41 protein-coding genes are annotated in these 47,129 nt (G+C 39.7%); 25 read left to right on the top strand and 16 right to left on the bottom strand.

The window, feature by feature from the left end:
• The first annotated feature begins 866 nt into the window (after positions 1 to 866).
• From phoB to H5159_RS18765, 3 genes are all read left to right on the top strand, one after another.
• Positions 867 to 1,556 carry a phosphate regulon transcriptional regulator PhoB gene (phoB, locus tag H5159_RS18775; protein ID WP_006791869.1) on the top strand — a complete coding sequence of 230 codons (690 nt, stop codon included), beginning with the start codon at positions 867 to 869 and terminating at the stop codon, positions 1,554 to 1,556.
• A 65-nt stretch (positions 1,557 to 1,621) separates the two neighbouring features.
• Complete coding sequence (gene phoR / locus H5159_RS18770) at positions 1,622 to 2,929, top strand: phosphate regulon sensor histidine kinase PhoR (protein ID WP_002962688.1); 1,308 nt, start codon at positions 1,622 to 1,624, stop codon at positions 2,927 to 2,929.
• A gap of 115 nt (positions 2,930 to 3,044) precedes the next feature.
• Entirely contained in the window at positions 3,045 to 4,013 is a 969-nt protein-coding gene (locus tag H5159_RS18765) for a PstS family phosphate ABC transporter substrate-binding protein (protein WP_002962686.1), read from the top strand.
• A 70-nt stretch (positions 4,014 to 4,083) separates the two neighbouring features.
• On the opposite strand, the gene H5159_RS18760 is transcribed toward H5159_RS18765, so the two are convergent.
• The 8 genes from H5159_RS18760 to sfsA all read right to left on the bottom strand — a co-directional run bounded on the left by H5159_RS18760 (position 4,084) and on the right by sfsA (position 10,513).
• A complete protein-coding gene (locus H5159_RS18760) occupies positions 4,084 to 4,320 on the bottom strand; it encodes a hypothetical protein (RefSeq protein WP_024597166.1) in 237 nt (78 codons plus the stop codon).
• Positions 4,321 to 4,353: 33 nt separating this feature from the next.
• Entirely contained in the window at positions 4,354 to 5,202 is an 849-nt protein-coding gene (gene panC, locus H5159_RS18755; protein WP_138489570.1) for a pantoate--beta-alanine ligase, read from the bottom strand.
• Positions 5,202 to 5,996, bottom strand: coding sequence for a 3-methyl-2-oxobutanoate hydroxymethyltransferase (gene panB, locus H5159_RS18750; RefSeq protein WP_182780827.1), 795 nt, complete (start codon positions 5,994 to 5,996; stop codon positions 5,202 to 5,204). Before panB ends, panC begins: the two co-directional genes overlap by 1 nt.
• 30 nt (positions 5,997 to 6,026) lie before the next feature.
• Positions 6,027 to 6,512 (bottom strand): 2-amino-4-hydroxy-6-hydroxymethyldihydropteridine diphosphokinase, encoded by a 486-nt coding sequence (gene folK, locus H5159_RS18745; protein WP_024597168.1) that lies wholly within the window; start codon positions 6,510 to 6,512, stop codon positions 6,027 to 6,029.
• A 4-nt stretch (positions 6,513 to 6,516) separates the two neighbouring features.
• Positions 6,517 to 7,998: a polynucleotide adenylyltransferase PcnB gene (gene pcnB / locus H5159_RS18740; protein WP_220488901.1), complete on the bottom strand. Its 1,482-nt coding sequence runs from the start codon at positions 7,996 to 7,998 to the stop codon at positions 6,517 to 6,519.
• A gap of 78 nt (positions 7,999 to 8,076) precedes the next feature.
• A complete protein-coding gene (gluQRS, locus tag H5159_RS18735; protein WP_182780826.1) occupies positions 8,077 to 9,021 on the bottom strand; it encodes a tRNA glutamyl-Q(34) synthetase GluQRS in 945 nt (314 codons plus the stop codon).
• 20 nt (positions 9,022 to 9,041) lie between these two features.
• Positions 9,042 to 9,485, bottom strand: a complete 444-nt coding sequence (gene dksA / locus H5159_RS18730) for an RNA polymerase-binding protein DksA (RefSeq protein WP_002962671.1) — start codon at positions 9,483 to 9,485, stop codon at positions 9,042 to 9,044.
• Between the two features lie 308 nt (positions 9,486 to 9,793).
• On the bottom strand, positions 9,794 to 10,513 hold the full coding sequence (gene sfsA, locus H5159_RS18725) for a DNA/RNA nuclease SfsA (RefSeq protein WP_182693105.1): 720 nt from the start codon (positions 10,511 to 10,513) through the stop codon (positions 9,794 to 9,796).
• A gap of 123 nt (positions 10,514 to 10,636) precedes the next feature.
• On the opposite strand from sfsA, the gene pepB reads away from it, so the two are divergent.
• Positions 10,637 to 11,932 carry an aminopeptidase PepB gene (pepB, locus tag H5159_RS18720; RefSeq protein ID WP_002962668.1) on the top strand — a complete coding sequence of 432 codons (1,296 nt, stop codon included), beginning with the start codon at positions 10,637 to 10,639 and terminating at the stop codon, positions 11,930 to 11,932.
• 183 nt (positions 11,933 to 12,115) lie between these two features.
• The gene (locus H5159_RS18715; RefSeq protein ID WP_002962666.1) at positions 12,116 to 12,682 is read left to right on the top strand and encodes a phosphoribosyltransferase; all 567 of its coding nucleotides are present in this window, start codon (positions 12,116 to 12,118) and stop codon (positions 12,680 to 12,682) included.
• A 65-nt stretch (positions 12,683 to 12,747) separates the two neighbouring features.
• On the opposite strand, the gene H5159_RS18710 is transcribed toward H5159_RS18715, so the two are convergent.
• Positions 12,748 to 13,404: a Crp/Fnr family transcriptional regulator gene (locus tag H5159_RS18710; RefSeq protein ID WP_002962665.1), complete on the bottom strand. Its 657-nt coding sequence runs from the start codon at positions 13,402 to 13,404 to the stop codon at positions 12,748 to 12,750.
• Between the two features lie 287 nt (positions 13,405 to 13,691).
• On the opposite strand from H5159_RS18710, the gene H5159_RS18705 reads away from it, so the two are divergent.
• The gene (locus H5159_RS18705; protein ID WP_002962663.1) at positions 13,692 to 13,928 is read left to right on the top strand and encodes a YgjV family protein; all 237 of its coding nucleotides are present in this window, start codon (positions 13,692 to 13,694) and stop codon (positions 13,926 to 13,928) included.
• 354 nt (positions 13,929 to 14,282) lie between these two features.
• On the opposite strand, the gene rdgC is transcribed toward H5159_RS18705, so the two are convergent.
• Together rdgC and H5159_RS18695 are read right to left on the bottom strand one after the other, a co-directional pair.
• Positions 14,283 to 15,200, bottom strand: coding sequence for a recombination-associated protein RdgC (gene rdgC, locus H5159_RS18700; RefSeq protein ID WP_002962662.1), 918 nt, complete (start codon positions 15,198 to 15,200; stop codon positions 14,283 to 14,285).
• A gap of 461 nt (positions 15,201 to 15,661) precedes the next feature.
• Positions 15,662 to 17,431, bottom strand: a complete 1,770-nt coding sequence (locus tag H5159_RS18695; protein WP_182780825.1) for a sensor histidine kinase — start codon at positions 17,429 to 17,431, stop codon at positions 15,662 to 15,664.
• 355 nt (positions 17,432 to 17,786) lie between these two features.
• On the opposite strand from H5159_RS18695, the gene H5159_RS18690 reads away from it, so the two are divergent.
• The 14 genes from H5159_RS18690 (at position 17,787) to H5159_RS18625 (ending at position 34,000) form a co-directional block, all read left to right on the top strand.
• Positions 17,787 to 18,155, top strand: a complete 369-nt coding sequence (locus tag H5159_RS18690) for a response regulator (RefSeq protein ID WP_024596295.1) — start codon at positions 17,787 to 17,789, stop codon at positions 18,153 to 18,155.
• 228 nt (positions 18,156 to 18,383) lie between these two features.
• Positions 18,384 to 20,801 (top strand): bifunctional aspartate kinase/homoserine dehydrogenase I, encoded by a 2,418-nt coding sequence (gene thrA, locus H5159_RS18685; protein WP_182754126.1) that lies wholly within the window; start codon positions 18,384 to 18,386, stop codon positions 20,799 to 20,801.
• 9 nt (positions 20,802 to 20,810) lie between these two features.
• Entirely contained in the window at positions 20,811 to 21,746 is a 936-nt protein-coding gene (gene thrB, locus H5159_RS18680; RefSeq protein ID WP_024596294.1) for a homoserine kinase, read from the top strand.
• A gap of 11 nt (positions 21,747 to 21,757) precedes the next feature.
• Entirely contained in the window at positions 21,758 to 23,041 is a 1,284-nt protein-coding gene (gene thrC, locus H5159_RS18675; RefSeq protein WP_182780824.1) for a threonine synthase, read from the top strand.
• Between the two features lie 271 nt (positions 23,042 to 23,312).
• Positions 23,313 to 24,569 carry a serine hydroxymethyltransferase gene (gene glyA / locus H5159_RS18670; protein ID WP_002961763.1) on the top strand — a complete coding sequence of 419 codons (1,257 nt, stop codon included), beginning with the start codon at positions 23,313 to 23,315 and terminating at the stop codon, positions 24,567 to 24,569.
• Positions 24,570 to 24,984: 415 nt separating this feature from the next.
• Positions 24,985 to 25,434 carry a transcriptional regulator NrdR gene (gene nrdR, locus H5159_RS18665; RefSeq protein WP_002961761.1) on the top strand — a complete coding sequence of 150 codons (450 nt, stop codon included), beginning with the start codon at positions 24,985 to 24,987 and terminating at the stop codon, positions 25,432 to 25,434.
• A gap of 2 nt (positions 25,435 to 25,436) precedes the next feature.
• Positions 25,437 to 26,570: a bifunctional diaminohydroxyphosphoribosylaminopyrimidine deaminase/5-amino-6-(5-phosphoribosylamino)uracil reductase RibD gene (gene ribD / locus H5159_RS18660; RefSeq protein ID WP_182780823.1), complete on the top strand. Its 1,134-nt coding sequence runs from the start codon at positions 25,437 to 25,439 to the stop codon at positions 26,568 to 26,570.
• A gap of 16 nt (positions 26,571 to 26,586) precedes the next feature.
• Complete coding sequence (locus tag H5159_RS18655; RefSeq protein WP_024596291.1) at positions 26,587 to 27,240, top strand: riboflavin synthase; 654 nt, start codon at positions 26,587 to 26,589, stop codon at positions 27,238 to 27,240.
• A gap of 29 nt (positions 27,241 to 27,269) precedes the next feature.
• Entirely contained in the window at positions 27,270 to 28,382 is a 1,113-nt protein-coding gene (gene ribBA / locus H5159_RS18650) for a bifunctional 3,4-dihydroxy-2-butanone-4-phosphate synthase/GTP cyclohydrolase II (protein ID WP_024603846.1), read from the top strand.
• 100 nt (positions 28,383 to 28,482) lie between these two features.
• A complete protein-coding gene (ribE, locus tag H5159_RS18645; protein WP_002961753.1) occupies positions 28,483 to 28,947 on the top strand; it encodes a 6,7-dimethyl-8-ribityllumazine synthase in 465 nt (154 codons plus the stop codon).
• A 15-nt stretch (positions 28,948 to 28,962) separates the two neighbouring features.
• Positions 28,963 to 29,373, top strand: coding sequence for a transcription antitermination factor NusB (gene nusB, locus H5159_RS18640; RefSeq protein WP_002961751.1), 411 nt, complete (start codon positions 28,963 to 28,965; stop codon positions 29,371 to 29,373).
• A gap of 46 nt (positions 29,374 to 29,419) precedes the next feature.
• Positions 29,420 to 30,394, top strand: a complete 975-nt coding sequence (gene thiL, locus H5159_RS18635) for a thiamine-phosphate kinase (RefSeq protein WP_024596289.1) — start codon at positions 29,420 to 29,422, stop codon at positions 30,392 to 30,394.
• A complete protein-coding gene (locus H5159_RS18630; RefSeq protein WP_182196916.1) occupies positions 30,391 to 30,876 on the top strand; it encodes a phosphatidylglycerophosphatase A in 486 nt (161 codons plus the stop codon). The genes thiL and H5159_RS18630 overlap by 4 nt, the downstream gene beginning before the upstream one ends.
• 37 nt (positions 30,877 to 30,913) lie before the next feature.
• The gene (locus H5159_RS18625) at positions 30,914 to 34,000 is read left to right on the top strand and encodes a ligand-binding sensor domain-containing diguanylate cyclase (protein ID WP_002961745.1); all 3,087 of its coding nucleotides are present in this window, start codon (positions 30,914 to 30,916) and stop codon (positions 33,998 to 34,000) included.
• A gap of 41 nt (positions 34,001 to 34,041) precedes the next feature.
• On the opposite strand, the gene H5159_RS18620 is transcribed toward H5159_RS18625, so the two are convergent.
• The 4 genes from H5159_RS18620 to H5159_RS18605 form a co-directional block, all read right to left on the bottom strand.
• The gene (locus H5159_RS18620) at positions 34,042 to 36,153 is read right to left on the bottom strand and encodes a hypothetical protein (RefSeq protein WP_182780822.1); all 2,112 of its coding nucleotides are present in this window, start codon (positions 36,151 to 36,153) and stop codon (positions 34,042 to 34,044) included.
• Positions 36,154 to 36,353: 200 nt separating this feature from the next.
• Positions 36,354 to 38,216: a 1-deoxy-D-xylulose-5-phosphate synthase gene (gene dxs / locus H5159_RS18615; RefSeq protein WP_024603572.1), complete on the bottom strand. Its 1,863-nt coding sequence runs from the start codon at positions 38,214 to 38,216 to the stop codon at positions 36,354 to 36,356.
• A gap of 105 nt (positions 38,217 to 38,321) precedes the next feature.
• The gene (gene ispA, locus H5159_RS18610) at positions 38,322 to 39,209 is read right to left on the bottom strand and encodes a (2E,6E)-farnesyl diphosphate synthase (RefSeq protein ID WP_182694442.1); all 888 of its coding nucleotides are present in this window, start codon (positions 39,207 to 39,209) and stop codon (positions 38,322 to 38,324) included.
• A 2-nt stretch (positions 39,210 to 39,211) separates the two neighbouring features.
• Positions 39,212 to 39,454 (bottom strand): exodeoxyribonuclease VII small subunit, encoded by a 243-nt coding sequence (locus H5159_RS18605; RefSeq protein ID WP_002961738.1) that lies wholly within the window; start codon positions 39,452 to 39,454, stop codon positions 39,212 to 39,214.
• 321 nt (positions 39,455 to 39,775) lie between these two features.
• On the opposite strand from H5159_RS18605, the gene pomA reads away from it, so the two are divergent.
• From pomA to H5159_RS18585, 4 genes are all read left to right on the top strand, one after another.
• On the top strand, positions 39,776 to 40,543 hold the full coding sequence (gene pomA / locus H5159_RS18600) for a flagellar motor protein PomA (protein WP_024597197.1): 768 nt from the start codon (positions 39,776 to 39,778) through the stop codon (positions 40,541 to 40,543).
• A gap of 2 nt (positions 40,544 to 40,545) precedes the next feature.
• A complete protein-coding gene (locus H5159_RS18595; RefSeq protein WP_024597196.1) occupies positions 40,546 to 41,466 on the top strand; it encodes a flagellar motor protein MotB in 921 nt (306 codons plus the stop codon).
• A gap of 212 nt (positions 41,467 to 41,678) precedes the next feature.
• Positions 41,679 to 42,185, top strand: a complete 507-nt coding sequence (locus H5159_RS18590; protein WP_182696310.1) for a hypothetical protein — start codon at positions 41,679 to 41,681, stop codon at positions 42,183 to 42,185.
• A 45-nt stretch (positions 42,186 to 42,230) separates the two neighbouring features.
• Positions 42,231 to 44,171, top strand: coding sequence for a DNA topoisomerase III (locus H5159_RS18585; RefSeq protein WP_182780821.1), 1,941 nt, complete (start codon positions 42,231 to 42,233; stop codon positions 44,169 to 44,171).
• A gap of 76 nt (positions 44,172 to 44,247) precedes the next feature.
• Here H5159_RS18585 and H5159_RS18580 read toward each other — a convergent pair whose 3' ends face one another.
• Positions 44,248 to 45,558 (bottom strand): M20 family metallopeptidase, encoded by a 1,311-nt coding sequence (locus H5159_RS18580; RefSeq protein ID WP_182696308.1) that lies wholly within the window; start codon positions 45,556 to 45,558, stop codon positions 44,248 to 44,250.
• A gap of 111 nt (positions 45,559 to 45,669) precedes the next feature.
• Between H5159_RS18580 and H5159_RS18575 the strand changes: the two genes are divergently transcribed.
• Positions 45,670 to 46,527, top strand: a complete 858-nt coding sequence (locus H5159_RS18575) for a tetratricopeptide repeat protein (RefSeq protein WP_024597192.1) — start codon at positions 45,670 to 45,672, stop codon at positions 46,525 to 46,527.
• Positions 46,528 to 47,129 lie beyond the last annotated feature (602 nt).

Here is a 47,129-nt window from a genome sequence, read left to right as displayed (position 1 = left end):
GGGGCAATTTACTCTTTGTTGCCTACATGGATGTAGGTAAGGGGCGTGAGCAGGACGCGGAAGCTTTGCTCGGTTTTTACTTAGCCCGCTAGGTTACAAACCTCACGCCGCGATTAAATCGCCCCTAGATTGAACAAATTTTAGTCCAGAAAGGTCAACAGGCCCTAAGCCAGTAACTTTGTTGCTGGCTTTTTTAATGTCAGCCCTTTTTATATTACAGATTACGGTTTTTTGATCAGATCACTGCATTACCAACGCGGAATTTTGGGATCACGCATTTACTAACACAGCCTTTTTCGGATCATTACTTTACTAAGCCAAATACACTTTAATGCTATATATGGGTTCTGAGATAATTTGATCGTTATTTATTTGTACAAACAATCAACAACTTATGGCTTTGACTAGGTACAACTCTGATCTGAGGGTTGATCGGCTTGGTAAAAATCTGATCCTTTATTTGGAGCTTAGTAAAATTTAGATCTATTTTTGAGCGTATTGTTTGTTACACAGGCGGGTTTGTTGATTTTAAAAGGGCTTTAAAGCTACTTTTAAACGATCGATCTGTAAAAATGTCTTGGTTAGTAAAACAATGATCCCAGCTAGTTTAATATTGTTTAGTGGTTTAAATAGCGATACAAAAAAGATAATTTTAAAAAGTTAGCTATTACATAAATTTATCGTAAATCTCTTTTTATTACGTTAAATATTAAAAAGGTTTTAAAAATATGACGTTAATGAGGTTTTTTGTCACTAATTTGTGTTTTTTTTACCACCATTTTAATTTACACGTTACACTTTCATAAAAATGTCATACTTAGTCATAATAATGAAAACTAATTCGATAGCGTAAGAGATAAATTGGAATGTCACGTAAAGTACTAGTCGTAGATGACGAAGCTCCTATCAGGGAGATGTTGGTTTTTGTTTTAGAGCAAAATGGATTTCAAGCAATTGAAGCAGAAGATTACGACTCTGCTATTGCAGCTATGGTTGAACCTTACCCAGATATGGTTTTACTTGATTGGATGTTACCAGGTGGAAGCGGTATTCAAATTGCTAAAAAGTTTAAGCAAAACGAACACACCCGCCAAATCCCAATTATTATGCTTACAGCTCGCGGCGAAGAAGAAGACAAAGTACGCGGCCTTGAAGTAGGTGCAGATGATTACGTCACCAAGCCGTTTTCTCCTAAAGAGCTTATGGCACGTATTAAAGCGGTTATTCGCCGTGTATCGCCAACCTCATTAGAAGAAGCTATTGAAGTACATGGCCTGCGTTTAGACCCTATTTCTCATCGTGTTACCTCAGAAGGTAACGAGCTTGATATGGGGCCAACCGAATTTAGATTACTGCACTTTTTTATGACTCACCCAGAGCGTGTTTATAGCCGTGAACAACTGCTTGATCATGTGTGGGGAACTAACGTTTACGTAGAAGATCGCACTGTTGATGTTCACATTCGTCGCCTCCGTAAAGCAATTGGCCCACTTGGACATGACCGTTTGGTGCAAACAGTACGTGGCGCTGGGTATCGTTTTTCAAGTAAGCTGTGATCAGCTTAAAGCTTAGCTAATGTGTAAAATACGCATGTATTACTACTCTAAGGTAAAGTGAGTGTATGTATCGAGTTGTTAATAAGCAGGCGTTAGTAAAGCGCCTGTTTATCTATTTTTTACCCTTACTATTAATTGGTGTGCTGGTTGGCGCGCCATTTTTGCTTTTATTTTTAGGATCTTTTTCCCTCCTTATTTGGCACTACCATCAACTTTATCGTTTGAGCGATTGGCTACTTAATCAACGCAGCTTTAATCCACCAGAGGGTGAGGGTGCATGGGAGCAAGTGTTTGAAGGTATTTACCATCTCCAGCACCGTAATCGTAAAAAACGTAATGAGCTTGCAGATTTAATTCGTCGCTTTCGCGATGGGGCTGAAGCGGTACCTGATGCGGTTGTGGTATTACAAAATGATTTAAGTATTGTGTGGTGTAATCAACTAGCCCTTAAAGTGCTTGGTTTGCAGTGGCCTACCGATCATGGTCAGCGCCTTGATAATTTAATTCGCGAACCTAAGTTTGCTAAATACATGCACAAAGGCGAATTTGACGATGCGCTTGAGCTGGATAATGGTCATAGTATTGAGCAGGTGCTTGAGTTTAGGGTAATGCCATATGCAAGTACGCAACTTATGGTTGTTGTGCGTGATGTAACGCGCTTAAAACAGCTTGAACAGATGCGTAAAGACTTTGTAGCCAATGTGTCGCATGAACTACGTACACCGCTTACAGTGGTTACAGGGTATCTTGAGATGATGGATGGCGACATGATGCCGCCGCCAGCAATGTGGAACAAAGCGCAAAATACTATGCTTGAACAATGCAAGCGCATGGATAGCTTAGTCAGCCAATTACTATCGCTTTCGCGTATTGAAGGTGCTCGTCGCCAAGACAATGATAAAGCTATAAATGTGCCGCAATTACTTGGTTATATTCACACTGAAGCAAACTCAATTAATCAAGACAAAGGCCACGAACTTATTTTTGATATTGATAAAACCCTTGATATTAAAGGCTCTGAGGATGAACTGCGTAGTGCGTTTTCTAATTTAGTATTCAACGCGATTCATTACACAAAACCAGGCGGTAAAGTAGAAGTTTGCTGGCAGCGCAAAAACAATAAAGCGTGTTTTAGTGTTACCGATAATGGTGATGGTATTGCGCCTGAGCATATTAACCGATTAACTGAGCGTTTTTATCGTGTTGATAAAGCTCGCAGTAGAACAACAGGTGGCTCAGGCTTAGGGCTCGCTATAACAAAACATGTGTTAACTCGCCATGATAGTAAATTAAATATTCGCAGTGAAGTTAACAAAGGATCGTGTTTTTCTTTTGAATTTTCAATAGATAAGATAGTTTCGCTGACTAAATAATTAAGCTAATAGGTCAAGTCATAAAAGTGTCATTTAAGAGTAATGTAACTGTCATGTACTCACTTTAGAGTGGGCAGCAGTTAGAAAATGGAACGAACAAACCGGAGAACTCTACATGAAATTTAAAAACTTAGTTGCCGCAATGGGTGTGGCTGTTACAACTTTCGTATCTGCACAAGCAGTTGCTCTAGACCAAAATATTCCTGAGTATCAAAAAATTAGTGGTGTTTCAGGCAACTTTTCATCAGTAGGTTCTGACACTTTAGCCAACATGATGACGTTTTGGGCTGAAGAGTACAAACGTATTTACCCAAATGTAAATATTCAGATTCAAGCAGCAGGTTCTTCTACTGCTCCACCGGCACTTACCGAAGGTACAGCTAACCTAGGTCCAATGAGCCGTAAAATGAAATCTAAAGAAATCGAAGCGTTCGAAAAACGTTACGGTTACAAGCCAACAGAAGTTCGCGTAGCTATTGATGCACTTGCTGTATTTGTACATAAAGATAACCCAATTGAAGGTCTTCGTATTGACCAAGTAGATGCTATCTTTTCATCTACTCGAAAATGTGGCGCACCAGAGCAAGTTAACCGCTGGAGCGATGTTGGTCTAACAGGGGATTGGGCAGCTAAAGATGTGCAACTTTACGGACGCAACTCAGTATCAGGTACGTATGGTTACTTTAAAAAGAAAGCACTTTGTAAAGGTGATTTCCGTAATAACGTAAATGAGCAACCGGGTTCTGCATCAGTAGTACAGTCAATTTCATCTTCATTAAATGCAATTGGTTACTCAGGTATTGGTTATAAAACATCGGGCGTACGTACAGTACCGCTAGCTAAAAAAGGCGATAACTTTGTTGATGCAACACTTGATAACGTTGCACAAGGTAAATATCCATTATCTCGCTTTTTATACCTTTATGTGAATAAGCACCCAAACAAGCCGTTGTCTCCAATGGAAGCGCAATTCTTAAAAATGGTACTTTCAAAAGATGGTCAGCAAATTGTAGAAAAAGATGGTTATGTACCACTTTCTGCAAAGCTAGTAGAAACAGAACTTAAGAAGCTTGGTTTAAATTAATAAACTATAAGCAATAAAAAACCGCTCATTGAGCGGTTTTTTTGTGCCTAAAACTAAAAACTTTAAGGAATTAAATATTACCTAATTTTTCGGCTTGTGCTTTACATTGATTATAGCTCTCAACACATTTGCCAGAGCATACTTGTTGCTTTAAGCCCTCAGCAGTTGTTTGCTGTTCACAACTACTTTCACACTGGTAGTTTTGTTGAGCACACTGATTCATTTCAGGGTTTTCAACTTGGTTTTGACAACCTGCCAATAGTGCAAAAGTAAGGGCGACTACGCTTGTTTTTATTAAAGTGTGCATGCTTCTTATCCTTAAAATGGAGTCGCAATAATATTAAATTTCGACTTGGATATTGTCGATCAATCTAACACCACCAAAATAGGCTGCGGCTAAAATAACAAATTGAGTATCTTCGATTGTAGCAGTTTTTAATGTATCTCGTTGAGCAATCTCAAAATAGTCTGGTTTTAGGCCTGCTTGCTCTAAACTTTGTTTAGCTAAGCTTTCAAGTTTTACAAAGTCTTTCTCGCCACTTTTAAGTTGCTCAGCGCACGTATTAAGGGCTTTAAATAATACGGTTGCAGTCGCTTTTTGATCATCAGATAAGTAACCATTACGTGAGCTCATAGCAAGGCCAGAAACTTCTCGCATTGTAGGTACACCAATAACTTCAACCGGAATTGATAAGTCGCGTGCCATAGTTTTGATTACTTGTAGTTGCTGAAAATCTTTTTCACCAAAGCAGGCGTAATCTGGTTGCACTAAGTTAAATAACTTAGTTACGATTGTTGCAACACCTCTAAAGTGACCTGGACGTGAGCCACCGCAATAGCCTAATGAAATGTCAGGTACATCTACAAAGCTTTGTGCACCCAGTCCGTTAGGGTAGATTGTTTCTACACTTGGGGTAAATACAATATCAGTGCCTAGTTCAGCAAGGCCTTGTTTGTCTTCGTTTAGCGTACGAGGATAGTTATCTAAATCTTCGTTAGCACCAAATTGCATTGGGTTTACAAAAATACTTACAACGACTTTGTCGGCCAAGTTTTTTGCTTTTTCTACTAGCGAAAAATGCCCACGGTGCAAGTTGCCCATTGTTGGCACAAGCGCCACGCTAAGACCTGCTTGGCGCCATGCTTTAATTTGACTACGTAACGATCTGATTTCAGTTATTGATTGCATTATTTAAACTCATGTTCAGCGCTTGGAAATGCGCCACTTTTAACATCTGTACAGTACTTTTGAACGGCTGCAGGCATATTGCCTGTTTCGAGCAAAAAGTTTTTAGAAAATTTAGGAATGTAACCTGCCGAAATACCAACCAGGTCATGCATTACCAGTATTTGGCCGTCAGTTAAGCTGCCTGCACCAATACCAATAGTTGGGATACTTAAAGCGTCTGTAATGCGTTTTGCCAGGGCACTTGGAATACACTCAAGTACTAATAATTGCGCGCCAGCAGCTTCAAGTGCTTTCGCATCATCAATCATTTTTTGTGCTTTATCTTCTTCGCGACCTTGTATTTTAAAGCCACCAAATACATGAACTGACTGTGGTGTAAGGCCTAAATGCCCGCAAACTGGGATACCTTGTTGAGTGAGTGCTTTAATGCTCTCGTAAAGCCACTCTCCGCCTTCAAGTTTAATCATGTTTGCGCCAGCGCGCATAAGCTCAGCTGCATTTCTACAGGTATCACTAACGCTTGAGTAGGTCATAAAAGGTAAGTCAGCAATTACAAATAATTCGCGGCTACCAGCGCGTACACAGCGGGTATGATATGCAATATCTTGATTTGTTACGCCAAGGGTGTCATCGCCGCCTTGTAGTACCATGCCCAATGAGTCGCCCACTAAAATAACTTCAACGCCGTTATCATGAAATAACTTTGCAAAACTAGCGTCGTAGGCTGTTAATGCAGTAATTTTGTTATTTTCTGCTTTCATTTTATTTAAAGTAGAAACGGTTATTTTAGACATAATATCCTCGCAGGCAAAAGCCTAGGTTAATTACAGAGGTAATTGTTGTAAGTCGTTGAGCGGTAAGTTATTTGCAATGGTTTTTAATGCAATGCCGCTAGGTAAAATAAGTTCAGGTGCAAGCTCTAATAGTGGGTAAACCACAAACTCGCGATCACTCAAACCATAATGAGGCACGGTTAAGCGCGCCGTATTTATAATTTGATCATCAAATAATAGGGTATCGATATCAAGTGTGCGTGGACCCCAACGCTCAGCTTTTCTTACTCGACCATGCTCAAGCTCAATACTTTGTGTTAAATCAAGTAATTGCTCTGGAGCAAGGGTCGTTTTAATACAGGCTACGGCATTGATATAGTCTGGTTGATCTTGTGGGCCCATAGGCTTACTTGCATAGTAATGCGATACGTTTACAAATTCACAATTAGGCAGCTTTTTAAGCGCAATTATCGCGTTATCAAGCTGCTCTTTTGGTGAGTTTAGGTTGGCACCTAAACCCAAATAAACACAATGCATGTTATTACTCAGTTGGCTTTTTAGTAGGGCGACGGCGCTTTCGCGGCTTAGGGCCACCTTGATGGCCTAAGCTTTTAACCATCTCTTTTTGGCCGTTTATATCTTTACTTAAGTATTGTGTCCACCACTGAGCAAGCTCTGTATGCTGTGTTTCGCCTGCATCTACGCGTAATAATAAAAAGTCGTAAGCGGCTTTAAAGCGAGGCTGTTGCGTTAGTCTGTATGCACGTTGGCCAGCACGTTTATCTAAGCGGTGCTGAATATGCCAAATATCGCGAGCACCTAAAGTAAAGCGCTTAGGAACAGCTATATGTTGTGAATTATCGCTTAGTACTTTATTCATTGCTTGTGCGAAAGCATCGTATTCAGATAATTGCTCTTGGCTTTGAATTTTTTTAGTGCGCTCAAGCAGTGGGAACCAAAGTAGGGCAGCAAAAATAAACGCCGGTGTTACTTTTTTATCGGCATTAATACGCTTGTCGGTATTTTGAAACATTTGCTGAATAAGCGTGTGCTCTAAGCCACTTGGATTTTTATCTAAAATTTTATCAAGTTCAGGAAAAAGTGAGCGGAATAAGCCGTATTTACGCAGCATTAAAAAGTTAACTTCGGCCTTGCCGTTTAAAAACAGTTTAAGAATTTCTTCAAATAAACGTGCTGGCGGAATGTTATCAAGCAAGCTTGCAAGCTCGCTAATTGGCTTTTCACTTTTAGGCGCAATGCTCATATCAAGCTTAGTGGCAAAACGTACTGCACGTAACATACGAACAGGGTCTTCGCGGTAACGCGTTTCAGGATCGCCAATAAGCTCGATTTGTTTAGCTTTAATTGCCGCTAAGCCGTTGGCGTAATCGTGAATACTAAAATCTTTAATTGAGTAATAAAGTGCGTTGATTGAAAAGTCGCGGCGCTCTGCATCTTCTTCAATACTGCCAAATACGTTATCACGTAGTAGTTGGCCCTCATTGCTTGATTGGCTTATTTGATTTTTGTCTTCTTGCGCTTCGTGGTGGCCACGCATTGTTGCCACTTCGATAATTTCACGACCAAATACAATGTGTGCTAGACGAAAGCGACGACCTATCAGGCGACAGTTTCTAAATAGTTTTTTTACCTGATCTGGAGTTGCATTAGTAACTACGTCAAAATCTTTTGGCTGTTGGCCTAACAATATATCGCGAATACAACCACCAACAAGGTAGGCATCGTAGCCACCGTCTTTTAAGCGGTATAATACTTTGATTGCATTTGGGCTAAATTGTTTGCGAGAAATACCATGCTCACCACGAGTGACAACAATAGGTTCACTGCTTACAGAAGCGCTTTCGGCACTGGTATTCGGGCCGATTATTTGTCGGCAAAATTGAAAAAGCTTGGAAATAATAGTCTGTCTCCTAGAAGGTGTGATTGACTCTGCATCGCAATCAAAAGTTACAGCAAATAGGGCGGTTATAACCCAGTACAAGCTGTTTGACGTAATTAGCATATATTTAGGCGGCTATCATATACCAGCAGGGTTTAAAAATTAAGTTGATGTGTTGAAATTAAGCCGTTTTTAGCTATTTTATTTACTTAAATGTGTAAATTGGACTTTCTGGCTATGTGGATGTTGAGAAATTTGTATTTCGGATACTTGGGGGACCTGTTTTAAGCTAAAGTTTTTAATTCCCCAATCGATTAATTGTTCTATATTTAAGTCGCTTAAATCAGCTATAACAGGTAGCCCTAAAAATTCAAAAGCGCTAATTAAAGCAGGCTTTGGATTTTGCTTACAAATGGCGGGGGCATAATTTTGTTTAGATAGTTTAAAACCGGGTTTGGCAACTGCTAAAGGTAAATGAGCAAATTCAGGTACAGGGCTGTCGAGTTGTTTAAACAAACTAATTTGCCGAGCTGTTGGTTCAATTAAATCTGCGCCTCTTACAATTCGATTTATCCTTTGATCGATATCATCGACGACCACAACAAGTTGATATGCAAATAAACCGTCACTGCGTTTAATTAAGTAATCTTCGTGGGATAATGCATTATTTACCGATATATCACCTTGAATTAAATCACTAAATTGGGTCGTTGGATGTTGCTGAACTAAACGAAGTGCGCCGGATTGAGTATGATGATTAAGTGCTTTGCAATGCCCCTGATAAATACCGCCAATGGCTTTTATTTGCTTGCGAGTACAGGTGCAACCATAAACAAGGTTTTGTTCTAAAAGTGAGTGGGTAATATCTTGATATAAAGACAGACGCTGCGTTTGATATACAACAGGTTCATCCCAGTAAAGGGCGTAGGCTTGTAAGGTATTTAGAATATCGGAGTCGGCGTTTTTAACCACGCGCGTAGTGTCAATGTCTTCAATACGAACTAACCATTTTCCTTGATTAGCTTTTGCATCTAGGTAGCTACCTACAGCCGCTACAAGTGAGCCAAAATGTAATGGCCCAGAAGGAGACGGTGCAAAACGACCGCGATATTTACGCATAGGCGCAGTAACGGCTGTAGGAGACATAACTAACTAATAAGTTTTAATTAGCCGCGTCCAGATTGCTTTTCTTTGATTTCTGCAAGTGTTTTACAGTCTACGCATAAATCGGCAGTAGGACGTGCTTCTAAGCGACGTATGCCAATTTCGATGCCACAAGACTCACAAAAGCCAAAATCATCTTCTTTAATCAAATTAATTGTTTTTTCAATTTTTTTGATTAATTTACGTTCGCGGTCACGAGTACGAAGTTCTAAAGAGAATTCTTCTTCTTGTGCAGCGCGGTCAACTGGGTCAGGAAAGTTAGCAGCTTCGTCTTGCATGTGCGATTTAGTACGATCAACTTCGTTACGTAAATCGTTACGCCAAGTCTCTAAAATTGCTCTAAAATGAGCACGTTGTGCATCATTCATGTACTCTTCGCCTGGTTTTTCTTGGTATGGTTCTAAACCGGCTTGAGCCAATAAACCATGTTTCTTTTGGTCTGGCATAACTCTCTCCTAAATCCTTAATTTAATGCCTCAGCATTAGCCGGCGGTATAAATAACAGAATCTTATACCCTAGGCAAATTTATTTTTAATTAATCGAATTAGCTTCAACCATGCTTACTGAGTAAAAAAGTGTATTAATAGTTTATTTACACTTTTAATTAATTCACATATTCGCTTTCTAAAACTTGCCTTGTTATATGGGCAAAAGCTTCAAAAGCAAGTTAATTTTTATAATTCACTTTTTACCACTTTCTATAATTAGAGTGCTTTGTAAATTACGCTTAGTTCAATCTCTTGGTTTATTACACTATTCTATAAATGCTATTCTTTTATGAAGTAAGACTCCATTAGCTGAAATTTTGGCTTTGTATGCTAATACTTCAACACCGGCTATTATTGCTTGGTTTAATAACGTGGCGTATTTTTTATCAATATGCGCAGCTGCACTTACGGTATTTATTCCTTCATGCAAAACAGCGAACAGTAATACTGCTCGGTGGCCTTGTTCGATCATTTCTATTAGTTCGCGAATATGCTTTTGTCCACGCACTGTTTGCGCATCAGGAAAGTAGCCTTGCCCGCTTTGTGGTGTATCTTCGCTTAATAATGTGACTGATTTAACTTCTACATAGCAATCGGGCTTATTTTCGTCTGTGAGTAAAAAGTCGATACGACTGTTTTCGCTGCCGTACTTCACTTCGCTTTGCAATTGACTGTAGTCGAGTAGTTCGCTTATCACATTATTGTTTATTGCTTCTTCTACTACTTTATTAGCCACCGCTGTATTTACACAAATAAGCTGCGATAAGTTATTTTGCGTAAGTTCTAATGAATGCGGGTATTTTCGTTTTGCGTTATCGCTTGTTGAATAAAAAGCAGTAAAGCCTGGCTCAGCGCATCCCGTCATTTTACCTGTATTTGCACAGTGGGCGGTAAATTCGCTGCCATCACTTAATTGTAAATCAGCTAAAAAGCGTTTGTAGCGCTTTAATAATATGGCTGGTTGCAGCGCTGGCGTGTACTTCATAATAACTTCCAAAGCGTAAACACTGCTCAGCAGTGTGATTTATGTTATTTATCTCAAGCTGTTGGGAACTTAAGCGCTCTATAGTAAACTCGGTGGCACATTTAAGTGCAAGGGAATTCTAACATGAGTGAAAAATTTGTTGTTCAACTAAGCGAACAAGCAGCAGCGAGTCATTGGGGCGATAATGCGTCATTGTCTTTTAACGAGCGCGGTGCAACTGTTCATTTATCTGAGCAAGACACATTAAAAAATGTTCAAAAAGCAGGCCGTACTATTGCAAGCCAAGGCGTTAAAAATGTTGAATTAGCAGGTGATACTTGGTGTACAGAAAGCCAGTGGGCTTTTTACCAAGGCTTTGTAACACCAAAATCATTAAACGGTGTTGAGTTTGTTGATAACGCACAATCAGATATTAAAGAACTTGCTCACTTAAAAACGTCAGCAATTTGGGCACGTGAAATGGTTAACGGTACTGCCGATGACATATACCCAGAAAGCCTAGCTGAAAAAGCAGCTGAGTTTATTCAATCATTAGCGCCTGAACATGTAAGTTACCAAATTATTAAAGGTGATGCGTTACTAGAACAACAGTGGATTGGTATTCATGCAGTTGGTCGCGGTAGTGTTCGCCCACCAGTATTGCTTGAGCTTGATTACAACCCAACAGGCGACGAAAATGCACCAGTAAGTGCTGCGCTTGTAGGTAAAGGTATTACGTTTGACTCAGGTGGTTACTCAATTAAATCAAGCGAAGGTATGCTTGGTATGAAGTGCGACATGGGCGGCGCTGCAACAGTAACAGCAGGTTTAGCATTGGCTATTAACCGTGGTATTGAAAAACGTATTAAGCTGTTTTTATGTTGTGCTGAGAACTTAATTTCGGGTCATGCATACAAATTAGGTGACATTCTTACTTACAAAAATGGCACAACAGTTGAAATTGTAAACACGGATGCTGAAGGTCGCTTAGTACTTGCTGATGGCTTAATGGCAGCAGGAGAGACTGGCGCTCCACTTATCATTGATGCAGCAACACTAACTGGAGCAGCGCTTGTTGCTGTTGGCCAAGAGTACAATGCATTATTTGCACTTGATAAAGAACTTGCACGTGAAGTTGAAAGTTTTGCATCTCAAGAAATGGAAGCTGCTTGGCCACTTCCTCTTGAAAAATGGCATCAACAAAACTGCCCATCTCCTTATGCTGATACGGCAAATAGCCGTGCACAAAAGGGTGGCGGTTACGGCGGTGCATCGAATGCTGCAGGCTTTTTATCACGCTTTGTGCCAAACGATGGCAAAGGCTGGGTGCACATAGATTTAGCTGCTGCTTTTAACATGGGCAGTACAAGCCAATGGGCAGCGGGCGCAACAACTCAAGGTATGCGTACGGTTGCTCGTACCCTACAAGAAAAAGCATAATATTTACTAAATTATGCTTTTTACACTAAAAATAGGCACCTTTGGGTGCCTATTTTTTAATTTACAGGCAAGCAATTTTATTTCATTTGCGGTAAAATCCGTCGCCAATACCTGTTTGAGTTTAATTTTTGCTTAACTCTAAGCTGCGCTCAAATCTTATATCCACCACTGGGGTTTCTAATTATGTCAGATAAGTGCTACATCACAGCTCAACAGCTGCTTGAAGATTCGTTCCGCGTAGCGGCACAAGTATACCAAGATGGCTTTCGTCCTGATTTTATTATTGGTATTTGGCGAGGTGGTGCACCGATCGGTATTGCTGTTCAAGAATATTACGATTATAAAGGCATTGAGACTGACCACATTGCAGTACGTACATCGTCTTATTACGGTATTGGTAAACAATCTAAAGAAATTAAAGTCCACGGTTTGCATTACATTGTTGAGAACGCAAATGCAGGCGACTCATTATTAATTGTTGATGATGTATTTGACTCTGGTCGTAGTATTGTTGCATTAAAAGAAAAGCTTTCAGAGCTTATGCGCTTAAACTTGCCACGTGATATTCGTATTGCATGTCCGTACTACAAGCCAAAAAACTCAAAAGTAGACACTGTTCCAGATTATTATATTCATGAGTCTGAAGAGTGGTTAGTGTTCCCGCATGAACTATCGGGTTTAACACCGGATGAAATTATTGCAGGTAAATCTGATCTTGTGAAAATTCATGACATTTTGCTAGAGAAGTAATCAGTAATTTGTATAAATAAAAAAAGGCCGTTAAGGCCTTTTTTTATGGGTAAATTTTAAATAACTTAAAGTTGAGCAAAGCTATCTACGTATTCACTTAGCTTTGGTATATCGACTGCTTGTAAGCCATCGTTACTTCTAAGTACCAAGCCTTTTTCGACAAGTTCTGTAACAACACGTCTGTAAGCTCGCTCAGTGGTAGCAAAGCGTTCGGCTTCAGCATTTACAGTTGGATAGGCTCTAAGTAGCGTAGGGTTGTTGTTCTCGGCCCTTAGTAAGCAATCTTTGGCTATGTTGTAGCTCAATGGTAGTAGTAGTTTATCTAAATTGATTTTTTGGTTTTCCTGAAATTTAGCCGCAATAGTTTGTGCGGTGTATAAACTCAGTTCTGGTTTTTCAAGCAGCAGAGCACGCCAATGTCTTAATTCAATAAGATTATAAGTTACATCGCTAAAGCACGTTACCGTATAAATACACGGATTATTATTTAGCGCTTCTATTTCACCAATAAGGGTGTTGTTACAATCCAATTGTCCTAACAGCAGGCGTCGTCCATTACCTACGTCGTAACTAAACGACACAGTGCCACTGCGTACAAGCACAAGCTTGCTTAAAGGCTGATCTTGATGGATCAGAACTTCTTTTTTTGATTGTTGATAGCTACTACCGGCAAAGGTTAAAAGCTGATCAACAAGGTAACTAGAAAAATGGTATTGAAACATCAATGTGCTCTTCGGACATTTGTCCTATTTATTACATCTTAATGACGTTAGCATTAAGACACTAAGAATTTACGCTAACTTGCTACTAATATTATTAGCTTTGCTAATAGTATTATTTTACCTTCATTTCCCGTGTAATGATTTAAGAATTTGCTGGTATTTTCCGGCAAACTTTTTCAGGTTTTTAAGCAAGTTAGCTTTTTTATTTTGTTGTAACTTTGCAATACTTATAAGTGCCATAAGTTAGCAGTACATGTAATGCTAACCTAAAGGCTAGGAGAGAACAATTGAGTTGGGAATATTTAGGCTATATTGCATCAGCTTTATTGGTTGCATCGTTAACAATGACAGATGTAGTAAAACTGCGTTGGTATAACATGTTTGGTTGTATTGTATTTACTGCATACGGTGTTGCCATTGGCGCAGTACCTGTTATTTTTACCAACGGCTTATTGTCGCTTGTAAATTTATACCACATTATAAAAATATATCGCCAACCTAAAGTTGAAGACGCTAAAAGCTAAAATAAGTTATCTGCACAAATAAGTTAATGATTTCAATTAAAATCAAAATTTCAGTTTTTGTGCATTCCGGCTTGAAGTGAATACAGATAATCTCATATCACTCTACATAACTTTCCTTTGAACCTTGCTGTAAGCTCTTACTTGAAAGATGATTACCTTAGGTTTTAATACGCCGAACGTTAGCTAAATTCTGTTCGCGGATAACAAATATATAAATAAGTGCTTCTAAAAATTCCATTAAAAAATCCGATAGCAGTAAACTGCTATCGGATTTTTGTCTGTTATACCAACCTGCTTATATATGAATCTATTAAATGCTTCAAAGCGCTTAAATATTTATGTAGGTTGTGGTATTTACGCTTTTTCTAAATCTTCAACGTCACCTAAGCCAGCAGTTAGTTCTTCAAGTAATTGCTTTATTTCCTCAGAAGCTAAAATAAAGTCAGCATCAAGTTTTAAAGCCATATCTTCTTTAGGAATATCTGCGTTCTCTTCTTTTAGAGTTTCAGAGTAGCTTAAACGCTTGATAGAGCCATCGTTTTGCAGCATAAACTTGAGGCGTTCTTGCCAATCAAGTGCCAGTTTAGTTACGCGTTTACCACTTTCTAAGTGCGATTTAACCTCATCACATGCCAGATCATGGCCTTTTAGTTTTACTTGTGCACCGCTGTCGTCAGCTTCTTCAAGCTCAGCGTCAGAGCCAATAGCAAAGCCTTCTGGTGTACTAAAGTTAGTTAACCAATCAGTTAAGAATACATCTAGGTCGTAGTTAGCAAACGCAGGTACAACTGGGAGCGTTCCTAACGATTTACGAAGTAGTGCCAGTAGCTCTTCAGCTTTATTAAAGCTGCCACTATTTACAACCACCCAGCCATTTTCTTGGTCAATAAAGGCAAATTGTAAGCTCGACTTTTTAAATGCCTGGGGTAGAAGAGTATGAAGAATGTTTTCTTTTAATTCGTCTTTTTCTTTCTTTTTAACCGGGCGGTTTTCTTCGGCTTCTATCTGATCAATTTTCTCAGCAACTAGTTCGTTGATAACAGAAGCTGGGAGTACTTTTTCTTCACGTTTTGCGCAAACTAAAATACTTTTTTGAGAAAAATGCGATAGTGTTTCGCCATGCTTTCCAAACGCTTTCGTCCAACCAAATGTTGCAAGCTCTTGACCAGTACATGGGCGAAATAAATCTTGCTCTAATGCTTTATCAAAATCTTCTTGGGTGTATGAAACGTCTTGCTTAAAGCGGTAACAAATAAGGTTACTAAACCACATAGGGGAATTGATCCATTTGAAAAATTTGTCCAATCATAGCAATAAAAACAGCATCTCGAAATGACTGATTTGTTACTAGGGCGTGTTGAATTTTATGGATTGAAATTTGTTCAATCCAAGGAAGATTAAATCGCGGCGCTAGGTTTGTAACCTAGTGGGCTCGGTAACTGCTCCTGCGTTATTCTACTGGCTTACATCCATGTAAGAATAAGTAAAAACTGAGCAAAGCTTCCGCGTCCTGCTCACGCCCCTTACCTACATCCATGTAGGCAACAAAGAGTTAATCGTCCCTAGATCGAGCTCAAAGGGCAGCGCATGTTTGGTATTTATGCTGCGTTATCGCCTATTTATGGGGAATAACCACATTACATAGGCTCTGCCTTGCCTAAAAACCAAACATATTGCTGCAAATTCAACCACCAAAGAACAACACGCCCTAATGATTTAATGCATATACTTTTTTATTCATATTTATCAAAAATAGGCATTGGCTTAGCCATGTTCTTTGGAAATTGAATATAGTAACGCAGACCTTTACCAGGTTCACTCGTTGCATCAATAGATCCACTAAGAGTTTGTTTAACTAAATTAAACATTATATGGGTACCTAATCCGCTTCCGCCCTCATCGCGTTTAGTCGTAAAGAATGGGTCAAACAATTTTTTCAATTGCTCACTGGTAACTCCGTTACCGTCATCTTTGTAATCAATCGTTAAGTTAGTGTCATCTGCGCTTATTTTGATATCCATCACACCGTTGCTTTTACCTTCAAAGCCATGAATGAGTGAATTCATAATTAAGTTAGTAAAAATTTGGCTGATGGCGCCTGCCGGTAAATTTAAAACTAAATCATCAGGGCATTCTAATTTTATTTTATGGGATGTCTTTTTTAGTTTTGGATGCAGTGAGCGTATTACTTCGTTAGTGTAATCTTTAAAGTTAATAGTTCTTACAGCTTCACTGGCCTGATCGACCGCTATTTGCTTAAAGCTAGCAATAAGCTCTGAGGCTCTATCTAAGTTAGTGGTTAACAAGCTTGTACTTTGTTTTGCTTCGTTAATAAATTCTTCTAGTGCTTTTGGTGAAAGTGTTTTTTCACTATAAGCACTTTCGAGTTTATTTAAGCGTTCTTGCAAAAACGATATTGCCGTTACACCTATCCCAATAGGGGTGTTAATATCATGCGTAATACCCGCCACGAGCCCGCCTAGTGCGGCCATCTTCTCTGTGCCCAATAAACGTTCCTGTGCAAGGCTTAATTCCTCTATATAACGCTGAGATTCAGTTTGTTTTGTAATTAGCTCTTGCTCTGTGCTGCGGCGTAAGTCTATTTCTTCAGTGAGCACAATTTTTTGCTTCTCAAGTTCGTATTTTTGCTGTTGTAATTCCATCATTGCTTGGCTTAAGTTTGATGTTTTACGGGCTACGTCTTGCTCAAGTTGTATGTTGTGATGATCGAGCTTTTCGTTACTAATAATAAGTTCTTTTTGGGTGTGCTCAAGCTCTTTTCTGTACTGAACCACTTTATCTATTAGTTTGTTAAACGACTGCTCCATTACTTTTAGTTCGTTATGCTCCTCTGTTTCTATTTCTATGTGTTGTCCTTCTAGCTCATCTAATTCTAGGTTTTCTAGTTGCTCAGTAAGCTCAGCTAAGGGATCTGTAAGAAGCTTTCTAAATGCCATTAAAAATAAAATGATTAAAAAGGTAGTTTTAATCATCGCATTACCAATCAAAAAGTAGATTGATACCATAATTCGGCTTAAAACAACTTCTCGGCTAGAGAACAAGGTAACGTCGCCCACTTGGGTAGCACGGCCAGAAAATTCAAAAATAAGTGGAAAGGTGTAACCAAACAGACCGGATTTCGCGTCTTCTAAAATAGCTTCTTCTTGTACTAACTGTTGGTTATATAGCTTATGTATGTCGAGCGAGCGCCCTAACTGTGAAATAATTTCGCCGCTGTCGTCTCGAACAATAATCCCTTCAATCATGGGAATGGCGAGTAAACCTTCTGCTGTTGTAATTGTTTGCTTGGTATTAAGCTCCCAAATTGCACGTGTTAAGCTACGACTAAAGGTTTTTTGTAATGTACTTAATTCATCACGTATATAGTCTTTAGTATTGAGATATTCAGCAAGCACCTGTCCGCAAGTCACTACGAAGGTAAGCAAAAAATAAACGGATAAAACGCTTGTTAGCAGCTTCTTAGAAAGGCTTTTTTGTAACATGAGTGACTTGTTCATCCTTTGTTATTTTTGTAACGTTACTATTGTAATTTAAAAGTTAGTCAATAAACCTCTAAAAATAAATAAAAAAGTTAAAATTTAATAAGATAAATCTAATTAAGTCGGTATGTAGTATTAATGTAATTAAACTCAGCTATGAATTAGTAAATTTGCTAGATGTTAAGTTTTGTAAGTTTGATTAGAATTTAGTTTCGTTAATCATATTTAAATGAGTTAATTCTATATTTATCATTGCATTGAATTATTAATGCGCTAAGTATTTAGATGCGTGTTAAAGTGTCCTGAGTGCAAAGAAAGATGGTCTTTTAATAACTTTGATGGTTGTGTAGTAGTAAACATGATGAAATTTTCGATATTAGTCTGTGATGATTCTGCTGTTGCTCGTAAACAAGTCGTGCGGTGTTTAAATGAGTGTATAGACGCAGATATACAACAAGCTATAAATGGAGCAAACGCCCTCGATCTTTTAAGAGCACAAAACTTTGATTTACTGTGCCTAGACCTCACCATGCCAGAGGTTGATGGTATACAAGTACTTGAAACTATAAAAACAGAAAAAATAGAGTGCTTTGTGTTGGTTATTTCTGCTGATATACAGGAAAAAATGAAGCAACGAGTCGCCCAACTTGGCGCAATTGATTTTATTGATAAACCTATTAATAAATCAAGCTTGAATGAAATATTGCATAAATTTGGCATTCATTAGGTTTTTTCATGTTAAAAAAGGCTGTTTTATCTTTTAATTTAGGGTTGACAGCATAGCCTTTGTTAAGGCAGTCTTAACATATGAAAACAATTAATCGCGTACTGACCATTATTATTACAACCATCATTCTTACTGGATAGTGGCATAGGTCGGTGCAACAAATTTAAAGGCCTGTGTTCACTTAGAACACAGGCCTTTTTTCGTTTTATGGGATGAGGAACATAAACAATGCGAGTTTTAAAATTTGGTGGGTCTTCACTTGCCGATTATGCATGCTTACAACAGGTAGCTCAGTTAGTTAAAGCACAATTAAAAGATGAAATGTTATTGGTGCTTTCTGCTCCAGGTGGAATGACCGATTCGCTAGTTGCACTTGCAAGTGCTGCAGAGCAAGGCTTAGATTTTTCGCAGCAATGGCAAGCATTAGCGAGTCGTTGTGAAGGCTTAAAAGCTGACGTTGAAAAAAGCGGCGTAGTAGTTACAAGCTGGCCAGACCTAGGCGAGCTTAAAAATAAATTAGATGGCGTGTCGCTTATACAGTGTTGCCCTGATCAAGTTCGCGCATTTGTAATTAGCTTTGGAGAGCGCGTTAGCGTTTCTTTAATGCAGGCTTTATTGAGCTCACAAGATGCAAGGTACTTAGAAGCAACAAGCTGTATTGCTTCAACTGGTGGCTACATTGATGCAGAAGCTGATTTAGTGGCAAGTAAAGCTCGCTTTCAAGCTGTGCTTAAAGAAAGCCCTGCAACTATTTATATTATGCCTGGTTTTACGGCGAGTAATGATAAAGGTGAGCTTACAACGCTTGGCCGTAATGGCTCAGATTACTCAGCAGCTATTGCTGCGGCATGTTTAGAAGCTGAAATTTGCCAAATTTGGACAGACGTTGATGGTGTATACAGTGCTGATCCTCGTTATATTAAAAAAGCGACTAAAGTAGATTTTTTATCTTATAAAGAAGCGATGGAGCTTTCTTACTTTGGTGCAAAAGTACTTCACCCTAAAACAATTTTACCATGTGCTAAAGCGGGCGTGCCGTGCGAAATTAAAAATACGCATAACCCAGACGCACAAGGCTCATTAATTGGTAACGATTATTCATCAGATGAGCCAGTAAAAGCGCTTTCGAGCCTACAAGACCTTGCAATGTTAACTGTTTCAGGGCCAGGCATGAAAGGCAAAGTAGGTATGGCGTCTAAGGTATTTAACGCGCTTGCTCACGATAACGTATCAATTGTATTAATCACTCAGTCATCATGCGAGTTTAGCATTAGCTTTTGTGTGCACGAAACAGACCTAGCACTTGCACTGGATGCGCTACAAACTGCATTTGAGCTTGAGTTACAAGCAGGGCTTATTGAGCCTGTACAAGTGCAGCGCAATTTAGCCATTGTTACTTTAGTGGGCGATAACATGCGCGCGCACCGTGGCTTAGCGGCTAAGTTTTTTGCATCGCTTGCACAAGCTCAAGTAAATATTGTGGCAATTGCACAGGATTCTACAGAAAGTGCTATTTCTGCGGTAATTGATGGTGAGTTATGTAACGACGCCGTGAAAATATGCCATGAAAACTTTTTCACGCATGTGCCGTCAATTGATGTGTTTTTACTAGGTTGTGGCTTAGTAGGGCAAGAGCTTATTAATCAGCTTGAGCGTCAGCAAGCGTGGCTTGAAAAACGTAATATTAAACTTAACTTGTATGGTGTTGCTAACTCTCGTCAATTACACCTTGATAACGAAGGCATCGCTTTTAGTGATTGGCAGCAAAAATTGGCCTCATCTGAGCAAGCATTTGATTTAAAATTAGTAGAGCAATTTGTTAAGCAAAACCACTTAGTGAATCCGGTATTAGTAGATTGTACATCTTCAGATGCACTTGCTGCGCAGTACGTAGACTTTTTAAATGCAGGTTTTCATGTGGTTGCAGCTAATAAAAAAGCGACAACAAGCTCATACACGTATTACCAAGATTTAATAGCTGCTACGCAAAAGAATAATCGTAAATTTTTATACGAAACTAACGTTGGTGCAGGTTTACCAGTAATCGATAACTTGCAGTCATTATTTGGTGCCGGTGATGAGTTACTAGAGTTTAGCGGTATTTTATCAGGCTCACTTTCGTATATGTTTGGCGCACTTCAAGATGGTTTATCACTTTCTGAGGCAACTATTAAAGCCAAAGAAAGCGGTTTTACTGAGCCAGATCCTCGTGATGATTTATCGGGTACTGATGTAGCACGTAAGTTACTGATCATTGCTCGCGAAGCCGGTATGAAGTTGGAGCTAAGCGATATTGAAGTTGAGTCAGTATTACCACAAGGTTTTGCACAAGGTGATAGCGTTGATGAGTTTATGGCAAAACTACCAAGCCTAGATGCTGATTTTAATGACCGCATTCAAAGTGCTGCGAGCGAAGGAAAGGTACTTCGTTATGTAGGTACAATTAAAGAAGGTCACTGTAAAGTAGGTATTGAGGCTGTTGATGAAAAGCATGCGCTTAATGTAATTCGCGATGGCGAAAACGCGCTTGCTATTTTAAGCCAATACTACCAGCCACGTCCGTTTGTAATTCGTGGTTATGGTGCCGGCTCTGAAGTAACAGCAGCGGGTGTATTTGCTGATATTTTAAAAACACTATCGCGCTAGGAGCTCGTTATGATTGAAGTATATGCTCCGGCGTCTATTGGTAATTTTGCAGTGGGTTTTGATGCACTTGGCGCAGCGCTTGCGCCAATTGATGGTAGTTTATTAGGCGATGTAGCTGTTGTAAGTGCAGCACCAAGTGACGAATTTATTTGTACTGGCGACTACGCTCACAAGTTACCAAGTGATGCGAATGAAAACTTAGCGTACCAGTGTTTAGTACATTTTAGAGCGCATGTTGCGCCTGATATGCCAAGCGTAAAGCTCGAGCTTAAAAAGAATTTACCAATTGGATCTGGACTTGGTTCTAGTGCATGCTCGGTCGTGGCTACCTTTGCTGCCCTTGATAAGTTTGCGCAAACTAACTTAAGTCAGGTTGAGCTTATTGAGCTTATGGCTGACTTTGAAGCTGTAGTGAGCGGTGGTCGTCATTACGACAACATCACGCCATGCTATTTAGGTGGTTTGCAATTAACAGGTGATTTAATCCCTGATAAATCGATTGCACTGCCTGTTGATGAAAATTGGTACTACGTTGCTGCGTTCCCTGGTTTTTCACTCAACACTGCTAAAGCGCGCTCGGTTTTACCAAAAGAGTTGAGCATGCATGCAAGTGTTGAGTTTGCACAGCGTTTATCGGCATTTAGTAGCTTACTGTTGACTAATCGTTTTGACGATGCACTGAGCATAATGAAAGATGAAATAGCAGAACCTTACCGCGCACCGCTTATTAAAGGTTTTAGTGAAGCCAAAGCAAGCTTACCAGCGTTGGGCGCTGAAATAGTGAGTATTTCGGGCGCAGGACCTACCTTGTTTAGTGTATGTAAAACACTTGAAGCTGCAAAGCAATGCGCGCAGTGGTTAGAGGCAAATTACATTAACGAGCAAGGCTTTTGCCACATTTGTAAATTAGATAACGACGGCACGCGTCAATTAACAGTTTTATAGGATAGGTAGTCATGCAATTACATAATTTAAAAGATAGCTCACAAAAAGTGTCGTTCGTTGAAGCCGTAAAAACAGGTTTGGGTCGTAATCAAGGTGTATTCTTCCCTGAAACCCTTGCCCCACTGTCCGATGTTGATGCTTTGCTTGATATGGACTTTGTTACACGCAGTGGCAAAATATTATCTCACCTAATTGGTGATGAGCTGCCTAGCGACACTGTGGCACAAATGGTTAAAAATGCATTTAACTTTCCAGTTAAGCTGGTGGAAGTTGAAGAGAATACATACTGCTTAGAGTTGTTTCATGGTCCTACGCTTGCGTTTAAAGACTTTGGTGGTCGCTTTATGGCTGAGTGTTTAGCGCAATTTAATAAAGATGAAAAAGTAACTATTTTAACCGCAACATCGGGCGATACTGGTGCAGCCGTTGCACATGCTTTTTATAACAAGCCGAATATCGATGTTGTCATCTTATATCCTAAAGGCAAAATTTCACTTGCTCAGCAAAAGCTATTTACTACGTTAGGTAACAATATTCATTGTTACGCAGTTGATGGCAGTTTTGATGATTGCCAAGAGTTGGTTAAAAATGCCTTTTTAGATGAAGAAGTTAAATCAACACTTGGGCTTAATTCTGCTAATTCAATTAATATTAGCCGTTTAGTTGCTCAGGTTTGTTATTACTTTGAGGCCATTGCACAACTACCAAAAGAAAAACGCGCAACAGCGCATATATCAGTGCCAAGTGGCAACTTTGGTAATGTATGTGCTGCAATGATTGGTGCGGTTATTGGCTTACCTGTAGGTAAATTAAGTGCAACAACCAACCAAAATGATACTGTGCCGCGCTTTATGCTTGATAAAACCTGGACGCCAAACGCAACACTTGAGTCGCTTTCAAATGCAATGGATGTAAGTAAGCCAAACAACTGGCCGCGTGTGCAAACAATGTTAGATAATAACTGGTTTAGCTACGATAACTTTTATTCAACTAGCGTAAACGAGGAAGACACGCAATCGGTGATGAAAAAAATTCAACAAACGGGTTATGTTGCAGAGCCTCACACTGCTATTGCGTACCAAGGTCTTGTTGAAAATCGAGCGCCTGGTGCAGCGGGTATCTTTTTAGCCACAGCTCACCCTGCTAAGTTTAAAGAAAGCGTAGAGGGTATTTTAAATATTGAATTAGGTATGCCAAAACCACTTAGCGACGCACTAGCAAAACCATGCCTAGCAAGCGATATAAAGGCCGATTACGACGCATTACGTACAGAAATACTTGCTAAACTTGGCTAAGTTAATTAATTCAAAAAGGCGGTTAAGCCGCCTTTTTTTTTATAACTTTAGGCTATTAAATCTAGTGAGTTGTATTTACTAATTAAATATAAGAAATAGCATTCATTTAAAATCGTTATGGTTTTATAAGAAAATATCATCTTAAAAAGTCTGTGAAATAGTTTCAATCCCTGTTTAAATATCCTCAACTTAAGAGCGTAGGCAAAGAGTCGTTTAAAGCGTACAATAAAGCCTCTAAAAAACACCATACACGTTGCCCTAGGAGACCCCAATGTTAGAACGTAGCATGAATATTTCGGATTTTGATCCAGAGTTATTTGACGCGATAAACAAAGAAACTGCTCGCCAAGAAGAGCACATTGAACTAATCGCTTCAGAAAACTACTGTAGCCCACGCGTACTAGAAGCGCAGGGTTCACAGCTTACAAATAAATACGCAGAAGGTTACCCTGGCAAACGTTATTATGGCGGTTGTGAGCACGTTGATGTTGTTGAGCAATTAGCAATTGACCGTGCTAACGAGTTATTTGGTTCTGACTACGCAAACGTACAACCACATGCTGGTTCGCAAGCTAATGCTGCTGTTTTTCTAGCGCTATTAGAAGCAGGCGACACTGTACTTGGTATGAGCTTAGCTCATGGTGGTCACTTAACTCACGGATCACACGTAAGCTTCTCTGGTAAGCTTTACAATGCAATTCAATACGGACTAGATGAAACAACGGGCGAAATTGATTACGCACAGGTTGAAGCACTAGCACTTGAGCATAAACCAAAAATGATTATTGGTGGTTTCTCAGCGTACTCAGGTATTGTTGATTGGGCTAAATTCCGTGAAATTGCTGACAAAGTAGGTGCTTACCTGTTTGTTGATATGGCTCACGTTGCAGGTTTAATTGCGGCAGGCGTTTACCCAAGCCCAGTTCCTCATGCACATGTTGTAACTACAACTACGCATAAAACACTTGCTGGTCCTCGTGGTGGTTTAATTATCTCTGCATGTGGCGATGAAGCAATCTATAAAAAGCTTAACAGCGCAGTTTTCCCTGGTGGCCAAGGTGGTCCTTTATGTCATGTTATTGCAGCAAAAGCAGTGGCATTTAAAGAAGCGCTTCAACCAGAATTTAAAGTATACCAAACACAAGTTGTTAAAAACGCAAAAGCAATGGTTGCTGTAATGCAAGAGCGCGGCTACAAAATCGTATCTGACAAAACTGAAAACCACTTATTCCTACTCGATTTAATCGATAAAGATATTACTGGTAAAGATGCAGATGCAGCCCTTGGTAACGCTAACATCACAGTTAATAAAAACTCAGTGCCAAACGATCCACGTTCTCCGTTTGTAACATCTGGTTTGCGTATTGGTTCTCCTGCAATCACTCGTCGTGGTTTCAAAGAAGAAGAATCAAAAGAGCTTGCTGGCTGGATTTGTGACGTACTAGATAACATCACTGATGAATCTGTACAGGCGCAAGTTAAAGAAAAAGTAAAAGCAATTTGTGCAAAATTACCTGTTTACGCTTAATTGCATAAGCAGCAGTAATTTAGATCACATAGGCTAGGGGCCTGTTTATCTTTCGAGGTTTAATTTGCAGTAGTATGTTTGGTTTTTAGGCAAGGCAGAGTCTATGTAGTGTGGTTACTCCACACAAATAGGCGATAACGCAGCATAAATGCCAAACATGCACTGCCCTCGGGTTCGTCCTAGGGGCGATTTACTCTTTGTTGCCTACATGGATGTAGGTAAGGGGCGTGAGCAGGACGCGGAAGCTTTGCTCGGTTTTTACTTAGCCCACTAGGTTACAAACCTCGCGCCGCGATTAAATCACCCATAGATAGAACAAATTTAATCCTGAAAGGTCAACAGGCCCTATTTTTTTGCTAAGATAAAAGACCGCTATTTAGCGGTCTTTTTTGTTTTAAAACGGAAGTACCGAGCTATGCATTGTCCATTTTGTACCGCAAAAGATACTAAAGTTATTGACTCACGCCTTGTTGGTGGAGGCCATCAAGTTCGCAGGCGCCGTGAGTGCAACGACTGCCATGAGCGCTTTACTACATTTGAAGGCGCTGAACTGGTTATGCCTCGTGTTATTAAACAAGACGGCAGCCGCGAACCATTTAACGAAGATAAATTATTAAATGGCTTAAATCGCGCACTCGAAAAACGCCCAGTGAGCACAGAGCAAGTAGACGAAGTAGTGAATATAATAAAATCGCAGTTGCGTGCTACAGGCGAGCGAGAAATTTCAAGCCATTTGGTTGGTGAATGCATTATGGAAGCCCTCAAAAAGCTCGATAAAGTAGCGTATGTAAGATTTGCCTCTGTTTATCGCTCGTTTGAAGATATACGCGAATTTGGCGAAGAAATTGCCCGCTTAGGGGAGTAACAATGCAAAGCCAAGTTCCTTTTACTGAACATGATGAAATGTATATGGCACGCGCCATAGAACTTGCCAAAAAAGGCCGGTTTACTACCACACCTAACCCTAATGTTGGCTGTGTTTTAGTTAAAAATAATCAAATAATTGGTGAGGGTTTTCATCAATTAGCAGGTCAAGGTCATGCAGAAGTAAATGCACTGGCTGTCGCTGGAAAAAATGCACAAGGTGCAACGGCTTATGTAACGCTTGAACCGTGTAGTCATTATGGCCGTACGCCACCGTGCGCCGAAGGCTTAAAAGCTGCCGGTGTGGTAAAAGTAATTGCTGCTATGGTTGATACAAATCCACAAGTTGCTGGCAAAGGCCTTAAAATACTGAGCGACGCGGGTATTGACGTTGCTTACGGGTTACTCGAATCACAAGCTCGCGCACTTAACGTTGGCTTTTTTAAGCGTATGGAACAAGGCTTACCTTATGTGATTTGCAAAATGGCAGCGAGTATTGATGGTAAAACGGCGCTTAAAAATGGGCAAAGTAAGTGGATCACAAGTCCTGCTGCTCGACAAGACGTACAATTATACCGAGCGAAAAGCTGCGCTATTTTAACCGGTGCCGATACAGTGCTAGTAGACGATGCTAAACTTAATGTGCGACTAAGTGAGCTGCCTTGCACACTGCCTACTGATTTGCCGCTTCGCCAGCCCGTGCGTGTTATAATTGACTCTCAAAACCGTTTAACACCTGACCTTGCTTTATTTGAAATCCAAAGTGATGTAATAATATTTACGACTAAGGTTGATAAATCATTGCAATGGCGGCATTTTGTAAAGCATATTGAAGTCAGTGAAAGTAACGGTAAAGTTGATTTACAAGCCGTTTTAGAAAAACTTGGGCAACTGCAGTTTAATAATGTTTGGCTTGAAGCTGGCGCAACACTTGCTGGTAAAATGACAGAGCTTAATTTAGTTGACGAGTTTGTTTTTTATTTAGCGCCTAAACTAATGGGCCATGATGCAAAAAGTTTAGTTAATTTTCCTGAATTGACGAGTATGCAAAACACCGTTGATTTAACATTTAATGAATGTGCGCGCATTGGTGACGATTTACGTATCACCGCGTCAAAACTCATTAAAATCACTTAATAAAAAGAGTAGTGCTATGTTTACTGGGATAATAGAAGCCACAGGCAAAATTGCTTTATTACAAAAAAAACAAGGCGACTTAGCCATTCGTATCCAAAGTACTGATCTTGATATGACAGACGTAAAGTTAGGTGACAGCATTGCAACTAATGGTGTTTGCTTAACTGTAGTTGATAAACATATTGATGGTTTTAGTGCGGATTTATCTAATGAGACGATTAGTTTGACCGGTTTTGCTCACTATGCTTTAGGACAAACGGTGAATCTTGAAAAAGCCATGCAACCTGTTTCTCGTTTAGGCGGTCATTTAGTGTCTGGCCATGTTGATGGTATCGCAACAATTACAAGTATTACAGCAAACGCCAGAGCAACAGAATATTGGCTTACAACTGACGAAAATTTAATGAAATACATTCCGTACAAAGGTTCGGTATGTATTGATGGTATAAGCCTGACAGTAAACGCTGTAGAGGGTAATAAATTCAAATTAACAATTGTCCCACACACGAGTGAGCAAACCACAATTGCTCATTTTAAAGTAGGTACCCAAGTTAATTTAGAAGTCGATCAAATTGCACGTTATTTAGAGCGCCTTATAAAGGGTGCAGAGCAACCAACGGGCTCTGATATTTCGATGAGCTTACTCGCTAAAGCGGGTTTTATTAAATAACGAAACTGACAACTTACACGAGCAAATTTATGAATTTACACAGCGCGCAAGAAATCATCGACGATATTAAAGCCGGTAAAATGGTTATTTTAATGGATGATGAAGATAGAGAAAATGAAGGCGATTTAATAATAGCAGCTGAGCATATTAGCGCAGAAGCGATTAATTTCATGGCTACCCATGGCCGTGGTTTAATTTGTTTAACCATGACGCAAGAGCGTTGCGAGCAACTTGATTTACCGTTAATGGTTAAAAACAATGGTGCAGCATTTTCTACTAACTTTACAATGTCGATAGAAGCATCAAAAGGTGTTACAACCGGTATTTCAGCAGCAGACAGAGCACGTACAGTGCAAGCGGCTATAGCTAAAGGCGCAGTCCCAAGTGATATTGTTCAGCCTGGACATATTTTTCCTATTATGGCGCAACCTGGTGGCGTATTAACTCGCGCAGGACACACTGAAGCGGGCTGTGATTTAGCGCGTTTAGCTGGGCTTGAAGCATCATCTGTTATTGTTGAAATACTTAATGCTGACGGCACTATGGCACGTCGCCCTGATTTAGAAGTTTTTGCGAAAGAGCACGATATTAAAATTGGCACCATTGCTGATTTAATCGAATACCGCAACTTAAACGAAACAACAATTGAGCAAGTAGCAAAATGTAAGTTACCAACTGTTCATGGTGAATTTGATTTAGTTACTTACAAAGACACAATTGACGGCCAATTACATTACGTATTGCTCAAAGGCGATATAAAAGATCAAGAGCCGACAAATGTACGTGTACATTTGCAAAGTACCTTTAACGATATTCTACTTTCAGACAGAAGTGCTGACCGTAGCTGGGGCCTTTCAGAAGCAATGGCTTATATCGCTAAAAATGAAGGTGCTTTAGTTATTTTAGGTAAGCAAGAAAGCACTGAAGAGTTAGAGGCAACTGTGAAAGCATTTGCAGCAGCTGATGCTGGCGAAAGCGTTACGCCACGTAAATTCAAAGGTACATCTCGTACTGTTGGCGTAGGTTCGCAAATACTTGCCGATCTTGGAATTAAACAAATGCGATTAATGAGTCGCCCTAAAAAGTACCATGCACTTTCGGGCTTTCATTTAGAAGTTGTTGATTACGTTGAGCCACAATAAGCATCACGCTTAAACTAGGCTATTATTTTATTTTTATGGTATGATGCGCAGCAATTTTTGCGCAATCGCAACCGCTTGAACTTATTTTTAGGGTTATCAAATGAAAATTATTGAAGGTAATAAGTACGCTCCAGGCAAAAAATTTGCCATTGTCATTTCTCGTTTTAATGACTTTATTGGTAGCAGCCTCCTTGCAGGTGCTGTTGATGAGCTAAAACGCACAGGTGGCGTATCAGATGACGACATTACCGTTATTTATGTGCCAGGCGCGGTAGAATTACCTTTAGCGGCTAAACGCGTTGCGGCAAAAAAAGAGTATGATGCAATCATCGCATTAGGCGTAGTGATCAGAGGTGGTACACCACACTTTGACCTAGTTGCTGGCGAATCAAACAAAGGTCTTGCGCAAGTATCACTTGAGTATGATATCCCGGTTGCATTTGGCGTATTAACCACAGAAAGCATTGAACAAGCAATTGAGCGTGCTGGCACCAAAATGGGCAATAAAGGCGGCGAAGCTGCTTTAGGCGCGCTTGAAATGGTTAATGTGTTAGATAAAATTTAAGTTTAAGGAATTTTTGTGAAACCAGCAGCAAGACGTAAAGCACGTATCTTAGCACTCCAAGCCGTTTATTCTTGGCAAATAAGTGGCAATTTAATTGCCGATATCGAACAACAAATGTTGATCGAAACAGACGTTACTAAAATTGATGTTGAATACTTTAAAGATCTAGCGACGGGTGTTGCTGTAAATTACAAGCAACTAGACGAAGCTGTATCACCACATTTAACACGTCCGTTTGATGACTTAGATATGGTTGAGCGTGCAATTTTACGTTTAAGCAGCTATGAGCTTAAGTTCCGTGAAGACGTACCTTATAAAGTTGCTATTAACGAAGGTATTGAGCTGGCCAAAATTTTTGGCGCTGAAGACAGCCATAAATTTGTAAACGGTGTACTTGATAAAGCTGTTAAGCATTTACGCAAGTAAGTAAACCGTTAAAGAGGGGAGCCGGCATAGGCCGGCTTTTTTGTGTATGAAGGAATTTGAATTAATTAACCGCTACTTTAAAGGTCGCGGTATCACCCGTCGTGATGTAAACCTAGGTATAGGGGATGATTGCGCTTTAGTAACCGTTCCACAAAACTGCCAACTTGCCGTTACAACAGACACTCTTGTTGCTGGCGTACACTTTTTTGATGATATTTCCCCTCGTGCATTAGGTCACAGAGCGCTTGCTGTTAATTTAAGTGATTTAGCGGCCATGGGCGCTGAGCCAACTTGGGTTTCAGTTGCGTTAACTTTGCCAAGTATTGACCCACAGTGGATTGAAGAGTTTACTGATGGCATGCATGAAATTGCTGAATATTTTAATGTGCAGATTATAGGTGGCGATACAACTCAGGGCCCACTAACCATCACTATTTGTGCGAAAGGGACTGTACCCGAAGGTACTGCACTTCGTCGTAGTGGCGCAAAAGTGGGTGATTGGATTTATGTTACGGGTCCGCTAGGTGACGCTGGACTTGCAATTGAGTCTCGCAAACAAGGTATAAGTATTGAGCCAGAGCATTTAAAGTACGTAAATAAACGCTTTGACTTTCCAACCCCACGTGTTGCTGCAGGGCAGGTATTACGAGGACTTGCATCATCGGCTATCGATGTGTCGGACGGCTTAATCGCTGATTTAAGTCATATACTCGATATGTCACAAGTAAGTGCAGTGGTGAATATTGAAAGTATTCCAACTTCAGATGCGATGCAAGCAAGCCTTGATTTTAATCAGCAGCTGCCATTTATTCTCAGTTACGGTGATGATTACGAATTAATTTTTACGGTCCCTGATAGCAATAAAAGTATGTTAGAAATAAAGCTACGCCAGTATGGTGTAGATGCAACATGCATTGGCCAAGTTAAAAGTGGCGATGGCCAAATTGAGCTTTTACACAACGGTGAAAAGTTTGATTTTGAACCGCAGGGTTTTGAGCACTTTGCAAAGGAGCTGGTTTGAACAATAACCGCAAGTTTAATTTAAAGCGTCCACATCAGTTTTTTGGTCTGGGCTTTGGGACTGGGCTTGCCCCTAAAGCGCCCGGTACATTTGGTACATTTGCTGCCTTGCCATTCATTTTTATGACCATGTATTATCCGTTATGGCTGCAAATTGTATTTGCCGTTGTGATCAGTATATTTGGTATATGGGCGTGCGGTAAAACGGCTGATGATTTAGGCGTGCACGATCATCCTGCTATTGTATGGGATGAAGTGGCGGGTTATTACATCACTATGATTGGCGCAGCACTTAACTGGCAAACATTACTCGTAGGTTTTTTGTTATTTCGCTTTTTTGATATAGCAAAACCCGGCCCAATCCGTATGCTAGACAAACGAGTACATGGCGGTTTAGGTATAATGGCCGACGATATACTTGCGGGTATTTTTTCGCTTATATGTTTACAAGCGTTAATAAAAGTGGGTTTACTGCCCTTTTAATTTTTATATTTGATTTGTTTAACTAGGTGGCAGCAATATGATGCGATTTTTACTGGTTTGTGTACTTATGTTGTGCGCGACGCCAAGTTGGGCTTCAATTACTGATTACGTAGTTAAGCAATGGAATATAAAAGATGGCCTACCGTCGCAATCACTTAAAAGTGTTGTGCAAGATCAGCAAGGCTATATGTGGCTTGGTACGCAATTTGGTTTAAGCCGTTTTGATGGTACAACATTTACAAATTACAACACGCAAAATAGTCCATTCTTGCCTAGTAATGGTGTTAATAAGCTTTTAGTCGATTCTAGTGGTTTGTTATGGGTAGGCACTAAAAGTGGCTTGGTAGTTATTAACCCAGCCACATTTGCAGCACAAGAATTTAATATTAAAGGTCCAGTAAGGGATATTCTTGAGGACTCTAAAGGTAGCATATGGATTGCGGCCAACGGCTTATACTATGTAGATAGAGGGCAAGTTGATTTACGCACTGAAGTAAATGGTCCTCTACCTATTGTTAATGCTACTGTGATCACACAAATAGTTGGCTCTGTTAGCCAAATGGCACTCTCTCCTGAAGGCATTTGGCTGGTTAATGATCGTCATTTATTACGCCTTACAAAAAACTCATCAGATTTTTCTAAACTACGTTTAGAGCTTACCGCAAAAATATCTTTACCAGAGCGCCTAGCGCAAACCATAGTGCACGATTTATCATTTTTAAATGGTAATTTGTATATAGCTTCTGAGCTAGGTGCATACTTTTTAGATTTAGATGACGAGCTAAGACCTTTTCCTCTACCTAATGCAAATAACTCAGCCGTTTATAAGTTTATGAGTGATACCGATGGTGGCTTGTGGGTTTCGACCTATGGACGCTTATTATTCAGAGATAAAACCGGTGAGTGGCAATGGGTAGAGCCTAGCCAACTCGATCAAAGTATATGGTTTGCTGATATTTTTAGAGATGATAAAAATAACGTTTGGTTAGCAAGCTTTAGTGAAGGCTTGTGGCTTGCTCATGAAGGACGAGTCGAAAGGCATTCAGCAGTTTCAAACATGACCGAATCTGTTATGGCTATTAGCCAAGCACCCGATGGTAAACTGTGGGTTGCGAATAAAAGCGGCATTGGTTATTTCGATTTAGATAAAAGTTTTATTAATTTAGTCCCAAGTAGTAAATATGGATACGCATCAGTACACGATCTACAATTTGATGGTGAGCGATTATATATAGCCACAGGGCGCGGCTTATTTGTTTTTGAAAACAAGACACTTTACACCGTCCCTGGTCGAGCACTTCGCGATAATCCGGTATTTGCAATAAGTCGCTCTAGTAAAGGCGGCTTTTGGATTGGTACCGGACGCGGTTTATATCGATTAAATTATGCTGGTTTAACGCCTTTTGCCTATAACGCTTTTTTAGGTAGTAAGTTTATTACCTACGTATTAGATAAAACAAACTTTGGTGTGATTGGTACTAGTAAGGGCGCATATTACTTTACAGACCGTGGCATTGAAAAAATTGGCGACCAAACAACACTTGAAAGCGCATACGTAACTAGCGTGCTACATATAGATGGCGTGGGTATTTTAATAGGCTCTCTTAACGATGGGCTTTTTTACAGAAGTACGCAAGGGCAATGGCGTCAGCTCGATGCAGCTAATGGTTTACCGTATGGTTCTATATTTAGCCTAGAATATGATGAAAAGTTAAAGCATGTTTGGGTAAGCACCATGAAAGGTGTTTACAGAATGCCTGTAGAGCAATTTAAAACAGAAATAAAAAGCTTAAAAGTTGAAGAAGTAATTTCATCTTTTGACCGTCAACTTGATGGTAAAGCGAATCAATGTTGTAGTGGACTTGGGCATGATGCGGTAGCAGACACCGGAAATTCTATTTGGTACCCAAGCTTACAAGGTGTTGTTGAAATACCTAAAAATGTAGAGCTATTTGGTGTGCTTGCATTAAAGCCAACAATAGAGACAATAACAACGCCACTTCGTCATTTAACTACCGCTGCGCTTGGTAAAAAACCATCATTAGAAACAGACGAGCGTGATATAACGCTAACTTACACAGCTATTGATTACTATGCACCAAACAGCATTGAATTTAGATATAAACTAAGTGGCTTAGATAGTGACTGGCGCTATGCAAATACGCGACGTGAAGCTATTTATACTAACTTGCCTCCTGGCTCGTTTTTGTTTCAATTAGAAGCTAAGCGCCAAGGTGAAGACTGGGCTAAAGCGCAAGATGTAGAATACGGTTTTGTAGTGCCTGAGCGCTTTGACGAAACAATTTACTTTAGGCTTTTAATTACCAGTGGTTTTATTTTGCTTTTTTATCTCATTTTTTGGGTGTTTAGAGCACAAGAACGCAGAAAACAAGAAGCATTAGAGGGCTTAATCACTGAGCGTACCTTAGAGCTTCGCCAAGCTAATGATAAATTAGGCCAAGTGAATTCACAGCTTAAATTAGTGAGTCACTCAGATGAGCTAACAGGGCTACGTAGCCGCCGCTTTTTGTTTGATCAACTCCCTAAAGATATTGAGCACTTTCAACGTAATTCACAGTCGCTGCAGGCACAAGGTAAGTCACTGGTGCTGGTAATTATTAACTTTGATAACTTCAGCCGTATTAACGATGCGTATGGCCCAATTGCAGGTGATAGCTGCTTACAGCAAATGGCTGCATTGTTAAATTCGCGTACGCAGGGCTCTGACTATGTGGCACGTTGGAGTGGTGATGAGTTTTTATTATTATTACGTGACTTTAAATGCAATAAAATAGATAGCTATGCCTCAGAACTTTGTAAAGTAATAGCGGCTAATTCGTTCCAATTACCAAATGGAAAAACAACTAATATCACGGCATCAATTGGTTGGTCATTTTATCCATTACCTTTACTAGGCGGACAGGTAATTAGCTGGGAAACCTCTATAAACTTAGCAGATATAGCACTGCATCAAGTTAAAAAGCGCGGTGGTGATGGTGTGGCTAATATTACGTTTGATGATCAGCTCGATGCATTTGAGTTTGAACAAAACTCTAATGTTGATCAGCAATTAGGTATTTTACAAAGTAATGGCTTGGCAGATATAAAAGTGTGGATGCGATAATGCCCGACCAAGGTTATTGGTCAGGCATGGTGAGGTTAACTCTATTTGTTAAGCCAAGCTGGTAATATTGCAATCGACTCAGGGGCTGTAAATGCCATACTGGTATCGGCGCTTATATCACCGCCTGCACTGCTTAAAATATTATTAAATCGCATAACCACATTATTTGACTTCTCAGCTACGTATAAATCTGTTCCGGTATACATAATATCAACAGGGTTACCCAGTAGGGTATTTGGACCGCTAATAGTGGTACTTATGTTTACCAAGCCCGATGCAGTTGCTACGTTATTCAATACGTATATTTTGCCATCGTCAGCAACTGCTGCGCTACCAACATCAGAGAGTATTAGCGAGCCACTTAGCGAGTCGTAGTCGATGCCGTGCATGTTGCTTGGTGCTGCTACTGCTGTACCTGCATTTGCTGGCGTTATAAGCCTATCCTCAACTGCAATATTAGTACTACCAGCCATTAGTTTGCTTTTAACTTCGTCAAATACGGCAACGGTTCCATTTGTTAGTGCTACAAAAGCTCGATCAGTGTTTGCATCGTAATCAACATCCCAAGGGCGAGCATCGTTTGCAAACGTAAGCGTCATTAATGGGCTTGCATCCCCTGTGGTGCAAGTTGAAAATATTGAAATGCTTGGAGTATCTGCATTATTTTCTGCAACTAAAATCATACCGCTATCAGAAGCCACATCAAGACCTTTAGGAGATATAAGGCCTGTATTCGAACCAGTAATAATGCTGTCTTGGTTCGTATTATAAGTTTGCCCATCTCTGTTTATTGCCACTTTATTTGAAATAACAATACCGCCAATTGAGGTTGTACTGTTATCGAACGTTGTATAACTATTACCCGCTTTATCAAAAGTTACACTTTCGATAGTTTGACTTGCATTATAGTTGCCAATTTCAGTGTTAAGTTGTGAACTTAATCGACTAATTTGCCCAGTTGTTTCACCTGCAGTGCCCGGATTACTACTTACAGCAACACCTAGCAGCGCCATATTAGCGGTATCACTATCTGAAATATCAGCCATCTCATTTTGTATACCCAGTTTAGTAATTGACTCAGGTTTAATTGTTGAGGTAACTAAATCAGGAGTGATATCGCCGCTCTCACCTGAAAATATATTGCTGAACACAAGAACAGCATCATTTGATTTTTCAGCTACACGTAAGTCACTACCTTCAAGGCTAATATCAACTGGGTTACCAAGCATTGTTGCTGGACCGGCAATACTTCGTGCAACGCTTACTAAGCCCTCTGCAGTTGAAGCATTATAAATTACAAATAACGAACCATCGGTTGCATCTGAGGCACTGCCTACATCAGACAAAACAAGTTTATTAGTATTTGAGTCATAAACAATGCCGTGAATATTTACAGATATTTGCGTACCATCATTATTACTTGGAGTAATTGTGCGGCTTGGCATTGCGGCAAATTCACCACCAACAAAATTATCATAAACGGCTACATCACCATTTGTTAGTGCTACATAAAGGCGGTCGTTAGATTCATCATAATCAACATCCCACGGCGCCGCTTCTGTAATAGTTGTGCCTAAAGGCGCTGCATCGCCCGCGGCTGTAGCGCCAAAAGTCGTTACTTGCATAGCGCCAAAGTCAGCAATAAAAACAAGGCCACTCTTTTGTGCTACAGCTATTCCTTTAGGGTTTACCAGTGTTGTGTTAGTACCTGTTATTTCGCGATCTGTATTAGCTGTATAGGTTGCGCCGTCACTACGATTTGCAAGCTGGCAAATAGTTTTAATACTGCCATTTTCGCTGTCGCTTGCTTGCAATAAATTACCTAAGCTATCAAATGCAACGCCTTCGTTAGCTGTTGTATTAAAGGTTTTTAGTTTAGAGGCGTTTTGGTTAATTAAATCGATAGTGCCTGTATTGCTCTCGCCATTGTTTGCCAAAATTAATGTGGCTGATGCAAAACCAGGATTGCCATTTGTACCGTCGGTACCGTTTTGTCCATCGGTGCCTGCAATACCATCTACGCCGTTTTCACCATCGTCTGAGCTACAGCCTGTAATGCCGATTAATACTGCAAGTGTTAAAGCTGAAAAACTAAGCGTGTGTTTAAGTGTGTTTTTTTGTGTTGAATGAGTTGTTAAATTAGCTTTATTCATCATTTTTACCTTTTAAATATTCCATCAAATGTAGGTAAATAACGCGCTTGCTCATAAGGCATAGACTAAGCGGCACCGATTATTTACATGTTAACCTCATATCAATAACGGCTATAAAATGAAACTGGATGCAAAAAAGTTAAAATTAAAAACAAAAAAAGGAGCCTTGAGGCTCCTTTTTAATAAACTAAGTAAATAGCTTAAGCGATAAACGCCTTAATAGCGTTTAATATTCCTTGCTCGCCTAATCCCATTTCATCGTGCATTTCATCTTGCGTGCCGTGTTTAATAAACTCATCAGGAATACCTAAGTTAAGGATATTAATATCAGCTTTTTGCGTTGCCAAGTATTCATTAACTGCAGAGCCGGCACCGCCAGCAATCGCGTTATCTTCAAGCGTAACAAAGGTATCGTGGCTAGTAGCAAGCTCATTTAAAAGTGCAGTATCAAGTGGTTTAATAAAACGCATATTAACAAGCGTTGCATCTAATTCGTTAGCTGCAAGCTGGGCGTTTTCAAGTAATGTACCGAACGATAAAATGGCAATTTTACTGCCTTTCTTAATTGTATCTGCCTTACCTATTTCAAGCAGTTGCATAGTGCTTTCAATGTCTGCAGTACCTGCGCTACCTCGAGGGTAACGAACTGCAACAGGGCAGTTTTCTTTATAACCGGTGTATAGCATTTGGCGGCATTCGTTGGTGTCGCTTGGTGCCATAATTACCATATTTGGAATACAGCGCATAAAGCTTAAATCGTACGCACCTTGGTGAGTTTCACCATCGGCTCCAACAATACCAGCGCGGTCAATGGCAAATAATACAGGTAAGTTTTGCAGTGCAACATCATGTATTAATTGGTCATACGCACGTTGTAAAAAGCTCGAGTAAATAGCAACAACAGGTTTTAAACCTTCACAAGCAAAACCAGCTGCTAAAGTAACAGCATGCTGCTCTGCAATGGCCACATCAAAGTATTGATCTGGAAACTCTTTAGAAAAACGTACCATGCCAGAGCCTTCGCGCATTGCTGGCGTAATAGCCATTAACTTGCTGTCTTGCTTTGCCATGTCGCATAACCAATCGCCGAAAACTTTTGAAAAAGTAGCAGCGCTAGGTTTAGATTTAGGCAGGCTAGTTGTGCTCGGATCGAATTTTGGTACACCATGGTAGCCAATAGGATCGGCTTCAGCCGGTTTGTAGCCCTTACCTTTTTGCGTTTTTATATGTAAAAGCTGTGGGCCTTTTAAATTACGCATATTACGCAATGTATCTACAAGCATGTTTACATCGTGACCATCAATTGGGCCTATGTAATTTAGGCCTAATTCTTCAAAGAAGGTCCCCGGGATCATCATGCCCTTAATGTGCTCTTCCATTTTACTGGCAAGTTGCTTTACCGGAGGCACACCTGAGAGTAACTTTTTACTGCCTTCACGAATGTTAGTATAAAAGCTACCTGATAAAATTCGGGCAAAGTGATTTGTTAATGCGCCAACATTTTCTGAAATCGACATTTCGTTATCATTTAAAATAATAAGCATGTCTGATTTTACATCGCCTAAATGATTCATCGCTTCAAATGCCATGCCTGCGGTGATAGCTCCGTCACCAATAATGGCTACAGATTTTCGACCTTTGCCTTCTTTTTGGGCGGCAATAGACATACCTAAGGCAGCTGAAATAGAGGTGCTTGAATGACCTACGCTAAACGTATCGTATTGGCTTTCATCGCGAAAAGGAAAAGGGTGCAAACCGTCTTTTTGGCGAATAGTGTGCATTTGGTCGCGACGACCTGTAAGGATTTTATGTGGATAAGCTTGGTGACCCACATCCCAAACTAGGCGATCGTCTGGAGTGTTATAAACATAATGTAGCGCAACGGTTAGTTCAACCGTCCCTAAACCAGACGCTAGATGACCGCTACTTTGCGATACTGAGTTGAGTAAATAATCGCGCAGCTCATTGCTAAATGCAGGGAGTTTGTCTTGCGCTAAGTCACGCAATTGGGCTGGCTCGTCAACCAAATTAAGTAATGGATACTTGCTACTATCAAGTGTCATGGTTTTATATATATCCTTCGCTAACATTAATTCATTCAAAGCTTTTACGAATAATTAATGTTGAGTAATAATGTCAGTGCTAATTGCAATACGTATGAGCAAAAATTAGTGGTCACGCTCAATTAGGTAATTTGCTAGCGACGCAAGAAGTGTTGTGTCAGCATCTATATTTGCCAACGCTTCATGGGCTTGTTGTATTAAATTTTGCGCCTTTTCTTTAGCGCCTAGCATACCTAATAACGCCGGATATGTCGCTTTATTCGCGGCAATATCGGAGCCTTGTGGTTTACCTAAAGTAACCGTATCGCCTTCAACATCTAAAATGTCGTCGTGTACTTGAAACGCCAGCCCTATAGCATACCCAAAAATGCTTAAATTTTCTAAGGTTTGTTGATCTGCCTTTTCACTGCACAGTGCACCAAGTGTAATTGCACAATTAATTAAAGCTCCGGTTTTTAGCTTATGTATTCGCTCAAGCTCTTGTACGGTAATTACTTTATCTGTTGCTGCTATGTCAAGACCTTGTCCGCCTACCATGCCCTCAAGGCCTGATGCGTTGGCAAGCGTAGCAATCATTTTTACTTGTGTTTGCGACGAGCATGTAAATTTGTGATTCGCAATAAGCTCAAAGGCGAGTGTTTGTAGGGCATCACCGGCTAAAATTGCATTTGCCTCGCCAAATTCTATGTGGCAAGTAGGGCGGCCACGGCGTAAGTCGTCATCGTCCATAGCGGGCAAATCATCATGAACTAGCGAATAGCTATGGATACACTCAATTGCAGCTGCAAGTACATGTAAGTCTTGCTGGTTTGCACCGAGCATTTTACCTGTGGCATAAACTAAAAATGGACGTAATCTTTTACCGCCATTAAATAATCCATACTGGGTGGCGTTCTTGACTGTTTCTTCAGTATCGAGAGACTGTTTAAAATGCTGTTGTAAGGTCGCTACTACATCTTTTTGAGCACGTTCGATATAATTATTTATGCTCACAGCTATTCCATATCATTATCAAAATTCGTAAGAACTGACTTTTCGCCATTCCCCATCAAAATTGATACTTTTTGTTCTGCTTGCTGTAATTTACCTGATGAAGCACTTGCTAATGCAATTCCACGCTCAAATTGCTTTAACGATTGCTCAAGCGATAAGTCACCTTGTTCCATGTCACTAACGATTGTAGATAATTCTTCTAGTGCTTGTTCGAAACTTAAGTTTTCAGGTTTTTTAGTCGCCATCTTTATTTCAGCTTACATAATAAATTTAGGGGTCAATTTTAGGGGGAATGCTAAACTAGGTCAAAGGATGATATAGGTTTTTTACCTTTATAACGTTAAATTATATTTCAAGTGTATTAATAAAGCCTTAATAGCGGTCTGTTAGTTTAATAAATCAATTGATAATTAGGTAGCCCTTATAACTTGATCTAAAATAGTGCTAAAGGCTGCTTTTTATGTTTATTTATAAAAATGGCTTAAGCAATTCAATATGTTGCCGATAAGCAGTTAATAATAAAAGTTTATGATAAGGCCATTAAGCATGAAACTTCTGGAGGAAATGTGGATTTAGCAACCATAATCGGGATCCTAGGCGCAATTGGCTTAATTGTCATGTCTATGTTTATGAGTAGTAGCGGTGAAATGGCTATGTTTGCCGATGCTCCTTCTAGTGTAATTGTATTTGGTGGTTCACTTTTCATTGTTTTATCAAATTTCACCATGTCGCAGTTTTTGGGTATAGGTAAAGTTGTTGCTAAAGCGTTTATGTTTAAAATTGAAACGCCAGAAGAGCTTATTGAAAAAGCAGTAGAACTTGCTGATTCAGCTCGTAAAGGGGGGTTTTTAGCACTCGAAGAAGCTGAAATCCCAAATCCATTTATGCGCAAAGGCGTCGACATGCTTGTTGATGGCCATGACGCAGATGTTGTTCGCGCCACACTTCAAAAAGATATCTCTTTAACCACTACTCGACATGAAATGGGCGCAGGCTTATTTAAGTCATTAGCCGATATTGCACCAGCAATGGGAATGATTGGTACTCTAATTGGCTTAGTTGCAATGTTATCTAACATGGATGACCCAAAAGCAATTGGCCCGGCAATGGCGGTAGCGCTTTTAACAACTTTATATGGTGCGTTTTTAGCCAATGTTGTGGCAATTCCTATTCAGGTAAAACTTGAACTGCGTAAAGACGAAGAAGCTATGAATCAGCGTTTAATTTTAGATGCTATTTTAGGTATACAAGATGGCCAAAATCCAAAAGTTATCGAAGGTATTTTGAAAAATTACTTAGCTGAATCTAAACGCAAAGTAGATACCGAGGAGTAATTATGTCTGATCAAGAGTGCAAATGCCCACCACCAGGCCTACCAGCATGGATGGGAACGTTTGCCGATTTAATGTCACTGTTAATGTGCTTTTTTGTACTCTTGCTTGCGTTTTCAGAAATGGATGTACTTAAGTTTAAACAAATTGCGGGCTCTATGAAGTTTGCTTTTGGTGTGCAGAATAAAATTGAAGTAAAAGATATCCCTAAAGGTACCTCTGTTATTGCTATGGAGTTTACCCCAGGCAAACCAGAGCCAACCCCAATAGAAACCATTCAGCAACAAACAGTAGAAATGACTCAACAAATGTTAGAGTTTCAGGCTGGAGATGAAAGCTCAGCTGGCGGCAGGCAAGAACAACGCGGGGATAAACGTGGTGGCGAATCTCGTAGTACTTCTCAAGAGCAATCGTCAGAGCAAGCAACTTCAGCGGCCGATCAGGAACAAACTAACGAGCTCGTTAAAAAAATCGCGCAGCAGCTTGAAAAGCAAATAATAGATGGTGCAATTGAGCTTGAATCTTTAGGGCAGCAAATAATTATTCGTATTAGAGAGAATGGTTCATTTCCTTCGGGTAGTGCATTTTTACAACCTAAGTTTAAACCCATAATTCAAGATATTGGTGTACTGTTAAAAGATGTACCTGGCGAAATAACTGTATCTGGCCATACCGACGATTTTCAGGTATCGAATGAGCTATATATTAATAATTGGGACTTATCGTCAAAGCGAGCTGTAGCTGTAGCAAGCGAGCTGCAAACGGTGCAAGGGTTTGATAAAAACCGCATGATGGTAGTGGGGCGAGCTGATACTCGTCCACTTGTTCCAAACGATTCAAATGAAGATCGCCGAAGAAACCGTCGAGTAGAAATATCAATCCTGCAAGGTAAGGCTAAAGAGTCTGCTCCTATTGATGTGCGCTAAGTTATTGCTTGTGTTATATTTCACTATGTTTGTTTTGATTTAAGGTACTTGATTGCCTTAAGTATCTTGGCAATTTCGTCATTTTAGCTTACAGTACATTTCCTTAACATATGTAATGGAGTGCCTGTGAAAATAATCAATAAATATTGCGACATGCCGGGTAATGGTGATGGTACTGATGACGATAAAAAAACAAAATAGGGCAGAGTATTTTGCCTGAATGGTTTTTATATATTGTTAGTATTTTAAGCAAAAGCTGGGTTTTAATGCTAAGTCCGGCTATTTTTATATTTTTTGTATTTAAAGATCGCCTAGCCTTTCGATTCGTATTACTTACCGCAGCTTTTTTCCTCTTTGGTAACCTAACTGCTTCAAGCCTACGAGCGTTTGATGACATTTATATTTATCGTTATTTAGTTTGGGCGATCACAGATATTATTTGGATGGCACTTATAGCTTACTGGGGTATAAAGGATAAAGTTTATTTATGGCAATGTGTTATTGGGCAACTAGTTGTTATTGGCGCACCTATATTACAACTATTCCGATTAGTTGACCGCCATTTGTGGGATTTAGCTTACAGTACCGTTATTTATCAGACCCTAATGCCATTTATCAATATTGCCACGGTGGTTGTATGCTATTTACCTTTAATTATCCTTTTCACTAAGCAAGGTAGTGTAAAGTCAAAAATAGAAAACTCCCCACCTTCAAAATAGCTGTGCTAAACTACTGTTTATATAAACAGTGAGTGAGCGACTCCCATGAAACTCTACATTGCAGAAAAACCATCACTAGGCAGAGCAATTGCTGATGCCTTACCAAAACCACATAAAAAACATGATGGTTATATAGAAGTCGCTAATGGCGATTGTGTATCGTGGTGTATTGGGCATTTGCTAGAACAAGCAGAACCCGATGACTATGATGAGCGCTTTAAAAAATGGCAGTTTGAACACTTACCTATAATACCTGAACAGTGGAAGTTAAAAGCCAAAACCAAAACTCGCAAACAGCTCACTGTTTTAAAAAAATTAATTAAACAGGCCTCGCAACTTATTCACGCTGGCGATCCAGACCGTGAAGGCCAGCTACTAGTCGATCAAGTAATAGAAGAAGCCAAAATAAGTCAGGCTAAAAAGCAAAGTACGCAACGTTTACTCATTAGTGATTTAAATTTGTCCGCAGTAAAAAAATCACTGGGTACTATGCGTTCTAATCGAGATTTTATTCCGTTAAGTGTATCTGCTTTAGCGCGCTCTCGTGCTGATTGGCTATTTGGTATGAATTTAACGCGTGCATATACGTTAGCAGGGCAAAAAGCAGGGTTTGGTAATGTACTTTCGGTAGGGCGAGTACAAACCCCTATTTTAGGTCTTGTTGTTAATAGAGATAACGAAATAGCGAACTTTGTATCTAAGCCTTTTTACGATGTATTGGCGCATTTGCTTACTCCAGATAATCAACCATTCATAGCTAAGTGGGTTCCTAGTAAAGCATGTGAGCCACATCAAGATGAAGAAGGGCGAATACTTAACAAAGCTCTTGCAGAAAATGTTGCTTCACGTATTACAAAGCAAAGTGCTGAGCTTACTTCTCTCGACCAAAAACAAAAAAAGCAAAGTGCTCCATTACCTTATAATTTATCTGCACTACAAATCGATGCGGCTAAAGCATTTGGTATGCCAGCTCAAAAAGTATTGGATATTTGCCAAATACTTTACGAACGTCATAAATTAATAACTTACCCACGCTCAGATAATCGTTATTTACCCAAAGATCACCATCAAGAAGCATCTGCTATTTTAAAGGCAATAAGTGCAAATGGGGGGCAAAGCAGTGAATTAGTAAACGGGGCAGATGTGAAAAAGGGTAGTAAATGTTTTAACGATTCAAAAGTAGCTGCCCATCATGCCATTGTGCCTACGGCTAAGCAGTTAAAGTCAGCGAGTTTGAGCGGTGACGAAGCAAAGGTATATCAATTAATAAGCCGTCATTACTTAATTCAGTTTTATCCCGACTATATATATAACGAAACTAAAGCTGAGGTAATTATTGCTGGTGGGCTTTTTAAGGCAAATGCAAAGCAAGATGTAAGCTTGGGTTTTAAGGTGTTAATGGGTAAATCTGAATTAAAAGATGAAGCCTCGCTACCTCCTTTAACAAAAGGTATGCCTCTTTTTTGCGATAAAGGCGAAGTAGTCGAAAAGCATACATCACCCCCAGCTTATTTTACCGATGCCACATTATTGGCTGCGATGACGGGCATTAGCCGTTATGTTAAAGATCCACAAATTAAAAAAGTATTAAAAGACACTGATGGTTTAGGTACGGAGGCAACACGTGCGGGAATAATCGAGTTGCTATTTAAGCGGCGTTTTTTAAAACGTGAAGGTAAGTCAATTAGAGCGACCGAAACGGGGCTTGCTCTTATTAGCGTATTACCACAAGGTTTAGCGAGTCCTGATTTAACCGCAAAGTGGGAGTCGAGCTTAGGTGATATTGCACAGCAGGCAATGAGTTATCAGCAATTTTTACAGCCTTTACTTGCTGACCTAAATGGGTTTGTTCAATTAGCAGCAAACTGCGATAGCAATGCATTTGCGAAGTTACCAAAAAGCTCACCTAAAAAACGTTTTGCTAAACGAGGTGGAAAAGCGACCTTTAAAAAGTCGAGTTATAAAAAAAGCTCTGTTGCTAGTTAGCAACAGAGCTTTTTTATTAAACCATATTACTTAACCTGAACTCTGTTTGAGATAGATTTATTATCCAGAATTCAGGTTACTTATTAAATAAAGCAACAGCAGCGTTACTCATTGCTTTTATTCCAGTAGGAATAGCAACTTTATAATCTGGTGCAAATTTACTAGAGTGTAGAGAAGGGAGTACCTCAGCTGTTTTTATTGAATCTGCATATTGTGCTTGGTTTACGCCTCCTAGCCAAAAGAGGGTGATAGGGATATTTTCATCGGTGCGCCCGTATAGGCCAAAATCTTCACCCGCCATTACAGCTTGTGTTTCAAGTACATTAGTATCGCCAATTGCGCTGGCAATAGAATTTCTAACAATGTCTGTTTGTGCAGGGTTATTATAAGTAGATGGAATCGATTCATCTTCATGTACATATACTACAGGGTAGTTTGATTCATCCAATCCAGCGCTTTGTGCTATCCCAGCTGTAATACGTTTGATAGCAGCTATTTGAGCGCTTCTTACATCGGGGTTATAGCTTCTAAGAGTGAGTTGTAGTTTTACTTCATCCGAAATCACATTATGTTTTGAACCACCATGAATAGACCCCACTGTAATAACAGAAGGCTCAAGCGGTGAAAGCTCTCGGCTTGTGATTGTTTGCAAAGCAAGTACAGTGCGTGCAGCTATAACCACTGGGTCTATAGTTGTATGCGGATAAGCACCATGACCACCTTTACCTTTAATTGTAATATCGACAGAATCTACACTTGCCATCGTGTATTCATTTTTCATTGATACCTTACCAGCGGGGACGCTAGCGCTTACATGTAAAGCAATTATATGATCAGGTTTTGCAAATTTACTAAATAGTCCTTCGCTTAACATCGCTTTAGCACCCCCACCTACTTCTTCTGCAGGCTGTGCAACCATCATTAATGTACCTTGCCACTGTTTTTTATGAGCAATTAACTGCTCTGCAGTTCCAATAAAAGAGCTCATGTGGATATCGTGGCCACAGCCGTGCATTACACCTACTTTTGCACCGTGCTCATCTATTACTTTGACTTTTGAGGCATAGGATTTTCCTGTTTGCTCAATAATAGGTAAGCCATCAGTATCAGTGCGGATCATTACTGTCGGCCCCTCACCATTTTTATAAATACCAACTACTCCAAAGCCACCTACATTACTTGTTACTTTAAAACCCAGCTGAGTTAATCTATCTGCTATCTTTTTACCTGTTTTTTGTTCGTGATAAGAAAGCTCTGGGGATTGGTGTAAGTCGAGGTAAAACTTTTCAATAGCTGGCATGGCTTTGCTTAAATTCAAATCGAGTCCATTTGCTTGTACTAATGGGCTTGCTAATAAAAGTATTGCACTTAGGTAAGTTAATTTCATATTTTCCCTTATTGTTGAATATGTATACCGAGTGATTTAGGTATATGACTTGTAATTATTATGTTCACCACCATATAAAAACCTAAATAGACGAATATGGCAATCAATTCAATGAGCAACATAGTTAGTATTAATGCGCAAAACCTTCAACAAGTACTCGGTGAAACATCACAACAAAAATTGGTGTTGCTTAACTTTTTCTCTCCTCAAAGTCCTGACTGCATTGGACAGGCTGCAATTTTAGATAAAGTAGCAGCAGAATATGCAAGCTATATAGTAGTAGCAAACTTAGATTGCGATGCAGAACAAGCACTCGCTTCTCAACTTGCGCAACAAGTTGGTCTGCAAACACTGCCTACGCTTGTATTATTAAAAGACTCCGCACCAGTAGATTTACTTGCAGGTGTTCAAAGCGAAGCGCAAATACGCGAAGCCCTAGCAAAGCATTTACCTGCGCAACAAGACTTACTATTAGAACAAGCAAAGCAAGCGTTATTAAAGTCAGATTTAAATGCTGCATTTAATTATGCAAAGCAAGCTTATGAAATAGACAGCGGTAATGCACGTATCAAGTTAGTGCTAGCAGACATATGTATTCAAATTCACAAGGTAGATGAAGCGCAAGCGCTTATAAATACAATAGATGCACAAGAGCAAGATGCTTACTTTAATAATATAAAAGCAAAATGCGAAGCCGCGCTTGAAGCAAAAGATTCACCAGAGATTAAAGAAAAGCAACAACAAGTAGAAAAGTATCCAAATGACTTAGAATTAAAAGAAGAGCTCAGTATTTTACTTAATGAAGCAGGCAGAAAAGAAGAAGCATTGGATGTACTTTTTACAGTTCTACAAAAAGATCTGAACTTCAACGAAGCAAAACCAAGCTTTTTAGCCATTATTGCCTCTTTACCTGATGGCGACGCACTCGCAGCTAAGTATCGTCGCAAGTTATATAGTATTTTATACTAGGGTCTGTTGCTCTTTGCGGATTAAAATTTGTTCAAACTAGGGGGTGTTTAATCGCGGCGCGAGATTTGTAACCTAGTGGGCTAAGTAAAAACCGAGTAACAAAGAGTAAATAGCCCCTAGGAAGAACCCTTTGGGCAGCGCCTGTTTGGCATTAATGCTACGTTATCGCCTATTTATGGGGATTAACCACACTACATAGGCTCTGCCTTGCCTGAATACCAAACAGGCTGCTGCAAATTTAACCTTGAAAGATAAACAGACCCTAGATTCTAATAACTATTACTTTTAAGAAGCACCTACATAAGGTGCTTATTGCATTTTTAAGGTTTTAATTAATAGCTTTAGTATGGTTTAGCTATGTAAAAAAAAGAGTTATCAACAGGGTTTTGTGAGTAACTTGTGCTTATCGTGTGTGCTTGCTTGGGGCTTAATTTTAATTACTATTTTATGCAAATAACGCTTGCGTAAAATCCGCCGCTCCCTATAATGCGACCCCACTGAGACGGGAAACAGCAACGCATAGCGAGGCACGAACAACTCAGGGTGTTAAGTAAAACTTAGATTGAATCTTTTTAGAAAGTTTAAATTTAAGTGTTGACAAA

The organism is Pseudoalteromonas sp. SG43-1 (genome assembly GCF_014164415.1).
GTDB lineage: Bacteria > Pseudomonadota > Gammaproteobacteria > Enterobacterales > Alteromonadaceae > Pseudoalteromonas > Pseudoalteromonas distincta.
This window is presented reverse-complemented; position numbering and strand designations above follow the sequence as displayed.

Excerpts from the sequence above, each read along its gene's own strand:
- H5159_RS18625 (WP_002961745.1), top strand. The coding sequence starts at position 30,914 with ATGATGCGATTTTTACTGGTTTGTGTACTTATGTTGTGCGCGACGCCA.
- nrdR (WP_002961761.1), top strand. The coding sequence starts at position 24,985 with ATGCATTGTCCATTTTGTACCGCAAAAGATACTAAAGTTATTGACTCA.
- H5159_RS18715 (WP_002962666.1), top strand. The coding sequence starts at position 12,116 with ATGTCAGATAAGTGCTACATCACAGCTCAACAGCTGCTTGAAGATTCG.
- H5159_RS18760 (WP_024597166.1), bottom strand. The coding sequence starts at position 4,320 with ATGCACACTTTAATAAAAACAAGCGTAGTCGCCCTTACTTTTGCACTA.
- ribE (WP_002961753.1), top strand. The coding sequence starts at position 28,483 with ATGAAAATTATTGAAGGTAATAAGTACGCTCCAGGCAAAAAATTTGCC.
- folK (WP_024597168.1), bottom strand. The coding sequence starts at position 6,512 with ATGCATTGTGTTTATTTGGGTTTAGGTGCCAACCTAAACTCACCAAAA.
- phoB (WP_006791869.1), top strand. The coding sequence starts at position 867 with ATGTCACGTAAAGTACTAGTCGTAGATGACGAAGCTCCTATCAGGGAG.
- H5159_RS18595 (WP_024597196.1), top strand. The coding sequence starts at position 40,546 with ATGTCTGATCAAGAGTGCAAATGCCCACCACCAGGCCTACCAGCATGG.
- H5159_RS18585 (WP_182780821.1), top strand. The coding sequence starts at position 42,231 with ATGAAACTCTACATTGCAGAAAAACCATCACTAGGCAGAGCAATTGCT.
- pepB (WP_002962668.1), top strand. The coding sequence starts at position 10,637 with ATGAGTGAAAAATTTGTTGTTCAACTAAGCGAACAAGCAGCAGCGAGT.
- glyA (WP_002961763.1), top strand. The coding sequence starts at position 23,313 with ATGTTAGAACGTAGCATGAATATTTCGGATTTTGATCCAGAGTTATTT.
- pcnB (WP_220488901.1), bottom strand. The coding sequence starts at position 7,998 with ATGCTAATTACGTCAAACAGCTTGTACTGGGTTATAACCGCCCTATTT.
- thrB (WP_024596294.1), top strand. The coding sequence starts at position 20,811 with ATGATTGAAGTATATGCTCCGGCGTCTATTGGTAATTTTGCAGTGGGT.
- sfsA (WP_182693105.1), bottom strand. The coding sequence starts at position 10,513 with ATGAAGTACACGCCAGCGCTGCAACCAGCCATATTATTAAAGCGCTAC.
- rdgC (WP_002962662.1), bottom strand. The coding sequence starts at position 15,200 with ATGTGGTTTAGTAACCTTATTTGTTACCGCTTTAAGCAAGACGTTTCA.
- dxs (WP_024603572.1), bottom strand. The coding sequence starts at position 38,216 with ATGACACTTGATAGTAGCAAGTATCCATTACTTAATTTGGTTGACGAG.
- dksA (WP_002962671.1), bottom strand. The coding sequence starts at position 9,485 with ATGCCAGACCAAAAGAAACATGGTTTATTGGCTCAAGCCGGTTTAGAA.
- ribBA (WP_024603846.1), top strand. The coding sequence starts at position 27,270 with ATGAATTTACACAGCGCGCAAGAAATCATCGACGATATTAAAGCCGGT.
- H5159_RS18575 (WP_024597192.1), top strand. The coding sequence starts at position 45,670 with ATGAGCAACATAGTTAGTATTAATGCGCAAAACCTTCAACAAGTACTC.
- H5159_RS18605 (WP_002961738.1), bottom strand. The coding sequence starts at position 39,454 with ATGGCGACTAAAAAACCTGAAAACTTAAGTTTCGAACAAGCACTAGAA.
- H5159_RS18765 (WP_002962686.1), top strand. The coding sequence starts at position 3,045 with ATGAAATTTAAAAACTTAGTTGCCGCAATGGGTGTGGCTGTTACAACT.
- thrA (WP_182754126.1), top strand. The coding sequence starts at position 18,384 with ATGCGAGTTTTAAAATTTGGTGGGTCTTCACTTGCCGATTATGCATGC.
- H5159_RS18690 (WP_024596295.1), top strand. The coding sequence starts at position 17,787 with ATGATGAAATTTTCGATATTAGTCTGTGATGATTCTGCTGTTGCTCGT.
- H5159_RS18695 (WP_182780825.1), bottom strand. The coding sequence starts at position 17,431 with ATGTTACAAAAAAGCCTTTCTAAGAAGCTGCTAACAAGCGTTTTATCC.
- H5159_RS18620 (WP_182780822.1), bottom strand. The coding sequence starts at position 36,153 with ATGAATAAAGCTAATTTAACAACTCATTCAACACAAAAAAACACACTT.
- panB (WP_182780827.1), bottom strand. The coding sequence starts at position 5,996 with ATGTCTAAAATAACCGTTTCTACTTTAAATAAAATGAAAGCAGAAAAT.
- H5159_RS18655 (WP_024596291.1), top strand. The coding sequence starts at position 26,587 with ATGTTTACTGGGATAATAGAAGCCACAGGCAAAATTGCTTTATTACAA.
- gluQRS (WP_182780826.1), bottom strand. The coding sequence starts at position 9,021 with ATGTCTCCTACAGCCGTTACTGCGCCTATGCGTAAATATCGCGGTCGT.
- thiL (WP_024596289.1), top strand. The coding sequence starts at position 29,420 with ATGAAGGAATTTGAATTAATTAACCGCTACTTTAAAGGTCGCGGTATC.
- H5159_RS18710 (WP_002962665.1), bottom strand. The coding sequence starts at position 13,404 with ATGTTTCAATACCATTTTTCTAGTTACCTTGTTGATCAGCTTTTAACC.
- panC (WP_138489570.1), bottom strand. The coding sequence starts at position 5,202 with ATGCAATCAATAACTGAAATCAGATCGTTACGTAGTCAAATTAAAGCA.
- ribD (WP_182780823.1), top strand. The coding sequence starts at position 25,437 with ATGCAAAGCCAAGTTCCTTTTACTGAACATGATGAAATGTATATGGCA.
- H5159_RS18580 (WP_182696308.1), bottom strand. The coding sequence starts at position 45,558 with ATGAAATTAACTTACCTAAGTGCAATACTTTTATTAGCAAGCCCATTA.
- thrC (WP_182780824.1), top strand. The coding sequence starts at position 21,758 with ATGCAATTACATAATTTAAAAGATAGCTCACAAAAAGTGTCGTTCGTT.
- phoR (WP_002962688.1), top strand. The coding sequence starts at position 1,622 with ATGTATCGAGTTGTTAATAAGCAGGCGTTAGTAAAGCGCCTGTTTATC.